This window comes from Fibrobacter sp. UWH1, assembly GCF_002210365.1.
Lineage (GTDB): Bacteria > Fibrobacterota > Fibrobacteria > Fibrobacterales > Fibrobacteraceae > Fibrobacter.
Map to the genome: position 1 here is coordinate 57466 of NZ_MWQG01000009.1, position 57671 is coordinate 115136.

Annotated in this window: 47 protein-coding genes and 2 tRNA genes (2 of these 49 only partly in view); 28 read left to right on the top strand and 21 right to left on the bottom strand. The window is 52.7% G+C overall.

Annotation, left to right across the window (positions count from 1 at the left end; genetic code table 11):
- The 3 genes in view from lgt to orn are tightly spaced (at most 9 nt apart) and all read right to left on the bottom strand, a layout consistent with a single transcriptional unit that may run on beyond the window.
- Positions 1–19: the 5' portion of a prolipoprotein diacylglyceryl transferase gene (lgt, locus tag B7992_RS06010; RefSeq protein WP_073160499.1), read on the bottom strand. The gene continues 848 nt to the left of window position 1, outside the view; the window shows 19 of its 867 coding nt (coding positions 1–19); it begins with the start codon at positions 17–19; its stop codon lies off the left edge, out of view.
- Between the two features lie 9 nt (positions 20–28).
- Positions 29–1423: a penicillin-binding transpeptidase domain-containing protein gene (locus B7992_RS06015; RefSeq protein WP_073286376.1), complete on the bottom strand. Its 1395-nt coding sequence runs from the start codon at positions 1421–1423 to the stop codon at positions 29–31.
- On the bottom strand, positions 1424–1969 hold the full coding sequence (orn, locus tag B7992_RS06020; protein ID WP_073160531.1) for an oligoribonuclease: 546 nt from the start codon (positions 1967–1969) through the stop codon (positions 1424–1426). It abuts the gene before it with no gap.
- Positions 1970–2212: 243 nt separating this feature from the next.
- On the opposite strand from orn, the gene fabF reads away from it, so the two are divergent.
- The 3 genes from fabF (at position 2213) to B7992_RS06035 (ending at position 5115) form a co-directional block, all read left to right on the top strand.
- Positions 2213–3442: a beta-ketoacyl-ACP synthase II gene (gene fabF, locus B7992_RS06025; RefSeq protein WP_073160503.1), complete on the top strand. Its 1230-nt coding sequence runs from the start codon at positions 2213–2215 to the stop codon at positions 3440–3442.
- Between the two features lie 92 nt (positions 3443–3534).
- Positions 3535–4473: a YfiM family protein gene (locus tag B7992_RS06030; RefSeq protein WP_249269337.1), complete on the top strand. Its 939-nt coding sequence runs from the start codon at positions 3535–3537 to the stop codon at positions 4471–4473.
- A gap of 72 nt (positions 4474–4545) precedes the next feature.
- Entirely contained in the window at positions 4546–5115 is a 570-nt protein-coding gene (locus B7992_RS06035) for a fibrobacter succinogenes major paralogous domain-containing protein (RefSeq protein ID WP_073160505.1), read from the top strand.
- 14 nt (positions 5116–5129) lie between these two features.
- Here the strand turns inward: B7992_RS06035 and B7992_RS06040 are convergent, their stop codons facing one another.
- On the bottom strand, positions 5130–7166 hold the full coding sequence (locus tag B7992_RS06040) for a CotH kinase family protein (protein WP_088665793.1): 2037 nt from the start codon (positions 7164–7166) through the stop codon (positions 5130–5132).
- Positions 7167–7392: 226 nt separating this feature from the next.
- Between B7992_RS06040 and B7992_RS16305 the strand changes: the two genes are divergently transcribed.
- From B7992_RS16305 to B7992_RS06065, 4 genes are all read left to right on the top strand, one after another.
- The gene (locus tag B7992_RS16305) at positions 7393–8589 is read left to right on the top strand and encodes an FISUMP domain-containing protein (RefSeq protein ID WP_141100387.1); all 1197 of its coding nucleotides are present in this window, start codon (positions 7393–7395) and stop codon (positions 8587–8589) included.
- A 213-nt stretch (positions 8590–8802) separates the two neighbouring features.
- Positions 8803–10041, top strand: a complete 1239-nt coding sequence (locus B7992_RS06055) for an FISUMP domain-containing protein (protein WP_088665796.1) — start codon at positions 8803–8805, stop codon at positions 10039–10041.
- A 282-nt stretch (positions 10042–10323) separates the two neighbouring features.
- On the top strand, positions 10324–12645 hold the full coding sequence (locus B7992_RS06060) for an ATP-dependent helicase (RefSeq protein WP_088665797.1): 2322 nt from the start codon (positions 10324–10326) through the stop codon (positions 12643–12645).
- Between the two features lie 107 nt (positions 12646–12752).
- On the top strand, positions 12753–14273 hold the full coding sequence (locus tag B7992_RS06065) for a diguanylate cyclase (protein ID WP_088665798.1): 1521 nt from the start codon (positions 12753–12755) through the stop codon (positions 14271–14273).
- On the opposite strand, the gene B7992_RS06070 is transcribed toward B7992_RS06065, so the two are convergent.
- Complete coding sequence (locus B7992_RS06070) at positions 14274–14855, bottom strand: phosphatidylglycerophosphatase A (RefSeq protein ID WP_088665799.1); 582 nt, start codon at positions 14853–14855, stop codon at positions 14274–14276.
- A gap of 115 nt (positions 14856–14970) precedes the next feature.
- On the bottom strand, positions 14971–16152 hold the full coding sequence (gene hflX / locus B7992_RS06075; RefSeq protein WP_073161400.1) for a GTPase HflX: 1182 nt from the start codon (positions 16150–16152) through the stop codon (positions 14971–14973).
- 51 nt (positions 16153–16203) lie between these two features.
- On the opposite strand from hflX, the gene B7992_RS06080 reads away from it, so the two are divergent.
- The 3 genes from B7992_RS06080 to B7992_RS06090 are packed head-to-tail and all read left to right on the top strand — an operon-like array spanning position 16204 to position 20979.
- Positions 16204–18783 (top strand): ATP-binding protein, encoded by a 2580-nt coding sequence (locus B7992_RS06080; RefSeq protein WP_088665800.1) that lies wholly within the window; start codon positions 16204–16206, stop codon positions 18781–18783.
- 14 nt (positions 18784–18797) lie between these two features.
- Positions 18798–19877 (top strand): ABC transporter permease, encoded by a 1080-nt coding sequence (locus B7992_RS06085; RefSeq protein ID WP_073237920.1) that lies wholly within the window; start codon positions 18798–18800, stop codon positions 19875–19877.
- The gene (locus B7992_RS06090; RefSeq protein WP_176421863.1) at positions 19870–20979 is read left to right on the top strand and encodes an ABC transporter ATP-binding protein; all 1110 of its coding nucleotides are present in this window, start codon (positions 19870–19872) and stop codon (positions 20977–20979) included. The genes B7992_RS06085 and B7992_RS06090 overlap by 8 nt, the downstream gene beginning before the upstream one ends.
- A gap of 35 nt (positions 20980–21014) precedes the next feature.
- Here the strand turns inward: B7992_RS06090 and B7992_RS06095 are convergent, their stop codons facing one another.
- Positions 21015–21704, bottom strand: coding sequence for an NAD-dependent deacylase (locus B7992_RS06095; protein ID WP_073161404.1), 690 nt, complete (start codon positions 21702–21704; stop codon positions 21015–21017).
- 10 nt (positions 21705–21714) lie between these two features.
- On the bottom strand, positions 21715–23094 hold the full coding sequence (locus tag B7992_RS06100; protein WP_088665802.1) for a M20/M25/M40 family metallo-hydrolase: 1380 nt from the start codon (positions 23092–23094) through the stop codon (positions 21715–21717).
- A 154-nt stretch (positions 23095–23248) separates the two neighbouring features.
- Between B7992_RS06100 and B7992_RS06105 the strand changes: the two genes are divergently transcribed.
- Entirely contained in the window at positions 23249–24436 is a 1188-nt protein-coding gene (locus B7992_RS06105) for a dihydroorotate oxidase (protein WP_073237928.1), read from the top strand.
- A 14-nt stretch (positions 24437–24450) separates the two neighbouring features.
- Positions 24451–25221: a thioredoxin-like domain-containing protein gene (locus tag B7992_RS06110; protein WP_073161407.1), complete on the top strand. Its 771-nt coding sequence runs from the start codon at positions 24451–24453 to the stop codon at positions 25219–25221.
- 176 nt (positions 25222–25397) lie between these two features.
- On the opposite strand, the gene B7992_RS06115 is transcribed toward B7992_RS06110, so the two are convergent.
- Positions 25398–25754, bottom strand: a complete 357-nt coding sequence (locus B7992_RS06115; RefSeq protein ID WP_073161408.1) for a hypothetical protein — start codon at positions 25752–25754, stop codon at positions 25398–25400.
- Between the two features lie 83 nt (positions 25755–25837).
- On the opposite strand from B7992_RS06115, the gene B7992_RS06120 reads away from it, so the two are divergent.
- A complete protein-coding gene (locus B7992_RS06120) occupies positions 25838–26338 on the top strand; it encodes a hypothetical protein (RefSeq protein WP_073161409.1) in 501 nt (166 codons plus the stop codon).
- An 80-nt stretch (positions 26339–26418) separates the two neighbouring features.
- Here B7992_RS06120 and B7992_RS06125 read toward each other — a convergent pair whose 3' ends face one another.
- From B7992_RS06125 to B7992_RS06160, 8 genes are all read right to left on the bottom strand, one after another.
- Positions 26419–27660 (bottom strand): SUMF1/EgtB/PvdO family nonheme iron enzyme, encoded by a 1242-nt coding sequence (locus B7992_RS06125; RefSeq protein WP_073161410.1) that lies wholly within the window; start codon positions 27658–27660, stop codon positions 26419–26421.
- Between the two features lie 19 nt (positions 27661–27679).
- On the bottom strand, positions 27680–28519 hold the full coding sequence (gene cdaA, locus B7992_RS06130) for a diadenylate cyclase CdaA (RefSeq protein WP_073161411.1): 840 nt from the start codon (positions 28517–28519) through the stop codon (positions 27680–27682).
- Entirely contained in the window at positions 28506–29396 is an 891-nt protein-coding gene (gene folP, locus B7992_RS06135; RefSeq protein WP_073161412.1) for a dihydropteroate synthase, read from the bottom strand. Before folP ends, cdaA begins: the two co-directional genes overlap by 14 nt.
- 38 nt (positions 29397–29434) lie before the next feature.
- Entirely contained in the window at positions 29435–31555 is a 2121-nt protein-coding gene (gene ftsH, locus B7992_RS06140) for an ATP-dependent zinc metalloprotease FtsH (RefSeq protein ID WP_088665817.1), read from the bottom strand.
- 129 nt (positions 31556–31684) lie between these two features.
- Positions 31685–32698, bottom strand: coding sequence for a tRNA lysidine(34) synthetase TilS (gene tilS, locus B7992_RS06145; protein ID WP_088665803.1), 1014 nt, complete (start codon positions 32696–32698; stop codon positions 31685–31687).
- 38 nt (positions 32699–32736) lie between these two features.
- Positions 32737–33087 (bottom strand): phosphoribosyl-AMP cyclohydrolase, encoded by a 351-nt coding sequence (gene hisI, locus B7992_RS06150; RefSeq protein WP_073161414.1) that lies wholly within the window; start codon positions 33085–33087, stop codon positions 32737–32739.
- A gap of 69 nt (positions 33088–33156) precedes the next feature.
- A complete protein-coding gene (locus B7992_RS06155; protein WP_088665818.1) occupies positions 33157–34431 on the bottom strand; it encodes a glutamate-5-semialdehyde dehydrogenase in 1275 nt (424 codons plus the stop codon).
- Positions 34432–34751: 320 nt separating this feature from the next.
- Positions 34752–37601, bottom strand: coding sequence for a glycoside hydrolase family 2 protein (locus B7992_RS06160; protein ID WP_073161415.1), 2850 nt, complete (start codon positions 37599–37601; stop codon positions 34752–34754).
- A 216-nt stretch (positions 37602–37817) separates the two neighbouring features.
- Between B7992_RS06160 and rplU the strand changes: the two genes are divergently transcribed.
- The 7 genes from rplU to B7992_RS06195 all read left to right on the top strand — a co-directional run bounded on the left by rplU (position 37818) and on the right by B7992_RS06195 (position 48096).
- A complete protein-coding gene (gene rplU, locus B7992_RS06165) occupies positions 37818–38303 on the top strand; it encodes a 50S ribosomal protein L21 (RefSeq protein ID WP_073161416.1) in 486 nt (161 codons plus the stop codon).
- A 3-nt stretch (positions 38304–38306) separates the two neighbouring features.
- Complete coding sequence (rpmA, locus tag B7992_RS06170; protein WP_073161417.1) at positions 38307–38567, top strand: 50S ribosomal protein L27; 261 nt, start codon at positions 38307–38309, stop codon at positions 38565–38567.
- 70 nt (positions 38568–38637) lie between these two features.
- Positions 38638–41067 (top strand): hypothetical protein, encoded by a 2430-nt coding sequence (locus B7992_RS06175; protein ID WP_254917635.1) that lies wholly within the window; start codon positions 38638–38640, stop codon positions 41065–41067.
- Positions 41068–41097: 30 nt separating this feature from the next.
- Positions 41098–41886, top strand: a complete 789-nt coding sequence (locus tag B7992_RS06180) for an inositol monophosphatase family protein (protein WP_088665804.1) — start codon at positions 41098–41100, stop codon at positions 41884–41886.
- A gap of 378 nt (positions 41887–42264) precedes the next feature.
- Entirely contained in the window at positions 42265–43614 is a 1350-nt protein-coding gene (gene gdhA / locus B7992_RS06185; RefSeq protein ID WP_073161419.1) for an NADP-specific glutamate dehydrogenase, read from the top strand.
- A 288-nt stretch (positions 43615–43902) separates the two neighbouring features.
- On the top strand, positions 43903–45873 hold the full coding sequence (locus B7992_RS06190; RefSeq protein WP_176421864.1) for a glycoside hydrolase family 5 protein: 1971 nt from the start codon (positions 43903–43905) through the stop codon (positions 45871–45873).
- A 138-nt stretch (positions 45874–46011) separates the two neighbouring features.
- A complete protein-coding gene (locus B7992_RS06195) occupies positions 46012–48096 on the top strand; it encodes an FISUMP domain-containing protein (protein ID WP_088665806.1) in 2085 nt (694 codons plus the stop codon).
- Between the two features lie 8 nt (positions 48097–48104).
- Here B7992_RS06195 and ligA read toward each other — a convergent pair whose 3' ends face one another.
- The gene (gene ligA, locus B7992_RS06200) at positions 48105–50288 is read right to left on the bottom strand and encodes an NAD-dependent DNA ligase LigA (protein ID WP_088665807.1); all 2184 of its coding nucleotides are present in this window, start codon (positions 50286–50288) and stop codon (positions 48105–48107) included.
- A 48-nt stretch (positions 50289–50336) separates the two neighbouring features.
- Positions 50337–50891: a manganese efflux pump gene (locus tag B7992_RS06205; protein ID WP_088665808.1), complete on the bottom strand. Its 555-nt coding sequence runs from the start codon at positions 50889–50891 to the stop codon at positions 50337–50339.
- A 35-nt stretch (positions 50892–50926) separates the two neighbouring features.
- Between B7992_RS06205 and B7992_RS06210 the strand changes: the two genes are divergently transcribed.
- The 5 genes from B7992_RS06210 to B7992_RS06230 are packed head-to-tail and all read left to right on the top strand — an operon-like array spanning position 50927 to position 54950.
- Positions 50927–51298 carry a hypothetical protein gene (locus B7992_RS06210; protein ID WP_073237955.1) on the top strand — a complete coding sequence of 124 codons (372 nt, stop codon included), beginning with the start codon at positions 50927–50929 and terminating at the stop codon, positions 51296–51298.
- Positions 51295–51828, top strand: a complete 534-nt coding sequence (locus B7992_RS06215; protein ID WP_073161425.1) for a cytochrome c3 family protein — start codon at positions 51295–51297, stop codon at positions 51826–51828. Before B7992_RS06210 ends, B7992_RS06215 begins: the two co-directional genes overlap by 4 nt.
- 4 nt (positions 51829–51832) lie before the next feature.
- Positions 51833–52714: a 4Fe-4S dicluster domain-containing protein gene (locus tag B7992_RS06220; protein WP_088665809.1), complete on the top strand. Its 882-nt coding sequence runs from the start codon at positions 51833–51835 to the stop codon at positions 52712–52714.
- On the top strand, positions 52714–54504 hold the full coding sequence (locus B7992_RS06225; RefSeq protein WP_088665810.1) for a c-type cytochrome: 1791 nt from the start codon (positions 52714–52716) through the stop codon (positions 54502–54504). The genes B7992_RS06220 and B7992_RS06225 overlap by 1 nt, the downstream gene beginning before the upstream one ends.
- Entirely contained in the window at positions 54501–54950 is a 450-nt protein-coding gene (locus B7992_RS06230) for a hypothetical protein (protein WP_073287193.1), read from the top strand. The genes B7992_RS06225 and B7992_RS06230 overlap by 4 nt, the downstream gene beginning before the upstream one ends.
- Here B7992_RS06230 and B7992_RS06235 read toward each other — a convergent pair.
- Positions 54931–55716 carry a hypothetical protein gene (locus tag B7992_RS06235; protein ID WP_088665811.1) on the bottom strand — a complete coding sequence of 262 codons (786 nt, stop codon included), beginning with the start codon at positions 55714–55716 and terminating at the stop codon, positions 54931–54933. The genes B7992_RS06230 and B7992_RS06235 overlap by 20 nt on opposite strands.
- Positions 55717–55741: 25 nt before the next feature.
- Complete coding sequence (locus B7992_RS06240) at positions 55742–56752, bottom strand: PorV/PorQ family protein (RefSeq protein WP_073161429.1); 1011 nt, start codon at positions 56750–56752, stop codon at positions 55742–55744.
- A gap of 74 nt (positions 56753–56826) precedes the next feature.
- On the opposite strand from B7992_RS06240, the gene B7992_RS06245 reads away from it, so the two are divergent.
- The 3 genes from B7992_RS06245 to B7992_RS06255 all read left to right on the top strand — a co-directional run.
- A tRNA-Lys gene (locus B7992_RS06245) sits at positions 56827–56899 on the top strand.
- Positions 56900–56948: 49 nt separating this feature from the next.
- Positions 56949–57022, top strand: a tRNA-Pro gene (locus B7992_RS06250).
- Positions 57023–57197: 175 nt separating this feature from the next.
- Positions 57198–57671 carry the start of a DegT/DnrJ/EryC1/StrS aminotransferase family protein gene (locus tag B7992_RS06255; protein WP_088665812.1) on the top strand. Its footprint extends 792 nt past the window's final position, so the window shows 474 of its 1266 coding nt (coding positions 1–474); its start codon is at positions 57198–57200; its stop codon lies off the right edge, out of view.

The window sequence follows — 57671 nt, forward strand, 5'->3', positions numbered from 1 at the left end:
TCCACCAAGATAAATCCATGTTGTTCTCCTATTTCTTCTTTCCGCCAGTGACGTACTGGTGGGCCCAATAATTGATTAGCATGCCGGCCACCTGGGTGGTGGGCTGGGGGCGCAAGCCCTGGTTGTCGTAAATCTGCAAAACTACGATGATGATCGCCTTGCTGGGGTCTTCCTTGCTTTCGGCGAATCCCATGAACCAGTCGTAGCGGCCCTTGGGGTCGGAACCGTCCAGGGAGCCTGTCTTGCCGCCGATGTTCAGGGCGTTATAGTTCTTGCGGGCCATGTGCCTGGTGGAGATGTTCTTGCGGGCGGTGCCGTGGGTCACGGAGCGGATCATGGCCTGACGGAGTCCGTAGTAGGTGTTTTCGCTGAACTTGTTCACGTCCAGGGCCAGGCGGGTCTTGGGGGCGTAGCCGTCGAGGTCCGGGGTGGTGGACCAGGGGATTTCAAGAGGCTTCTTCATGAGGATGGCGCGGACCTGCGCGGCGGCCTGTAGGGGCGACAGCGTGGTGGCTTCGGTGAAGCCACAGCTGGCTTCGGCTAGCCCGTAGCCAGTGTCCGGCGGCGTAAAGCTGGACCTGCCCGGAAGTCCTGCGGCGTAGTTCATGTTGTAACCCAGGTTGCGGGCGGCGGCCTTAAGCTTGCTTGCTCCCACGTTCATGCCGATGAGGGCCAGGGGCGGGTTGTAGGAATGGGCGTAGGCGTCCTGCATTTCTACGGTGGGGCCATGATAATTCTGGGGAACCCTGAGCTGGTTCTTGTAAAGATGGTGGGCGCGGCCGATGAGCGGGATCGAGGTGTTCAGGGCGTAGCGGTTGCTTTCCATGGCGGCGGCGATGGTGATTGTCTTTGCCAGGGAGGCGGCGGGGAAGGTGTTGCGGGTCAGGTAGTCCGGCTGGTTCTGCACGGCGTTGTTCTTGCGTTCGCCCCAGGCCATGATTTCGTTGCTCTTGGCGTCTACGATCAGGATGATGGCGTTTTCGGGCTTGAATCGACGGAGCAGGTTGTCGATCTTTTCGGCCATGAACACGTCTTTCTGGCTCTTGATGTGGGCGCTGTCGATGATTTCTACGGCAGGCGGGTTGGATGGGGCGATTTCTGCAGTTACCGCCATCTGTGTATTTTCGATGTCTTCGGCGGTGGGCCCTTCGAACATCTTTGCGGATTCAGACGGACCGGCTGCTTTTATCTCTTGCGCCTGATTGCCTGCGGCAACTTCTTCCTTGTTATAATCGTTAGCGGGCTCTGCCTGAGTCTCCACCTTTAACTCGGCGGCTTCCGCCCCGGAAATCTTGTCTTTATAGATACACGAACCGATGCCTGCGCAAATTCCAATGAAAACGAAGATGGCGATGGCGCGGTTCCTCATGCGCACGGCGTAGGGGAGGCGGTCCTGGGTATCGACGTAAGGTTTGATGGTCATTTAAACGTTCTTTACAAATATCGTTTTTCGGTAGTATTCCAGTTCGGCGATGCTTTCGCGGATGTCGTCCAGGGCCTGGTGCTTTTCCATTTTCTCGAATTCGGGGAGGTTGGGGTACCAGCGGAAGGTCAGTTCCTTGATGGAGCTGACGTCGACGTTTCGGTAGTTGAGCCATCCGGAGAGCTTGGGCATGTACTTGTAGAGGAATCGGCGGTCCTGGGTGATGGAGTTGCCGCAGAGTACGTTGCCCCGTTCCTGGGTGAAGGGCTTGATGAAGTCCAGTGTCATTTTTTCGGCGTCGGCTACGGTGATTTTCGATTTGCGGCAGCGGTCCACCAGGCCACTCTGGGTGTGGTGGCGGGTGTTCCAGGCGTCCATGCCTTCGAAGATGTTTTCGGTCTGATGAATTGCGATGACGGGGCCTTCGGCCAGGATCTTCAGGTTTCCGTCGGTCACGATGGTTGCCACTTCAAGGATTACATCCTTTTCTGGGTCCAGCCCGGACATTTCCAGGTCCATCCACACGAGGTTCGGCGCACTTTTAATTCTTACCATAGCGGGGGCAAATGTAGATTATTGTTTGTCAATGCTTTGGAAACGTTTTTAAAGGTGGCGTGGTTTTGGCGTGGTGACCGAAAATGGGGCTGCTTTAATCCTGATGTAAGATTTCTGTAAGTTTTTTATTATAATTTTTTCGCGGTCTCGCCAATGGTGTGACTTTAATCAACAAAATGAAATTTCTACATTTGGTAATAGTTAACTGACTCAAATCTTAACCTTTGGGAATATATGGAAGAAGTTGTAATCACTGGTATGGGCTGCGTTTCTGCCCTTGGTAACTCTCCCGACGTTCTTTGGGACAGCCTCCTCGCAGGTAAGTCCGGCATCACCCCGATCACTCGCTTTGATGCAACCAACTTTACCACCAAGTTCTCCGCTAGCGTGAACGAATTCGTTGCAGACGAATACTTCAGCTCTCGCGACCAGTCCCGCTACTCCCGTAGCATCCAGTATGCCGTTTACTCTGCATACAAGGCCCTGGCCGATGCAGGTGTCGATCCTGCTGCAGAAGATCCCAGCCGCGCCGGTGTGATCATCGGTTCCGGTATCGGTGGCATGAAGATTTACACCGACACTTGCGTTGCCTATGCAACTCGCGGTCCTAGCCGTGTGTCTCCGTTCTTCATTCCCATGGCTATCACCAATATGCCTGCCGGTGAAGTTTCTAACCGCATTGGCTGGATGGGCCCCTGTTTCGCAGTGACCTCCGCTTGCGCTACTTCCAACCACGCTATCGCTGCCGCCTACGACGCTATCCGTCTGGGCCGTGCCGACATCATGCTGGCTGGCGGTGCCGACGAAACCGTGAACGAAGTCGCTGTTGCCGGTTTCTGCTCCATGAAGGCTCTGTCCAAGCGTAACGACGATCCGACCACCGCTTCCCGCCCGTTCGACGTTGACCGCGACGGTTTCGTTATCGGTGAAGGTGCTGGCGTGCTCGTTCTCGAAAGCCTTTCTCACGCTCAGAAGCGTGGCGCAAAGATCCTCGCCCGCGTTGCCGGTGTTGGCATGAGCGCCGACGCTCACCACATGTCCGCTCCTCGTGAAGACGGTGAAGGCGTTCGCATGGCTATCGAAATGGCTCTCCGCGATGCTAAGATTTCTGCTTCCGACGTTGGCTACGTCAACACCCACGGTACTTCTACTCCGCTGGGCGACGTTGCTGAATGCTCCGCTCTCGAAAAGGTCTTCGGTCTCCGCGACACTCTGAAGATCAACTCTTCCAAGTGCATGATCGGTCACGCTCTCGGTGCTGCCGGTGCTCTCGAAGCAATCATCACCATCAAGTCTCTCCAGAACCAGATGATCCACGCTACCACCAACGTGTTCAACCAGGACGAACGTATCCACTTTGACGTTTGCGCCAACAAGAACACTGCTCATAGCTTCAAGTACGCTATGTCCGATGGCTTCGGCTTCGGTGGCCACAACAGCGTCGTGCTCCTGGCTAAGGACTAATGAGACCGCTCGGCCTTTTGGCCCTTCGGCTCAAATCTGATTTTAGGAAACCTCTTGGCTTATGCCGAGAGGTTTTCTATTTTTGCAGCCCGATGAAAAGAGTGTTGAAATATATGCTTGCCGGTGTGCTGGCTGGAACTGGTGCGGCTCAGGCCGACAGCTTCCTTGGTCCCATGACCTGGCGAGATTCCACCTGGGATTACCGCTCCGAGGATCCTCAGGAAAATCACGAGTTCAGTGCCCTGAAGCTGACGGGCGTGGCCTCTACGACCCTGATCGCCTACGGTGCCGCCTACTGGCTTGTCTTTGACAAGGGCTGGTGGGGCGAGAACGGCAACGATTTCCACTTTGAAAACGATTTTGACTACGCCTTGAACCTGGACAAGCTGGGGCATTTTGCCTCGGGTGTGGCTCTGGGCGAATTCTTCTACGAAGGTTACCACTGGGCTGGTGTCTCGGAATTCTATTCCTACCTGTTCGCAGGTCTTTCTGCCATGTCCACCCATATCGCCATCGACATCAAGGACGGCTTCGCTCCCAGCTGGGGTTTCAGCATCTTTGACGTTCTGTCCGGGTCCCTTGGCGGTTTCTTGCCTATGGCAGAACGCTATGTTCCGCTGTTCAAGTATGTGGACCTCAAGTGGAGCTACTGGATCAATACCAAGGTTTACTACCGCCAGGACCACCAGGCTTCAGACGGCATCTTTACCGACGACTACGTGAACCAGACTTACTGGGCTAGCTTCAAGCCTTACCGCATGCTGCCCGCCGCAGCCCGCGCCTATTACCCCAGCTGGCTTGCCATTGCCGTGGGTCTCAGCATTGACGAGGGCGTCTTCATCAAGCATTACGAGGGAACGCCCCATCGCGAAGTCTACATCGCCCTGGACTACGACCTTGAAGCCTTCCGGCCCCAGAGTCGTCTGGCCCGCCAAATTGTGCGTTACTTGAACTACTTCAAGTTCCCGGCTCCCACGGTGCAGGTTTACCCCGAAGTCCACTGGTACCTGATGTACCCCATCAAGTTTTAAAAAAAAGCGGGGCGAATTTAGTTATTTATCCTTTGCATTGCAAAATGGGGAAAGAAATATATCTTTAGTTGCATGAATAAAATTTTCGTTCCCTTTCTTTGCTTCTTCCTGCCCACTTTAGCAATATCCGTGCCTGTCACGGGTTCTTTTACGGATTCTCGAGACGGTCAGACCTACAAAACCGTCAAAATTGGCTCAAAAACGTGGATGTCCCAGAATTTGAACTTTAAGTCCGAAGGGAGTGCCTGTTACGATAACAGTGACGAAAACTGTAAAAGGTACGGCAGACTGTATGCATTTTCATCCGCTGTAAAATCCTGCCCCCGAGGCTGGCATCTGCCCGATAACGACGAATGGACCATGTTCAAACGCTTTATCGAAGATAGCGACGGAAAGGAAGAAGCATGGGTCAGCCTAAAGTCCAGGGACAAATGGGACGGCTCCGACCGTTATGGTTTCGACGTGGTTCCGGCAGGGAAGGCTACGGATGAGTTTGTAGATCTGGGTGTGTCTGCCCATTTCTGGAGCGCTACCGAAGAAGATGGTGATGCCTTTGGTTGGCATCTGGCTCCTCCGGGGGACTTTTCCAGGGATTTCGATATCAGCACCAATATGTACTCGGTGCGTTGCCTACGCGATTAGCGTGAGCGTCCTTTTTACTTGAATTTGGCTGTGTAGGTGGCCCCGGCCGATGCGTAGACAAAACGGGGATTCTGGGCGGATCCATCTTCCCATTCTACGAAGATGCCGCCGTTTCCGCTGGCTGTCAACTTCATGGGGTGACCGTTAAAGAAATTGCCTGTGTAGCTCTGGCTGGGCAGGGCGATATCATCTAGCAGCACTGTTCCCAGTCCTGTGGCGCTGATGGTCATCTTCACCAGGGATTCAAGGCCAAATTCGTTCTGGAATTCCTGGATGACCTTGCTGTCCCTGCTGCGGGACCAGGTCTTGAGGCAGGAGCCCGTATATTCAAATCCGTTGTTGCAACTGTTGGTGTACCATAACTGAGCCCTGGGGAATTTATTCATATCGCGGGTAATATCGGAAATGGGCATGGTGGATACCATCTTGTCGACAGCGGTTTCAACCTTTGCGGAATTGACAAAACTGTTGTACAGGACGGCAGCCCTGTTTATGAAGGTGCGCCTGAAGTTCTCGTTCTTGATAATGTTGTTGTACAGGTTGTGGAAGCAGAGGCTGTTGCTGGACTTGTAGCAGGATCCGCTTGTGGTTCCGCCGTTCTTGATCCATGTAAATATGTTGGTGCTCTGGCCAAAACCGCTAACGTTCCAGGTCCAGTCAAAACCGTGGTCGATGTCGAAGGCCATGAACTTCCAGGGCTGTTCTACGGAGTGCCAGGCACGAAGGTTGTTGTTGGGCCAGTCTCCGTTGTGGTAGTAGATTTCTGCCGCCATGTAGTCAACGTAGCTGGCGATGTCCAGCATGGTTCCCAGGGTGATGTAGTTGGCGTCTATGGTCAGGTCGTTATTGACGGCGTAGTTCAGCATGCTGATGTAACCTTCGCTGGTACCACCGCTGGCGCTGATATCCGTGTTCGTATGCTTGATGACGTCCACGCCCTTGGAATCGATTCCGTAGTTGGTCTCTACGAAATGTTCGTTCAACTTTTCACGCATGTCGTGAATGCCGTAATAGACTCCGTTATAGAAAACCACCACCTGGCGAGAACGCTGGTAATCCACATGGGTCCCTTCCAGCAGGCTTACGGCCATGGGGTCTTCGATGTAGTCGCTGACAAAGCGGTTGCCGTTGTTGCGGAGGTTGAACGCCTTGAACTTTTTCTTTTCGGGGCGGGTGTCAAAAAGCGGGTACTTCAGACGGCCGTCCTGGTATTCCTTGCGCATGGCGATCGAAACGGATTTCTTGATCTGGTTTCGGCTCCAGCCGCCCATGATGGAAATCCCGGCGTCAATTTCGAAATCCTTCTGGGTGGAACGGCTGCCGTTGGCGAAGTATTCGACATGTACCGGGTACTCCACGTCTTCCCAGAACTTGGCGGAGTAACAGGGGTCCGGGGAGCACTTGGGGGCCGCGACGTAACCGTTGAAATATTCCGGAGCCACGCTGATGGCCACTACGGGCATCGAAATGGTTTCGTTGATAAAGTAGGTCTGGGTTTCCTTGGCGACGATGTCGTTACCGATAAATTCGTAGCAGCGAACGGCAGTTGTAGAAGAGATGTTCTTGTTGCTTGCCTGGGCCGTGGCACTGGTGGGTTCGGAACCGTCGTAAGTGCAACGGAACACACCGCCATTCTTCGGGGTAGGGGCGGTCAGGGTAAAGGCTGAGTAGAATCCTGCCGGCGGAAGGGCTGAGGCCGGAGTCTCGGTTTTCTGCGACGAGGAGCTTGCCTGTGATGCAGATGATTTTGGGACGTCAATAGAAGAACTGCTAACCGGTTTGACGGAACTGTCAGATGAATCCGTCTTACTGTCAGAAGATTTACCGCTGGCTATCGAACTGGAGGATGTCTTGAACGGAGACATGTCTGAACTGGACCTGAAAAGGTCGGAAGGAACATCGATGTCTACCGGATCGCCTAGAACACCGTCCTTGATGGAAACGGTAACGATTTCTTCGTAGTTTTCGCTAGAACAACTTGCGAATAGGAACGAGATAACCGCCAGTGACGGTATCAGGGAGAGAATGCTCTGGCGAAACTTTAAATGCATACATTTAATTTAATTAATCCCTCAGACAGCGGACTCCGGCTGTTGTGCCTTTATCGGCGTACGAGGGGGTAAGCGTCGCCAATTAATTATGAGGTATGAATTACGAGTTATGAGATTTAGCTACGCGGCGTAGCCGCCAAATTTTAACCTCGAAGCGAGCCCCGCGAGCGCCCTCGAACCTCGTGCCTCATCAACAATTTCTATCTTCTTTCTTTGGAGTGAACAAATGAAACGATTGCTACCATTTGCCCTGGCCCTGTTCGCGGCAACCATGTTCTTTACCGCCTGCGGTGACGACGACAGCAGCAGCTTCGTTGAACCGGAAAAGGAATCCTCGTCTAGCGAAATCCTGAGCAGCGGCGACGGGACCAGTGACGGCAATGGAGACAAATCTAGCAGCAGTGTCTCGTCTTCGACTACGAACAGCTCTTCCTCTGCAAAATCAAGCTCGTCTACAGGAGACAAGAACAGTGGCGGTGAGTCTAACCCAGCCTCGTCAAGCGTTAAGTCGAGCAGCTCGGGAACGTCTGCGGACTCGTCGGCAGGGAATAGCAGTAGCTCTAGTGAATCTGCATTAGAACCCTGTGATGCAGCAGAAGAAGGGGAGACAAAACGTGTCTTGGCAACAGGGGTCAGATATATTTGTAAGAATGGTTTTTGGGTTGAGGTTGAATCGTCTAGTTCTGTTAGCAGTAGTAGCTATTTTGACATGACGGAACAATTCAATCCGGATGTCAAGTACGGAGAATTTACAGACCCTCGCGACGGACAGAAATATCGTACGGTGACGATTGATTATAAGTACCATATGCGCGGCGTTGATTCTGTCACCATATTTGCCGAGAATTTGAACTATGGCGAGAGGGTGCCGGGCGGTACGGTACAGGGGAAAGGTACCAAGTATTGCTATGATGACGACCCGTGGTACTGCGACAACGGCTGGGGCGGTCTCTATACCTGGAGCAACGCCATGGGTTTCCCTGCCGTATGTGATAGTTTCTCTGTCGCTTCGGAAAAATGTCCTAATAAGTTCGATTTAAGCAGCGAGAATGAAAATTTCAATGGAGATGTTCTGTTTACCCAGCATCAAGGAATTTGCCCAGACGGGTGGCATGTGATGAACGAGGATGTATGGACGCTTCTGTCTGAAATGAGCGGTAGTGATGTTGCCTATTACATGGGCTCAAAGGTTACCGGATTCGGTAGCAAAAATTCTTACGGATTATCGATACTGCCAGCCGGGTATTGGCAAGAAAAAAAATTCGAACACATTACTGAGTCTGTGGGCTATTATCTGCCGCAACAACATAAAAGTCAAGGGGATGTTGCTCAAGCGGCCTATGTTAACAAAAATTCTTTTAGTCGGAGTGGAGGGGCTCTTAAGACAAATGCTCTTTCCATCCGCTGTGTAAAAAACTACTAATTATAACAAGATTTTAAACAAATTAACAAAGCCTTTCCTTTGAAAGGCTATAGGGGTTATGTGTCTAAACTCAACAAGAAGAACAAAAAGTCCAAGAAAAACCGTAACAATTACAAGATCGAGTCTCTCGAACCGAGGCTCTTGATGTGCTCGCTGCGTAAAAATGATGCTCACATATAAATTTTTTAAACGAGTTATGACAAGGATATTTGAATGAACCTGCTCAGAATTTTTTGCCTGGCCCTGTTCGCGGCAACCATGTTCTTTACCGCCTGCGGTGACGACTCCGGGAGTGGCGCAAGCGACGAAATTTCCGTGAACTCGAGCGACGACGAAGGCCTCGACGCCGCCTCCAGCACAAGTGTCACAGCTGGCGAAGCCAAGGAATCCAAGAAGAGCTCCTCGAGCAAGGGAAACTCCGCAAAATCGAGCGAAAGTGCCACCTCCAGCAGCAGTGTCATCCCCGGCACCGACCGGAGATCTAGCAGTTCTGTGGCGGCATCGTCGGGAGCGGTTAGCGATGTCGGGATTAGCTCGAGCAGCTTTGTGCTGGTAGACTCGCTTTGCGACAGCGAATATGAAGGTGGGTCAAAATTCATTTCGAAGTACAATTTGAGGTATCGTTGCATAAACGGTCACTGGATTCTACAATCCAGCAGTTCTGTTGCCCGTTCGAGCAGCAGTAGCAAGTACTACGACATGAGCGAGCTGTTTGTGAACGACCAGGGCTACAGCTACGGCGAGTTCACCGACCCGCGCGACGGCCAGGTGTACAAGACCATTCGTTATGAAGTCCTTATTTCTGGACTTGATTCCATTACTTTTTTTGCGCAGAACCTGAACTACGGGAAGATGATTGATGCCGGAATCCAGATGACCGACTCCACGAAATTCTGCTACGACGACGACCCGTGGTACTGCGACAACGGCTTCGGCGGGCTTTACACCTGGGCTAGCGCCATGAATTTCCCTGCCGCCTGCGACAGCTTTGGCTTGGGCACGAGCAAGTGCCCTGTAGAGTATGACTTGATGAAAAATCCGATTCCTGAAGCCAAAGGTGCATTGACGGCCGTTCTCCATCAAGGAATATGCCCCGAGGGGTGGCATGTGATGAGTGAGATTGAGTGGGGATTGATAATGGAAGGTGGCGGCTCGCGTAATGGTGCCAATTATTTGGGGGCAGTCCTGTGGGGGAGCAACCAACGCGGATTCTCCCTTCTGCCGGCGGGTTATTTAAAAACTCAGGATTCACGTAGCGATGAAAAACAAGTTGATTATCAATATATAAACAAATATGCTTATCACTGGATGCCTGGTGAATATGATAGGAACGAAGACCTTAAACCTGAGCTGTTTGGCCGGATGGCATACATTGAACGCGATGCTATAAGTCAACACGCGGCTCTAAAGAAAGTCAACGGGGCGTCCGTCCGGTGCGCAAAAGACTACTAATCGGATAACTCTGTCAAGTTTTTTCGTACGGCCAGGGTCAGATTGCATAAACGCGTTTTGTTAGCTGTATTCTAACTGCAGGCTCTGTCAGTCCAGACTGTATGCTGCAAACCTACTGTAAATATGCTTTGGCGCCGAAGCTAATAAACAGCCTTGAAATGGCGTTTCTGGAGTAAAAATGCAGTTTTCGACGGGCTGACAAAACGGACTTTTTATGCTAGTTGCTCAAATGTGTATGGGGTGACTTGACAGAGCCTTTGCTAAAGTGTATTTTTGTGCAGTATGGATTTGCTTTCTAAACTAGACGCAGAACAGCGTGAGGCTGTTGAAAATACCGAGGGCTTTATTCGTGTGATTGCCGGGGCTGGTTCCGGCAAGACCCGCACGCTTACCCATCGCTATCTGTATCTGGCTAGGGAGCTGGGGATTTCTCCATCCAATATTCTTTGCGTTACCTTTACCAACAAGGCCGCCGGCGAAATGAAGAACCGAATCCGCACCATGCTCAAGGGCGACGATTCCGGTTATATTTCCACCTTCCACGGTTTTTGCGTACAGTTCCTTCGCGAAGATATTCATGTGCTGAATTATCCCAAGGAATTCATGATTCTTGACGAAGACGATCAGAAGACCTTGCTAAAGAAGTGCTATGCCGAACTGGGCCTGCACCTGAACGACCTTAAGATCAGTAGTGTCATGGATTTCATTGGCGGTCGCAAGGCCAACGAGGCGGATTATGTTTCCCTGTTTGCCGACAAGGATGCCGAAGGCCTTTTGGAATTGGTGGAGGCTGCGCCTGATAAGTGGCATCGGGTTTATTACCGCTACCTATATGAACAGCGCAAAAATTTTGCGCTGGATTTTGATGACCTCATTCTGGTAACGCTTTATATTCTGGAACGCTTCCCCGAAAAGCGGGAGAAGTGGGCCAAGCGCATGATGTATGTGATGGTGGATGAATTCCAGGATATTGACGGTCAGCAGTACCGCCTGGCGGAACTGCTTTGCAGCTACCACAAGAATCTTTTTGTTGTGGGGGACCCGGACCAGACGATTTATACCTGGCGGGGGGCCGATGTCAACCGCATTCTTGATTTTGACCGCCACCACGAAGGCTGCAAGACAATCCTTCTGCAGAACAATTACCGTTCGACGCCCTCGATCCTGAAAATCCCGGATTCCGTTATCAAGAATAACGAGTTCCGTATTCAGAAGGTGTTGAAGCCCACCAGGGCCGGCGGCAAGACGCCTGTGTTTTACCACGCCAAGAACACCCGCAAAGAGGCGGAATGGATTGTGGAACGGATCAAGCAGGCAATCGATAACGGCGTCAGTCCCAAGGATATCGCAGTCCTTTACCGTATGCATTCCCAGTCCCGCTCTGTAGAAGAAGCGCTGATGTCTTCGGACTTGCCTTACAAGGTTTACAGCGGTATCGGATTTTACCAGCGCCAGGAAGTGAAGGATGTGCTTTGCTACTTGCGTATGCTGGTATACGGCGACGACTTGAGTTTTTTGCGTGTGGTGAATACGCCCAAGCGCATGTTTGGCCCTAAGAAGCAGGCTATCTTGCAGAATTACGCCGCTAGCCGCGGGCTGAATCTTTACGACGCCCTTCTAGAAATTTATGTGGCCGCCGAGGCGGAAAATGCCGCCGTCGAAAATGATGCTGTAAAGCCTGACCTGGATTGTGCCGCTTTCATGGCCCGCACCAAGGTGGGCGAGTTCGTCAAGCTGATCGAGAAGTACCGCGGGCTTTACCGCGATATGGCCGTCAGCGATGTGCTGACCAAGATGCTCCGCGAAACCGGCTACGAAGAAATGCTTCGCCTGGATGGTGACGAAGACCGCCTGGGTAACCTTGCCGAACTTAAGCAGGGCGTCATGGAGTTCGAAAAGAACTTCGAAGAAGATGCTACCCTTGATGAATACCTCCAGAACATCGTGCTGTTCACAAATAGCGATGGCTTGGGGGATGGAGCCGGCGATGGGGCGGGCGGTTCCTCTGACTCATCCGCTGAATCTGCAGAAGTCCGCAAGGATAAGGTTCAGCTCATGACCATCCACAACGCCAAGGGCCTGGAATTCCCTTATGTGTTTGTCTGCGGCCTTAACGAAGGCTGCTTCCCGGTAAAGCGTGTCAAGAACAAGGCTCAGCTAGAAGAGGAACGCCGTCTGGCCTATGTGGCTCTGACCCGCGCCGAAAATGTGCTGTGCATCAGCGATTCCGAAGATAGCGCCGGTGGCGATGTCCAATGTCGCTACCCGTCACGGTTCCTGCTGGAAATGGATATGGACGACCTGGATGTGGTTCAGGGTTTTACCGAGGAATGGTACCGCGCCGCCAAGGAACATATTGCCGAGGTGGATCGCAACCGCGAACTGGGCGAGAATCTGGATGGCGAATCCGGTGTGGATGGTGTTGTCGGCAAGAAAGCTCCCATTGCCAAGTTTGGGGAAGGGGACCGTGTCGTTCACAAGATTATGGGGGCGGGTACCGTGGTTGGTGTCGATGCCGAGAACTTATACTACGAAGTCAAGTTCGATAAGATTGCGACTCACAGGGCAATTCAGTTCGATTACCCCCTGCAAGCCGAAGAATAGATCTATTCACTCCAAATTAGGCCAAAAATACCTTTTTTTAGATGATTTTCCTATGAAGTTGATTGGAAAATGTTCCCACGGATATTTTTTTATTTACTTTAAAACCGATGAAACGATTTTTTGAATGGTTGCGCAGCTACATCCTGTATGCTTGTATTGATCCTAGGGAGTTTCCCAAGATTAAGACGGCTATGGACCGTAATAACCAGGCGGCCCTTCATGCTTTTTCAAGGATCGCGGTGGTGCTGTTTGCTACGGCCCTGTTGCTTTCCCGTTCATTCCAGATTGAAGTTAAGATTGACCAGAATTTCGGTTACAGTTTTGGCCTGGTTCTATCGCTGATTATTTTCTTCGCCAACTACTATCTGGTTCCCCGCAAGCCCAGGTTGCTGCCTTGGCTGATATACCTGTTTGACTGTGTTCTGTTCGGCTTTGGATTCCTGTTGGCCTTTGTATGTTCGCCAAACCAGCTGACCATTTCGCTTTTGGTCATGTTCGCCATCGTGCCCATGTTCTTTACAGACCGCCCTTATCGATTGGCGATCCTGTATTTCGTTTTGGAATTGCTGTTCATTCATCTTGTGAAGATTTTCAAGCCCGCCGAAATGGTGAATCTTGAAATTGTGAACATGGTGGTCTACAGTAACGTGGGCTTGATTCTTGGAACCTACATGACCCGAATGAAGCTGGAACGTTTTGTGTTTGAGTATCGAGTTAATGAATTGACGAACCAGGAACAGCTGACGAAATATTTGAAGTCCATTTCCAATATTTACGTTACCATGTATCATGCAGACCTTGATACCGGGATGTTCATGGAACTTCGTAATGATGTAGATGCCCTGAAGCCTTATGGCGCCATGGGCCCTCATGTGGAGCAGATGTTACATCATGGTGCCTTGCAGACTGTGGATCCCGATTTTCTTGAAAACGCAAAGAAGTTCCTGGACTTAGGGACTTTGAAGGAACGTCTGAAAGGGAAGACGACCATTACTCATGAATTCCTTTCGCAGAGCGGGATGTGGTGCCGCGCCCGTTATGTGAACGTGGACTTTGACAAAAAAGATGAATTGCCCCGCTACGTGATTTTTGCGGTGGAAAATATCAGCGAACAGAAGCAGCGTGAAAAGGCCTTGATTTCCCAGGCGGAAACCGATGCCATGACTGGCCTTTACAACCGCAACGGTGGCGTTTCCAAGATCAAGGAAAAGATGCACGACTGCCTGCAGGGAATGCTTTGCCTGTTTGACATAGACAAGTTTAAGTCCATCAACGACAATTATGGCCACCAGGCTGGTGACAAGGTGATTGTGGCTGTAGCCGATGCCATGCAGAGGACCTTTCGTGACGTCGATGTGCTGCTGCGTCTAGGTGGCGATGAATTTATGGTATTCCTGAGCAAGGTGACCAACGAGGAGTTGGGTGCACAGGCCATTGGACGATTCTTTACGGAACTGAATAAGGTCTCTATTGAAGGCCTTGAAGATTACAATATTGCCGTAAGCCTTGGTGCCACCTTCTTTAGGGGCGGCAAGGTTGACTTTGATGACCTTTATCGACAGGCCGACGGCTGTACCTACGAAAGTAAGAAAATCGAGGGCCGTTCCTTTACCTTCTGGCGCGGCTGATTAAAGTCCGATTCCGAATGCGATGGCGCCCATGAGGATGCCTGCGTAAATACCGCCCAGCAAGTCATCTGCCATGACGCCCCATGCTCCGGGGAAGGCTTCGAACTTGTGGATACCTAGGGGCTTCAGGATGTCGAAGAATCTGAACAGTCCGAAGGCCACTGCAAGGGTCCAGGGATGGGCGAGTATACTTGCATTAGAAATAAATGCTAACGACATGAAAATGCCGCAGACTTCGTCAATGACAATCCAGCTCGGATCTTCGGTCTGCGTATCCTTCATGGCCTTCTTGACAAAAGGGATGGCGGCGAAGAATACGAAGATGGCGGCGATAAGGAAGGCGCTGTTCAGACCGGCGGATGTTCCGCGGATGCCCAGGTCGGGTGTGCTGATTTTGGCAAATAGCAATGCCATGGGGTAGGCGACGATGGCGGCGGCCAGGCTTCCCATGGTGCCGGGGGCCTTGGGGCTCATGCCCGAACCGAAAAAGGTGCAAATCTGTGCGGAGATGAAGTCGGTACCGCGCCACTGGTGAGGGACGCGCTTCTTGCCATACTTTTCTTTAAGTTCTTCTTTGTTCATAATTTTTAGGTATCAGGTACGAGGGCGGAGCCTGCGGCTCCTTTCAGCTAAATAGTCGCGCCGAAGGCGCCATATTTTAACTCATAACTCATAACTCATAGCTCATAGCTCTTCACTATTCACTCTTCCATGGTGATTCTGCTTCTTCCTTGATTTTTTCTGCTTGTGCTTCTCGCTTCTTGTGCCAGTTGGATAGCTGCTCCCTGAAGGCTTCTCGCAGGCGTTCCATGCCGATGTTTTCGCGGGCGCTGACCTGGATGGCTTCGGGATAGTTTTCAAGCAGTTCGTTTCGGCGGGCTTCGTCGCAGACTTCCACCTTGTTGAATACGCGGAGGCGGGGTGTGTCCTTGCTGATGATACCTTCCAGAGTCTTGTGGGTGACTTCCAGATGTTCGCGGTAGTCGGGTGCGCTTCCGTCAACCACTTCCAGGATGCAGTCGGCGTGGGCGGCCACTCCCAGGGTGCTCTTGAAAGTTTCGATCAGGTTGTGGGGGAGTTTGCGGATAAAGCCCACGGTGTCGGAGAGGATGATGTTCTCGCCGTCAAGGAACAGCTTGCGGGTGGTGCTGTCCAGAGTGGCGAAGAGCTTGTCTTCGACGTAGACGTCGGCACCGGTGAGCCGGTTGGTAAGAGTACTCTTACCGGCGTTGGTGTAACCAACGATGCCGACGTGAAAGATGTCGTTGCGGTTTTCCGCCTGGCTTTCGCGGGCGTCCTCGATTTTTTCAAGTTTTTTCTTCAGTTCCTGTATGCGCTTGCGGATCAGTCGACGGTCCGTTTCCAGCTGGGTTTCGCCAGGGCCCTTGGTTCCAATACCGCCGTTATGTTGTCTACACAAGTGGGTCCACGCACCGGTAAGGCGGGGCATCATATACTGCAACTGGGCCACTTCTACCATGAGGCGGCTTTCGGCGGTAACGGCATGCTTTGCGAAAATGTCCAGGATTAACCCTGTGCGGTCAAGGACCTTGATTCCCGGCATTCTCTGTTCCAGGTTGCGGACCTGGGAACCGGATAGATCATCGTCGAAAACCACCATCTTGGCGTCGTTTTCTTCAAGGGCTTGTTTTACCTGATTTACCTTGCCTTCTCCAATAAGGGTAGCGGCATTGAATTGCTGAACCCTCTGTAAAAAGCTTTGCACAACTTCAGCTCCGGCAGTTTCTGCCAGTCGACCAAGTTCCGCCAATTGTTCGGTGGCGAGCCAGGGACGCACTTTTGGAGTGGCGATACCAACCAAAATGCAACGTTCCTTCTGGTCTTTCTCTTTCTTGTGCTCAATCGTCTTTTCTCTCATACGACTACATATTAGAAATTTGTTATTATTGTGTGCGAAAAAGGGCCTCCTATGGAAGACAAAAAGAACAACAGACCGATGGACATGAATCCCAAGTTTTTACTTGCGACTTCTGTTGCCGTTGGCGTTTTTATCGCTGCCGCTTTTTTTGCATACATTGTCCGTGAAGCTCATGTGAGACAGATTGAAATGTATGTCGCATGGGAAGTTAAGCAGAAATCGGAACTGCTGAATCATCATCTGGATGCATCCCGCGTAAAGGTTCAGTTGATGGCTTCGGAACTCTCTCGTCGGCTAAAGAGTTTGCCCGTTACGCCGGCTGCTGTTAAAGAGGTGGCGGAAAATAGTGAGGACTTTTTTGACTATGTGGACTTCCTTAGGCTCGATGGGGTCCTTGTAAGCGAAGACAATCAGTTCGATCTTTATGATGAACCCCTCTATAGGGAAGCCATTTCCAGAAAGAACAACGTCTTCTCCATTCTGAAGTCCAAGAGGAGTTTGCAGGCCCTAGCGGGATTTGTGCAGCCCGTAACATTTAAGGATTCTGTTGTGGGCTATCTGGTGGGCTCCATGGGTGGCCGTACAAAATTACGCCATTTGCTTGATTCCTCCTTGAGTAACCGCCGTGCGTACGAATACATTCTGGATTCCAAGTTGAACGTGGTCTCTTCTCTGGATGAGGCGGAATATGGCCTCCCGTTCAGGTCTGTGCTGACTGGTAATTTTGCCGATCGCAATATGGACTTGTTCCGTAAGGCCGCCTTGGATGATTCCATTGTTGAGTTCACCTATGGCGACGAGAACGGTGCCCACGTAGCCGGTGTTTATGCCATTGGCGATTACGGATTTTACCTTGTGGTCCTGGTCCCTCCGGAAGAAATTTCAAAGGTTTCTATCCAGGTTGTGGTTGGCGCCCTTCTAATAGCCTTGATCATCGTCTTGATTGTTTTCCTGGTAATCTACTTGATGAACCGTGCCAGCCGCATGATCCATACAGAAAACAGGGACCACTTCCAGAGTGTGGTCGGCGCCTTGGCGGAATCGTACGCCAGTGTCTTCGAAGTGAATCTGGATACGGGTGAAAACCAGTGCATCCGTATTGCCCCCATTCTCGTTCAGAAGGCTGGCGCTCTCTTTAGCGGAGACGCCAAGTATAATCAGATCATGGCTGTGTACGCCAACCGTATGGTTATTCCCGAAGACAAGGCCTTGTTTGATCAGGTGTTGACCCTTGAAAAGGTGAAGGAGGCTTTTGCCAACAGGTCTCAGTTTGATTTCGTATTCCGTACCCAGGGGAACGGTACGACCCATTATATCCAGGCTCTTTTCGTAAGACCTTCCAAGATTCGTCCGGAATTTGTGATGGGCTTCAAGAACTTTGACGAAACCATGGAATTGGAACGTTCAAAGCAGAAGAAACAACTGGAACAGCGAATCGCTCTGGAAACCGCCCTGGAAAAGGCTCGCTCTGCCGATAAAGCCAAGTCGAAGTTCCTGTTCAACATGAGTCATGACATCCGCACACCTATGAATGCGGTGCTTGGCTATGATACGTTGGCCCTGCAGTATTTGTGGGAACTGGGTCTGCCTCCCGAACAGACTGAAAAACTTTCTCGCTGTCTGAATAATATCCAGATGTCCGGCAAGCAGCTGATGGGCTTGATTAACTCCGTGCTGAACATGGCTCGCATTGAATCGGGCGAAGTGTTTCTGGAAGAGTCTCCCACTGTGGTGGCCGAACTGACAGGCGAAGTTGCCGTGACCTTCGAAGAAACGGCTCGAGAAAAGAATATCATGCTTCTGGTGTCCAGAAACATGGGTCACAAGTATATTTTCTGCGACAAGGTTAAAGTCCAGCAGGTGATTCTGAATGTGGTCAGCAATGCGGTGAAGTATACCGAGAACGCTGGAACTGTCAGAGTGAACTTCCGCGAAATGCCTCATGAAAAGGAAGGCTGGTGCTATATGGTGACTACCGTTGAAGACAACGGTGTGGGTATATCGGAAAGTTTCCTGCCTCATATATTCGAAGATTTTGAACGCGAACGGTCTGCGACGATTAGCGGTGTCGTTGGTTCTGGCCTTGGCCTGAGTATCGTCAAGAAGTATGTGGACTTGATGGGTGGTTCCATCGAGGTGAACAGCAAGGTTGGCGAAGGTACCAAGGTCGTGGTGAAAACTCCTCACCGTGTTGCAGAAAGCGATAGCGTGGGTGATGGTAAGAATTCGCCGAAGTACATTGCTAACCTTCAGGGCAAGCGAATCCTTCTTGTAGAAGACAACAAGTTGAATCGCGAGATTGCCGAAGAAATGCTGAAGAGTTTTGGCGTTCATGTGGAATGTTCCGAAGACGGCATGGAATGCCTTGAAAGGTTGGAACGTGAACCGTCTGGCAGCTACGACTTGATTTTGATGGACGTGCAGATGCCTCGCATGGACGGCTATGAAACGACCCGCAGAATTCGTCAAATGTCTGACCCGCTCAAGGCCTGCATCAAGATTTATGCAATGACTGCAAACGCCTTTGCCGAAGATGTCCAGGAATCGGTGAATGCCGGCATGGATGGGCATATTTCTAAGCCGGTTGACTTTACCAAGTTCTATAACCTTTTGCAGAAGGTGTTTAACTAGGGCGGGCTTGGCACATGAAAGTTCGATTGACTCAAGAAACCTTGAATCGTCTGAGACGTTTCCGCAGGAATCGTCGGGCTTTCTGGTCGCTTGTGGTTCTTGTGGCGGCTTACCTGCTTTCGTTGACTAGTCCCTGGACCGTGAACGACGAACCCCTGTACATGAGCTACAATGGCAAGAGCTATTTCCCGGCCTTTGCCCGATATAGCGACAAGGACTTTGGCGGTAGCTATGATACCGAGGCCGATTACGGTGCCTTGTTTGCTGCGGTTCGTGAATGCGAAGAAGATGCCGCCGAAGGTTTTACTCGAGCCGGTGGCTGTCCTGATCTCTGGACCATTATGCCTCCTGTGGCTCATGACCCGCTGAAGGCCGACCTGGATAATGACGGTGCGCCGCCTTTCGCCCCCAGCGCCAAGCATTGGCTGGGAACGGATTCCAATGGCCGCGACGTTCTGGCCCGCTTGATTCATGGTTTTAGGATTTGTATCAGCTTTAGTCTACTGCTAACGGTTCTGGGTACGTTCCTGGGAATCGTCATTGGTGGCATTCAGGGCTATCTTGGAAAGTTCTGGGATACCGGCATGCAGCGCATTATCGAAATCTGGTCTTCGCTGCCCATGCTTTATGTGGTGATTCTTATTGGCAGTATCTATGGCCGCAGTTTCTGGCTTCTGATTTTGATTATGGCTGCTTTCAACTGGATTTCGCTCAGCTACTATATGCGTGCCGAATTCATGAAGTTGCGCGGCATGACCTATGTGCAGTCCGCCCGCGTGTTGGGACTTGGACATCGTCATATTTTCTTCAAGGAAATTTTGCCCAACGCCATGACGCCTGTGGTGACGCTGTTTCCCTTTACCTTGATTGGCGGAATCGGAAGCCTGACCTCCCTGGATTTTCTTGGCTTCGGTCTGCAGCCGCCTACACCTAGCTGGGGCGAACTGATGAGCCAGGGATTGAATAATCTTTACGCCCCCTGGATTTCTGTAAGTACGGTGGCGGCACTCTTTGTGACCTTGCTTTTGACCACTTTTGTAGGCGAAGGTGTTCGCGATGCCATGGATCCCAAGTCTGGAGACCGCTATGAGTAACACGGTTCTTTCTGTAAAGGATTTGTCGGTGGCCTTCGGGGCTGCCCGCCTGCAGGTGACGGACTGTGTTTCCTTTGACATCCATGCCGGTGAATTCTTTGCGCTGGTGGGGGAGTCTGGTTGCGGTAAGAGCGTGACCGCCATGAGCATCTTGCGATTGCTGCCTCAGCCCTCCGCAAAAATTGTCAGCGGCGAAGTGCTGTTTGCTCCCAGCGCCATTCAGGACGCGTCTCAAGGAGCCATTCAGAACGCGTCTCAAGGAGCCATTCAGAACGTGTCTCAATGTGTCATTCCGAGCGATAGCGAGGAATCTTGCATTGACTTGTCCAAACTCCCGCTGAAGGAACTTCAGAAGGTTCGCGGTTCCGAAATCGCGTGCATCTTCCAGGAACCCATGCAGGCCCTGAATCCGGTGGTGACTATCAAGAAACAGCTGCTGGAAGTTTTCAAGTTCAGTGCCCGCGCACGTTCCATGGTAGGCTCCGGGAAGGATGCCCCTGAAGCGGAAGTTCGCCGCATGCTGAACTTGGCCGGCTTTACGGATCCGGATCGTGTCTTGAATTCTTACCCTCATGAACTTTCGGGGGGTATGCTGCAGCGAGTCTGCATCGTGATGGCGTTGCTGCCTAGGCCCAAACTGATTATTGCCGACGAACCGACTACGGCTCTTGACGTGACCGTGCAGGCTCAGGTTCTGGCGGTGCTTAAGGAAATGGCCGAAAGTACTGGAACCGCAGTGCTGCTCATTACCCACAACATGGGTATCGTTTCCCAGTATGCCAACCGCGTGGCTGTAATGTATGCGGGCCGCATTGTTGAAGTGGGCCCTGTCCGTGAAGTCATCAACAATCCGCTGCATCCTTATACCCAGGGCTTGCTGGCTGCCATTCCTGAAAGTCACAGCGAAATGAAGAACCTGAAGTCTATTCCGGGCTCTGTGCCCCATCCCAAGGATTTTGTGTCTGGCTGTCGTTTTGCGGATCGATGCGAACGTTGCTCCAAGCTTTCCGCCGACGCTCAGGCTCGTTGCCGCGGTAACGAAAAACCGCCCCGGAGTCAGGACTCCGAAGCGGATCATATCGCTTTCTGCTACGGTCTATAAAAACCGGTTAGCGGAAACTTTTTGACGTCCACAAATTATTTAAAGTTCTTGCACCATTCCGGTACAATGACGCTGGCCTTGCCCTGGATGCTTACATCGGTGTAGGGGTCGCTGGCGGGGACTTCCAAATTCAGACAGGTAACCTTGGCTCCGTAGGAATGGGCCAGGCTCTTGAAACCGGCGGCGGGGTAGACCACACTGCTGGTGCCAATGTAGACAAACTCTTCGCATTCTTCCAGGGCCTGCTGGATTTCTTCCATGTACTGCGGGGTTTCTCCGAAGAACACGATGTCCGGACGGCTCATGGCACCGCAGAAGGGACAGATGGTCTTCATGGTTTCTTCGCCCTTGAATACGAACTGGTGTCTGGGGTCTCGTTCGCAGGTCAGGCGCATCAGGTCGCCGTGCATATGCAACACCTGGCGGCTGCCGGCGCGTTCATGCAGGTCGTCTACGTTCTGGGTAATCAGCAGGAATTCGTCGCCAAGACGGTTTTCCAGTTCTGCCAGGGCGTAGTGGGCGGCGTTGGGCTGGTGTTCCTTGAGACCCATGCGCAGGAAGTTGTAGAAATCCTTGACGCGCTTGCGGTCGCGGTAGTAACCTTCGGGGGTGCATACGTCGTCGATGTTTTCGTGTTCCCACATGCCGTCGTTACCGCGGAATGTCCTGAGTCCGGATTCCGCGCTAATTCCTGCACCAGTTAAAACAACCAAGCGTTTTTTCATAAGTGATCCTCTAGCAGAGGCCTCCAAAGAACAAGGTTTCTGCTACGATACCCTTTTCGAAGTCGGGCAGGTAAAGGCTTTCGTTTTCGCCGTGGGCGTTACATTCGGGGTCTTCAAGACCGGTCATCAGCACGGGGATGTTGCCCAGGGTGCTGCGGAAAAGTTCTGCACCGGGGATGCTGGCGCCGCAACCGATAATCTTGGTCTCGCTTTCGTAGGCGGCGGTCATGGCATCGCTCATCTTCTTGAAGAAGGGGTGACTTGTGTCTGTGACGAAGGGGTTGGCGCCGTCTTCGGTAACGATGTTGCACTGGATTCCATAAGGAACGTGCTGCTTCAGGAAGTCCACCAGCAGCTGGGTGCAGCGGTCGGCGTCCATGCCGGGGGCCAGACGGATGCCGATGCGGGCGTAGGCGCTGTCTTGCAGAACGTTTCCTGCGTTCATGCGGCTGCCCACTTCCATGGCGGTAACCACCAGGCTAGGCTTGCGCCACAGGGTCGTCAAAATTTCATCTTCGGAACACTTCAGCTTGACGCCATCCAGGACGCCGCCGTCGTTGCGGAAGATTTCTTCGGTCATGCCCAGGCTCCTGTAAGAGGCCAAGTCTTCGGCGGTGGGCGAAACCAGTCCGTCTTCAAAGCCGGGAATCAAGATCTTGCCGGTACCGTCGGTCAGCTCCGCGATCATGCGGCAAAGGACCTGACCTACGTCGGGAATGGGGCCTGACCAGGAGCCGGAATGGAGGGGAGCCTTCGTTGCCTTCAGTTCCACGGATACGGCGCTCATGCCGCGAAGGGTGGTGGTAATGGAGGGCGTGCCCTTGGCGAAGTTGCCCAGGTCGGCGATGATTACGGCATCGGCCTTCAAAAGTTCGGCATGCTTTTTAAGGATGCCTGCGAAACCTGCGCTGCCGGATTCCTCTTCGCCTTCGATAATGAACTTCAGGTTAGGGCCGTCGTTCTTCTTAAGGGCGCGGACCTGTTCCAGGGCGGCCAGGTGCATAATGATGCCGGCCTTGTCGTCGGCGGTACCGCGGCCAAAGAGACGTTCTCCGTCGGCACTGACGGTTGCTTCAAAAGGCTTGGTGTTCCAGAGGGCCTCGCGCATGGGGGGCTGCACGTCGTGATGGGCGTACAACAAGATGGTGGGCTTGTCCGGAGAGGTCAGGCTTTCGGCATAGACCGTGTGGCGGCCGCTTTCCGGAGTCAGGAACTGGATGTTGGTGAGACCTGCTTCGGCGAACATCTGCTTGACGGCCTCGGCGGATTCCAGAACATACTTCTGGTCAAAATTGTCGAAACTGATGGAGGGAATGCTCACCAGCTTGCTCAGTTGCTGAATATAGGTGGGCATTTTTGCCTTGATAGCTTTCTTGATCTGCTGTTCCATAAGTCTTGTTATATAGTTAGCGTTTTTGACCTGATTTAACCACACATGAAAATAGTAAAGAAAAATGGGGCGCAGTGTCAGGCCTTTATATTTTCTATTTTAAAAGGCGTAATAATTGACGCTGACTATAAAAAGGCGATTAAAAGGTGTAATTATGGCATTCAATTGTGTAAATCACGAATACTACCTGAACTTTGGCGACCGCGTGTTGGCCATGATCCGCAAGATTTTCCACAACAATCCGGAATTCCGTCATGACTCCCTGAAGCATGCCGCCAGGTTTGCTCCCATCATTCCCTTTATGAGCGGCCGCCCCGACTTGAGCAAGACCCTCAAGCGCGTGGTCACTTTCCCGGACCATAGCAATTCCCTGTATTTCGGTTGCCCCATCATTCTGGCAGCCGGTGCCAACAAGACGGCCAAGCGCATTTGCGACTACGCCAATATGGGTTTCGGCGGTATTTCTGTAGGTACTGCCACCCGCAACTTCCGCGAAGGTAATACCCACCGTCCCCGCGTCGGTTTCATCGAAGAGGAACGTGCCATTCATAACAGCATGGGCCTGAATAACGAAGGTGTCGAAGTCATTGCCCGCCGTGTAGACGCCCAGCTGGCCAAGGCCCACAAGGTTGGCCTCTGTGTCGGTGTTTCCGTTGCCGAAACTCCGGGCCTGACCAACGATGAAGATAAATTAAAGGACGTGGTGGAAAGCTTTGCCATCGCCTACAAGGCTGGTGATTACATAGAAATTAACGTGAGCTGCCCCAATACCGGTGAATCCCGCGTAGACATGGACTTGTCCCTCACCGAAAAGATCTTCAGCGAAATCATGAAGTTCCGCAATTCCCAGACTTTGCGCAAGGCCGTTTATGCTAAAATCAGCCCGGACCTTTCTGAACGCCATCTGGTGAACATCATGGATATGCTGGTGCGCTGCGGCGTGAACGGTGTGGTGGTGGGCAACACTTACCCCACCAAGAAGATTAGCGAACTTCCCGTACAGACCAAGTTCGAAGACTTGACGCCCCTCCGCGCCGATGGAGATTGCGGTGGCATGTCTGGCCGCCCCCTGTACGAGAACATGGTATGGAACGTAAAGTATATCCGCGAACATTACCCCCAGATGAGCGTGATCGCATGCGGCGGTATCGACCATGGCTTCAAGGTGTTTGACCTGATCAAGATGGGTGTGGATGCCGTGCAGTGCTATTCTGTGGTGGCATTCCGCTGGATGGCCGCTCATTCCATGCGTAAGGAACTGGCTGCCGCCCTCAAGGAAACGGGTTATGCCACCCTGCAGGATTACGACAATCATAATCCCAAGGTGACGACTCTGAAGTAGGTGGGCGAGGCGTCATGAATCGCAATTTTGCATTTTTGATTCTTTGTGCGGTCAGCTTTGCCTGTGCCGTGCCCTGGCTTGGTGTTACCTTCAAGAAGGGAACTTTCGAAAATCACTTGGCCCTCCAGGTTATTGGCGTGCATCCCGGTTCCGGTTGCTTTACCGCAGGCATGGTGGCCGGTGACCAGATTGTAGGTGTCCAGGGGCAGCCCCTTCAGGATGTTGCTCAAATCCAGCAGGCTATTTCCAAGGGCAAGGTGGGGTCGAACGTCAAGATTGATGTGGTTCGTGAAGGGAAGAAGATTCCCATGACCGTAAAGATTACGGATCGCCCCGATGATATCAGCAGCCTGACAGGTTCCGCTATCGGAAGCAAGATGGCTGAATTCGGCGCCAACTTCTACAAGAATGGCGAAAAGCGCAACGCCAAGCCCAAGGCCACCTTGCTGGACTTCTGGGCTACATGGTGCGGCCCTTGCCGTAAGACCTTGCCTGTGCTGGCCAATGTGTATGGCAAGTACGCCTCCAAGGGCCTGGAAGTCATCGGTATTTCTAACGAAGATACAAAGACTCTGAATGCCTTCTATGCGCAGCAGCACGCTTCGCCGTACCCCCTCTACCGCGATGCCACCCAGGAAATGTGGCGCCGCTATGGAATTAGGGCGGTTCCCACCTTGATGCTTCTGGATGAAAACGGTTACATCAAGCGTGTCTGGAGTGGCGCTCCCTCCCAGTCCATGGTTGAAAAATTGGTGGTCGAAGTGCTGAACGAAGCCAAGAACTAGGCTGGACCAATTTGGTTTTGAAGCTCGTGAGCTGGTTTGATGAATTCGCAAATAAACTGGAGTAGTTCTGCTGCCATAATATTGGATTAAAGCACAAAAGAAACCCCTCATTTTTACTGAGGGGTTTCTTTATAAAGTCAGATTTTTTAAAGAGCGGCAAAATCCGTATTATAGGATTACTGCATGCTCTTCTTCTGGTTGTCGAAGATCTGTTCGTATTCAGCCTGGCCGATACGCTTGTAACCCGTGGTGATGCCGCCGAATTCATAGTAAGCGGAGTCGCCCTTGACGGTCATGCAATACTGCATATCCAGGGAATTCTTGCCGCAGATTCTGCCGTCTTCGAACTTGGCGGTAAGGTCGCCATTGATGTTGCGGATTGTGAAGTTCTGATTGTCGTTGCTCAAAACTTCGAAAACCATATTGGATTCACCCTGCCAGTGGCCCACATAATTTGCGGAGTCGTTTCCGCATGCGGTAAAGAGGGTTGCTGCTGCAGAGAGTGTAATAGAGAGGGCGATAATCTTTTTCATGCCTCTAAAATAGTATTTTTGGCGTTGGAAAACGCGAAATCTATTGTAAAATGCAGTTTATTCTAAAACATATTCATCTTTTAATGCCTGTAATTGCTGTTGCGCTGGTATTTTTTGTCTACCAGCTAATTCAGGACAATCGTCGGCCTATCCCAAAGTTTGAAAGTAATTATGTTGAGGAATCCTGGTCTGCCGAGGAATATTTGCGCCACCTGAACAACCGAGCCTTTAATGGTGATGAGGTCCACCGTCTCTTGCTGAACCGCACCCGACAGAAACCGGGGGTGTACCTTGAAAGCCTGGAACCGGTTATGGATACGGTGGGTCTGACGGTGGTGAACGTCTTCCACAATGTGATGGGGGATGATTACATTCCCGTAATCACAAGCGGTAATGACTATCCTTTTCATGCCCGAAATTCTAAGCACTACTTTAACAAGGCTATTGATTTCCGTATTAAGAACATTCCCATTGAAAAACGCCGGATGGTTGTAACCGGCGTCGAAGATAAGCTTAAGGGCAAGGCCCGAGCAATTTGGGAAAAAGGCGATGCAGAACACCTGCACGTAGAGCTGTTGGAGTAGTGAGCTATGAGTTGTGAGTTAAAATATGGCGCCTTCGGCGCGATTATAAAACTCGTTGCTCAAAGCTGAAAACTCATGACTCACTTGCAGCAGCGGAAGCCTACGGAGGGGTACTGATTCTGGGGGTAGAAGCTGAACTTGCTTTCGGTACACTTGCTTCCATTGTTGGTGTTCCATGCACCACCGGCCACCAGATACATATTGGGGTGATCCTTGCTTGTGGTAGAAGTCCATTCCCAGAGGTTTCCGTTCATGTCGTACATGCCCCACCAGCTACGGCACTGTTCCTTGCGGCCTACGCGCTTGGCAGCCTTGGTGTTGGTGTTGCACTTGTTCTGCTTGTAGGTGTCACCATAGGAATACTTGGTGTTGTCCTTGCCACGGCAGGCGGCCTGCCATTCATCGATAGAGCAGAGGTGCTTACCTTCCTTGGCGCAGAGGGCCACGGCTTCTTCCTGGGAGACCATGTCCTTGGGAAGTTCGTCGGGGGAGTTGGGATATTCGTAGGCGTCTACGCAGACCTGCTTACCGCCAACAGGAACGGGGTAGGCGTTCTTTCCGCAGACGTTGTCGCTGGCCATGTCATACTTGGCTTCTTCCCAGGGGGTACGGTTGCCCACGGAGTCTACGGCGTAATAGAACACAGAACCGGTCTTGTTGTATTCGATGGCCTTGCCTGCTTCCACAGGATTGTTGGTGTCGCCAACAGAGAGGTAGGTCTTGCACTTGATTTCGTCGCACTTGACCTTCAGCTTGATGGGATCGTAGTAACGGCCTGCGGGGGGAGCGATTTCTGCAACCGGCGGAACCTGGTCGGCGGCGCGGATGGAGTCGGCGATACGCTTCTTTTCGGCTTCTTCGGCGCGGATCTTTTCGAGGGCCGCGAGACTGTCTGCAACGGCCTTCAGGCTGTCCTGACGGGCCTTTTCGATGGCGGCCAGGCTGTCGTTTACATGCTTGATGCTGTCGCGGACATGGCGGATGCTGTCGCGGTTCAGGGCGGGCTTTACCGGTTCCACGACGGCGGGGGTGGTGTCGGCAGGAACGGTATCCACTACGAGGGCGGCGAGACTATCGGCCCTGCGGATGGAGTCTGCGCGCATCTGCTCCAGCTGACGGAGGCTATCAAGGGTGCGGCGACGCTGCATTTCAAGGGCGGTTTCCTGTTCCTTGGCCAGGGCTTCCTGCTTCATCTGGTCCAGGTGGCACTGCACAATAAAAAGGCAGACCAACAAAAGGAACATGAGTACGAGTACGACAACGTTTCTTTTCTTGCGGCTAGATTTGCTTTCGGTGCCCTTGTTTTCTTGATTCTCTGCCATGATGCTTTAATTCCTTTCTTTATTCTGCTTTTTCTGCGGCGGCTTCCGTCTTACCGGTTTCACGAACGTCGTTAAAGAGTTCGCCCCAGTGGCGGATGATTTCCTGCTTCAGTTCCTGGACGCTGATGTTTCGGCGCAGGGAGTTTCTGTAGGCGATGGAGATGTAGCCCGTTTCTTCGGAGACCACGATGACCAGGGCGTCACATTCGGCGGCCAGAGCCTTTGCGGCGCGGTGGCGCATGCCGTAGCCCGCTTCCTTTTCGGCGTTGCCGGTGGGCATGGGGAGGATACAGCCTGCTGCAACAATGCGCTTGCTGTTTACGATAACGGCACCGTCATGAAGGGCGGAGTTGGGGAAGAACAGGGCGCGGAGGAGTCGGGCGCTAATGCGTGCGTCGAGAATTTCACCGGTGTCGGCGTAGTTCCTGAGGCCCACTCGCTTCTCGAGAACGATCAACGCACCGGTGCGGGTCTTTGCCAGGTCCTGGACTGCGGCGGCGATAGTCTTGGTAATGTCATCCAGGCCGCTGGCGTGGAAGAAGAAATTGTGGAGGTCCAGCTTACTGGCTGCGATACCGATTCGGGTCAGCGCGCTTCGGATTTCGGGCTGGAACAAGATCACCACGGCGATAATTCCCAAGGTAGCCAGGTTACTGATGAGCCACACGACGGTGTGCAGTTCCCACCACTGGGCGATAATCCAGGCGAGGATCAACAGCAATCCGCCAAAGAGCATCTGGGCTGCGCGGGTTCCGCGGAACAGCAAAAAGATGTAGTAGAGGATAATTGAAATCAAGAGGACGTCAAGGATGTCCGCCATACGGACATCGATGATGTCGAACAGTTTAAACAGAACCATTCATGCCCTCCAGATAGAGCATGGATTCCTTGGCTTCCTTTACATCGTGGACGCGGATGATACTTGCACCGCCCAGGGCTGCCACAATGCCTGCAGTAACGGTGGGGATCAGTCGGTCGCTGGTTTCGAGCCCCGCCATCTTGCCGATGTAGGATTTGCGGGAGGTGCCGATCAGAACGGGGTAGCCGTCTTCCAGCATGTCTTCCACGGACTTCATCAGGTCGATGTTGTCCTGTACCGTTTTGCCGAATCCGATGCCCGGATCCAGACAGATTTTCTGAGGTTCGACGCCCAAGTCCAGAAGGAGCTTTGCCTGGGCCAGCAGTTCTTCGCGGACTTCCTGTACCACGTTCTCGTAGGGCTTGAAGTCCTGCTGCATGGTTCCGAAGTTTCCGCGCATGTGGTTCAGCACCACACTGGCTCCAGTCTTTGCAACGACTGCAGGCATGTCCTTGTCCATGGCGCAGGCGCTGATGTCGTTGATGATGTGGGCGCCAAGATTCATGGTCTCCTGGGCGACCTTGGACTTCACCGTATCGACGGACATGTAGAAGGTGGGGGCGTCGCTATTTTTAGCGAACTTGGCCAGGCGTTCTACCAGCGGGCAGACGCGGTCCAGTTCTTCCTGTACGCTTACGGGAGCGCTTCCCGGACGGCTGCTTTCGCCACCGATGTCCAGAATGACAGCCCCTTCCTGGAGCAACTTCATGGAATGCTGGAAGGCGGCGTCTAGAGTGTTATGCTGTCCTCCGTCAAAGAAACTATCCGGCGTTACGTTGACGATTCCCATAATGAGAGGGGAGGGCTGGCAGGAGAGAACCTGGTCGCCGATTTTCCAAGGTAAGGCGCGGGACTTGCTAAGAACGGACTTGAACATAAATGCTTCTCGTGGTCGATAGGTGTGAGGTTGAGTTTTTAGTTTTCTTCTTTTGCTTCGGCAGTTGCACTGGCTGTGGTTTCAGCGGAGGCTTCGGCTGCTTCGGCTGGAACTTCAGCGGACTGGGAGCTGCTGTCGCTGGCGGTTTCGGAACCGGTAGCCGGGGCAGGCTTCACTGCTTCAACGGGAGCGTCACTTGCGGGAGCAACAGGAGGCTGTGCACCGGGGTCGGGAGGCGGAGTGTCTTCGGCCTTCTTCTTGGCAGCCATTTCTTCCATGGCCTTGTACTGGCGGCTCTTCTTGGTGCCTTCCAGCTTTTCGCCAGCCATGACGCGGTCGATTTCTTCGCGGTCCAGAACTTCGAATTCGAAGAGGGCTTCGGCCAGGTCGATCAGCTTGTCCTTGTTTTCTTCAATCAGCTTCTTGGCTTCTGCATCCAGACGCTTGATCAGTCCGTTAACAGCCTGGTCGATCTTCTGGGCCATCATTTCGGACATTTCCTTAGGCTTGCTGATTTCGCGGCCCAGGAACACTTCGCCATCGGCGCGGCTATAGCAAACAGGACCGATTTCATCGTCGAAGCCCCATTCGGTCACCATCTTGCGGGCCAGTTCCGTGGCGCGCTGGATATCGTTGGAGGCGCCGGTGCTCTGATGGTTGAAGAATACCAGTTCTGCCAGACGGCCGGACATCATGATCATGATGCGTTCTTCGGCGTATTCGCGGCTGTAAGAAACCTGGTCTCGTTCCGGCAGGCTCATGGTTACGCCAAGGGCGCGACCGCGGGGGATAATGGTAATCTTGTGCAGCGGGTCGGAATGCTTGCACAGCAAGGTCATAAGGGCGTGGCCTGCTTCGTGGTAGGCGGTATGGCGCTTTTCCTCGTCGGTCATGAGGAGAGTTCTGCGTTCCGCACCCATAGAAAGCTTGTCGCGGGCTTCCTCGAAGTCCAGCATGGTCACCTTCTTGTTGTTGAAGCGGGCGGCCATCAAGGCGGCTTCGTTCACCAGGTTTTCCAGGTCTGCACCGGCAAGTCCCGGAGTGCCCTTTGCAACAGCCTTGATATCCACATCGTCTGCCAGAGGAACCTTGCGCTTCTTCAGGTGGACGCGGAGGATTTCTTCACGGCCCTTCAGGTCGGGCAGTCCCACCACAATCTGACGGTCAAAACGACCCGGACGGAGCAAAGCCTTGTCCAGAACATCGGGGCGGTTGGTGGCTGCAATGAGGATCACGCCTTCGTTGGCGGTAAAGCCATCCATTTCCACCAGCAACTGGTTCAAGGTCTGTTCGCGTTCGTCGTGTCCGCCACCAAGGCCTGCACCACGCTGACGACCGACGGCATCAATTTCATCGATGAACAAAATACAGGGAGCATTCTTCTTTCCGTTTTCAAAAAGATCACGGACTCGGCTAGCACCCACGCCCACGAACATTTCCACGAAGTCGGAACCACTCATGCTAAAGAAGGGGACTCCAGCTTCGCCGGCAACGGCGCGGGCCAGCAAAGTCTTACCGGTACCCGGAGGGCCTACCAACAATGCACCCTTGGGGATACGTCCACCAAGTGCGTCAAACTTTTTGGGATCCTTAAGGAATTCTACAAGTTCCTGCAAGTCCTGCTTGGCTTCGTCACAGCCTGCGACGTCGGTAAACAAGGTCTTCTTCTTTACGTCCAGCTGGCGGGCCTGGCTCTTGCCGAAGGCGAAGGGGTTCTTGCCGCCACCGCCCATCTGACGGCTCATCATAAAGTAGAAGAACACAATCAGGAGGATTGCCGGCATGAATGCCACCAGGGTATCCATCCAGGAGGATTCTTCGTGGATGACCTTGACCTTGACTCCCTTGAAAACTTCCCAGGCGGTAATCTGCTCGTTGGTGACGTCCAGCATGTGGCTGACGAAATGCTTGGTCTTGCCTGTATCTTCGTTCTTGGCGAAGCGGGCGATCACGCTCTGACTCTTTTTCGCGGCGGCCTGCTCTTCGGCAGTCATTTCGCGGGCGCCTTCGATGATGATGCCATCCTTGGTCTTCTGCAGGCTCAGTTCCGTAATGACCTTGGTGGAATCTCCCATCATGGCCAGGAATTCCGTGCGGGTCATGTTGGCTTCTTCATTTTTCCCTGCCAGGGGGAACATAATGAATAGCAACAGGATCATCACGATAAGGATGATAAAGTTCTTGTTCTTGTATGGGGGCGTGGGCTTTCCACTTTTGCCGGGGCGTTGACTCATACTTTCCCTTTAGAATAGTTCAAAAAATTTCGTACACCGACAAAATACAAATTATTAAATGTCTGCTGAGGCCTTCTTCTCGCAAATTCTGATAATATTGCGTTTTTTCTCGATGAATCGGGTGCGGTAAGAGAGGTTCCTGATGTCGTTGAGCAGGGCCTTGCCCTTGAAGGTTCCTACGGGGAATCGGTAGCCTTGACGATCCAGCCATAAACGGAAAATTTCGTCCATTCCATTCTTTAGGGAAATCTTTCCTTTTTTGGTGTCGAGGGTAAGGCCGTCATCCCTTGAAATGACAAGCGGTAGGAATAGCTTGTCTGCAATAGTCAAGATCCTTTCGTAGGCGGAAACAGTTTTTGACGCAATCCGGACCAGCTGACTTGTGGCCCCGGGATGCAATTTTTCTAGGGTGGGGAGTGCTTCGTGACGAATCTGGTTGCGGGTGAACTTTACGTCGGAATTGCTTTCGTCTTCACACCATTGCAGATTATTATCGCGGGCGTATTCCTGCAGTTCCTTGCGGGAAACGTCAAGAAAGGGGCGGTAAAGGAAAACCGCTTCGTGGGGGAGGTCCGTGTCGGTTGCTAGCAGGCGAACGCTCTGGATGCCCTGCAATCCTGCCAGGCTTACTCCGCGACGTAACCTGAGGTACACGGTTTCCGCCTGGTCTCCGGCGTGGTGGGCGGTAACGATGGCGTCGGCGCGGTTCTCGTGGGCGAATTTCCGCAATGCATCATAGCGGGCATCCCGTGCGTTATTTTCTAACGAACCCTCTGCGGCTTTTAACGCTACTCCATCCAACGTTCCTAAAAAAAATGGGCTCTGGTTTTGTGCGGCAAAAACCTTAACAAATTCAGCATCCCGATCTGCCGTTCCTTCTCGCAGCCCATGATGCACATGGGCGATGCCTAACCACTCGATTCCCAGGGCTTCCTTGTGAACTACGAAAAAATGGGCCAGACAAATAGAGTCTAACCCACCGGAAACCGCCAACAAAAGACGCTTCCAGCCGTTTTGCTTGATTTTATTTCTAGTGGATTCAAGGAATGATGGGGGGGGATTGCTCAAAACAAAAAACCTTTATCCTCTATCCTTTATACTCTCCGCTATTTTTCGCAGACCTTGAAGAAGCAGCTGCGGGCGCCTGTGTGGCAAGCCACTTGCGGCCCCTGCATGCGGACCTTGAACAGCAAGGCGTCGCTGTCGCAGTCGGTGGCCCATTCCACGACGGTCATGACGTTTCCGCTGGTGTCGCCCTTGTGCCAGTATTCCTTGCGGCTACGGCTCCAGAATACCATTTCGCCACATTCCTGGGTTCGGCGGAGGGCTTCCTCGTTCATCCATGCCATCATGAGAACATCACCCTTGTCTGCATCCTGAACGATAGCGGGGGCCAGCATCACTCCGTCTACTTCCACTTCGAACTTCACTTCTTTCATGATATCTTCAAATTTCATTTTGAATCCTTTTTTTTTGGATTCTTCGCTTCGATGCTTTTGCATCTTCGCTCAGAATGACGTTTGCTATTAACCGCGGACTTGGCCTTCGCCACGGAGCACCCACTTGTAGGTGCAGAGGCTTTCAACGCCCATGGGGCCACGGGCATGGAGCTTGTCGGTGGAAATGCCCACTTCGGCGCCAAGGCCGTATTCGCCGCCGTCTGCAAAACGGGTGCTGGCGTTCACCATGACGCTGCTGGAATCCACGTTGGCCACAAAGTAATCCTGTGCGGCGGCGTCTTCGGAAACAATGGCTTCCGTATGGCGGCTGCTGTACTTTTCGATATGGTCGGCGGCTTCTTCTACGTTTTCCACGAACTTCACGCTGGCCTTCAATGCCAGATATTCGGTGTGGTAGTTGGCTTCATCGCCGATGTCGGTGACGTTGGTGATGCCTTCCAGACGCTTCTGGGCGTCGGCGTTACCGAACAGTTCTACGCCGCGGCTGGTGAGGGCTTCCACAAGACGCTTCACGTCGGAGGAGGGGAGGGCCTTGTCAAACAGGACGCATTCCATGGCGTTGCATACGCCGGTGCGCTGAGTCTTGGCGTTGATCAGGATGTTCTCTGCCTTTGCGATGTCGGCGGACTTGTCCACATAAACGTGGCAGATACCGTTAAAGTGCTTGATGACAGGAATCTTGCTCTGGTCCACAACGGCGCGGATCAGGCGTTCGCCACCGCGGGGAATCACCAGGTCTATGCAGTCGTTGCGCAGCAGCAGCATGCTGACCAAGTCGTGGCTGGATTCCGTTACCAGCTGGACGGCATCTTCGTCAACGCCATTTTCGGTGAGGGCCTTGCGGAAGATATCTGCCAGACACTTAGCGCTGTTGATGGATTCCTTGCCGCCACGGAGAATCACGGCGTTTCCCGCCTTAAAGCAGAGGCATGCCCCGTCGATGGTCACGTTGGGGCGGCTTTCGAAAATAAAGAACACGGAGCCGATAGGCACTGCCACGCGGCTGATCTTGATTCCGTTCTTCAGTTCGCGGGCTTCCAGAACCTTGTTCAGCGGGTCAGCGAAGGCGGCGATTTCTTCGGCACCCTTGGCCATGGATTCGATGCGGGCGTCATTCAAAGTCAGACGGTCCAGCATGGAGTCGCTAATCTTACCCTGGGCGGCGTCGGTGTCCAGCTTGTTTGCGGCGAGAATTTCCGGCTTGCTTGCGCGGAGCAGTTCGGCCACGCGGGCCAGAACCTTACTGCGGGTCTCTGCGCTGAGGGTGCGGATTTTCTTGCTTGCCTTGCGGGCGTTTTGGGCCAGAAGGTCGGAATATTTCTCTAAATCGACAGTGTTCATGCTGTAAATATAGCTATCGCGACGGCCATCGTCCAAGTTGGAATATTCTTCGCTTGGAATTTTGGGAAAACTGCTTGCTTTTTGTAGTAAAAAAGTATACTTTGAAATCAATACAGGTTTGTTTTTACTCGCGACATTAATGGGTAGTCGCCAGGGTATCGGACTTGGGTGTTTAGACTCGGTGCTTGCCTTCTCTCTCATAAGGCACCGAGTCTTTTTTATTTATAGGTAAGCGGGTCGGTCCCGCTAATTTTATATAAAATAAAAGACCGCGGAGTGTATCCGCGGCCTTTTAGCTTTAACCTGTTTGCTTTTCGCTATTACAGCAGTTCCACGATCTTGGTGAACAGTGCGTCGGCGAGGGCGTTGGTTTCAAGACCTTCGAAGACGTTGAACTGGTTGAACATGATCTTACCCTTGCCGAAGGGGTAGAGCTGCAGGTCGCAACCGGTCTTCACTTCGCCTTCCTTCAGGGAGACGGAACGTGCGAACACCTGTGCGCCGGGCAGTTCGTTCAGGGAAATGCTGGGCATAACCGCTGCGGCGTTGTGGTCCAGAACTGCGGTTTCTCCAAATACGGATGCCAGGGCGGAACCCTTGGGCAGGTAGTGGAGGCTCATTTCGTTGGCACCGGTGCTCCAGTGAGATTCAATGTTGCTGTCGAAATGGTGGCTCTGGTTCAGGAAGTCGATGTCGTCCTGGGTCATGTCAGAAAGCAGCAAGGTCTTGCCGCCGTTCTTGACCACGTCGATTAGCTTGTCCAGAATTTCATCGGGCCAGGAGCTGAGGTTTGCGGTAAAGATGATGGGTTCCTTGCCGGAGAGTGCGGCCAGTGCGTCGCTGGATTCTTCGCTTTCGTCCAGGAAGCAGACCTTCTTCATGGCGGAACGTACATCGGCCTGGTCGATAACGATCAAGTCTTCTGTAGACGTATGGATGGTGTTGCCGTTGTCCAGCAGGGTAATCTGCAGCTGGTACTTGCCCTCATTGCGGGGGGCCATCATGGTGCAGATGCCCAGCTGAGTCAAGCTGGTCTTGCCGGCCGGTTCTTCCGGTTCCATAGTCTGGCTAGAAATTTCCTTGCCCTTGGCGTCCAGCAGCTTGACTTCTACAGAAACTTCTTCGAGACGCTTGTTGTTCAGGAGGGTAATCTGGAAGCTGATTTCGCTCTGGGGGGCGACCACGTGTTCCAGTTCGCTGACAAGAGCGCGGCTGGGGGTGGTGATTTCCTTGGTGAAATCTTCGAAGCCCTTGCTTACGCGGTTTTCGTCATTGATACCGCAGAAGTCGGTGCTGCAGTCTGCCCACTGATCCAGGAAGAAACCGGAAATCTGGGGGTTGCTCTGGAAGGCGCTGACCTGGTCCAGCTTGCTCTTGAGGCCAATGCCGTTTACGTCGCTGCAGAAGTCCCTGTAAGACTTCCATACAGAAAGGTCGCTTTCCACAAAGTTTTCGATGGACTTGACGAAAGTCTTGACGGCCTTCTGGTTCTTGGTGCAACGGGGACCCTTGATGGTGGTTGCATCCTTGGGAAGAAGGGTGTGGTTCTTCAGGGTCACCAGCATCTTGTTGGAGATATCCTGTGCTACGTTTTCTTCTTCGTCCTGGAAGTGAGCGTCGCCAAGACCTGCATCCGGAACCATCAGCTCTTCGTTGTCGCGGTCGAAGCTGTGGGCCAGGTAGTGGGTGTAGGTGGCGCTGGGGCTCATGCGGGGGTTCACGCGGAGCGTTGCGTAAGCAGAAATGCGGTCTACGGTAACGGGCAGGAGCTTGCCGGTATCCTTGCGGAAGTTGCCTTCGTTATCCAGGTAGATACTGTTCAGGTTGCTGATTACCGGGCGGGTCATGTCTACGGGGCCGATGGCGTTCAGCATCTTGTTGCCGTTCTGCAGCAGGAAGGTGCCGTTTTCGGAACCCAGGACCCACACACCGATACAGGGGTGGTTGTGCTGTTCCTTGATCAGGTCGTTAATCAGTTTCTTGGCGATTTCCAGACCCTGGGGGGTGGAACGCATGGTGTGGATGGGGAATTCCTGGAAGACGATCAAGCCGATCTTGTCGCAGATGTTCAGGGCTGCCTCGGTCAGAGGTGCGCCGCAAGAACGGATGGCGTTGAAGCCTGCTTCCTTGACGGCCATCAGGTCCTTTTCCAACTTGGGGTTGTTGTCGGTCCAGAGACCGCCTTCGCTCCACTGCTGGTTGTAGCTGACGCCCTGGATCTTGAGAATCTGGTCGTTCAGGTAATAGTCGCCCTTAAGGCAGTCGAACTTGCGGAAGCCGAAGGTGCGAACGACGGGGAAGGCGTATTCGGGACGCTTGATTTCCTTGCCGTCCTTTTCCTTGGCGGCCTTGATTTCCATCTGGAATTCGATGGCGAAAACGTTGGGGTGGTCGGGGCTCCACTGGAACTTGTCTCTCTTCAGTTCCTTCACTTCGAACACGTAGCGCTGGGTGGCGTTTTCCTTGTCCAGCTTGATGTTATTGATGAAGTGTTCGTAGACTTCGCCTGCCGGATTCTTCATGAGAACGCGGAGACGGGTCTGGAAGCCACGGGGGTTGTTGAAGCTGACTTCGCAGGCGATGCGGTCCTGGTCCAGGTCCGGTTCCACGTGAACGTCAGAAATGAAGGCTGCAGTACCGAGAACCAGGCTTACATCGCCATAGATACCGCCAAAGGGGTACTGGTTCCAGGGGAGGCCGACGGGCATTTCGCTAGGATGGGCAAAACGGTCGTCTGCGCCTTCCTTGGATTCGCGGCCGAAGTCGATACGGCTGTTGGCGGCGCCCATGTTGGCAACGCGTACGCAGAGCACGTTTTCTTCGCCGATCTTCAGGGCCTTCTGGGTTTCAAATTCGAAAGGAGTGTAGGCGCCGAAGTGGGTGCCCAGCAACTTGCCGTTCAGCCAGACAGTTGCATGAGTTGCGATACGGTCGAAATGCAGGAAAATACGCTTGGTCACCTGCTTTTCATCTTCGATGGTGAAACGTTTGAAATAGTAAGCGCAGTCCTGGGACATCAAAAACTTGTCGAATGCGCGTTCCCAGACGTGGGGAACCTGGACAGTTTCAGTGTTTGCCGGATAAGTTGCGTACCAGCGGTTGGAAATACCGGTGTCTTCGGTATCCCAGAGCATCTGCCAGTCGCCATTTAGACTCATTATCTTACTCATTTGAGGGTCCTTTATAGTTATACGGGGGCAAAGTTAGGAAAATAATGGGCGGCGAACAACGATTGTTAGGCGAAGGAGGGGCTAAAAAGGGGGAATTTTCGGGATGGAACCGCAAATTTTTAAAAATATGTTCATTTTCTGTGGATAAACCCTTTAATTTTTTTGACGGCGTTGCTAAATTTGTGGTCCCAATAGCAACTTAAAAAGGATTACAAAATGTATTCTATTGTTGAAACAGGTGGTTTCCAGTATAAAGTCGAACTCGGCAAGACCTACAAGGTTCCGACCCTCGACGCAGCTGTTGGTTCCGAACTGGAGCTCAAGTCCGTTCTTCTTTTCGCAGGAAAAGAAGTGCAAATCGGCACCCCTGTCCTGAATGATGCTTCCGTCAAGGTTGAAGTTCTCGACCACGGCAAATACGATACCATTATCGTGTTCAAGAAGAAGCGTCGTACTCGTTACGAACGTCGTAACGGTCATCGTCAGGGCTATACCGAGGTGCTCGTAACGGAAATTCGCTCCGGCGCAGAATCCGCAACTGTTGAACCTCAAGTTATTACCCGCAACCGCGCTCGCGTGGCTGCCCTTGCTAAGCAGAAGGCTCAGAACAAGCCCCTCACTCGCAAGGAAAAGATCGCTCAGGGTCTCCCGAAGCCTGCTAAGGTCAAGAAGAACTCTCTGCGTAAGGCTAAGGAGGCTTAATCCATGGCACATAAGAAAGGTCAAGGTTCTGTTCGTAACGGTCGCGACTCTAACGCCAAGTATCTTGGTGTCAAGAAGTATGCTGGTGAAGTTGTCAAGGCTGGCAACATCATCGTCCGTCAGCGCGGTTCTCACTTCCACAACGGCAAGAATGTCGGCATGGGCAAGGATTTCACCTTGTTCTCCCTCATTGATGGCGTCGTGAAGTTCGAATACGTCGATGCAAAGCGTCAGAAGGTTTCCGTTTACGCTGAAGAAAACTAATTAAGACGCAAGGGAACCCCGAAGGTTTCCCTTGGAGCCTTTCCTAGAATCTTTGAGTAAACAAGCTAAAATGCTTTTGAGTAAGGTCATCCGCAAGGGTGGCCTTATTTTTTTTGCTAATTTTTCTTCTATGGTCAAGAGATTTTTGTCTTTTTCTGTTTTTGCGTTGCTGGTTGCTTGTTTGGGCTCCGTTTTTGTCGCTTGCTCCGATGATGATAGCGAGGTTGAATACCTTTTTAACAGGGAAGTTTCCGAACTGACTGTCCTTAGGGAGTGCGCCTCTTCTGCCGACAGCGGGGCTTTCTGCTATCAGGTCCGTTATCAATATCCCATCGACAAGGATGATCTTTCCAAGATTTACCTGTGGTTCGATTCTACGGTTGTGAAGGACTCCACCAGGTCTGTGGGAAGCAAGGAGCTGGACAGGGCCGATACCGTTATCGAGTATAAGAAGACCAAGGCTCTCTACGATACGGTGGATCTTACCGGAAGCGACATTCTGGAAAGTGTCAGGGAATCGAAGCGCGAAAGTCTGATGGTGGCCATCTATTGCGAGTATACCAGCGGCGGTCCCGGTTCGGTACAGCATGTGTATATTCATTTCCGGGATGATATCGCCCCTCTGTTTTCTGTGCTGGACCGTCCTGAAACGAAGTGGACTACGGGCGCGGAATTTAAGTGGACCCGACCCACAGACCAGACGGACTATTACGACCCCAACGACTTGAGCGGCGTGATTGCCGGCTACAACATTATCATCTATGCCGAAAACCAGGATGAAGATCTTTCCAAGATCAAGGTGACGGTCAAGTCTCCTGATGGCGTTGATTCTACCGGCAAGGAAATCTACAAGCGTAATGCCCATTTCTTCTCCAATGGTGATTCCCTGTGGGAAGAATCTGTGGAAGTTCGAAAGTCCAACAAGAACCGTCTTCACCTCTTGATCAAGGATGGCAAGGGGTATAATGCAGACGAACCCGATTCGAATATTTTCAGTTTGGTGATTGAAGGCCTGAAAGCCGAAAGCAAGTACAAGATTGCGTCTACCGCCTTTGATGCCAACGCCCAGTATGCGGGTAACGATTACATGTCCGAAAGTTCCTGGCATGACTTCTCGACCACCGATTCCATTGCACCCTTGATGCCTACAAAAATCTTTACTCTCAAGGATACCCTGTTCCCCAACATGGCCCGCCTTGATAGCAATAACCGCCTGCGTATTTTCTGGAGCCGTAGTGTAGACCCGCTGAAGGAAGATCATAATATCGATGTGGATTCAGTCCTGACCTTGCCCAAGGACTGCCTGATGTTGCTGTGCTACGATACCGTTGAAACCTACGAAATTGAAACCTTCAACAAGAGTGCCAACAAGTGGGAAAGGCATGAATGCCCGGATGACACCTGCCAGTACAACAAGCTTTACCAGATAGACGGTGACAGCGTGCAGATCGTGGCTGACGAAGTAAGCGCCAAGGGCGTTTCCGCATTCGTTACCGATACGATCCGCTGGGTGTCTCCCGGCGATACGTTGATCCTGCGAATCCGTGCTGTGGACCGGTCTGGCTACAGTTCCATCGCCCTTGTCGATACAGTTGTGGTCTCTCCGGGAGAACTGGCTAGCCAGGTGGAATGCCCCGAGGGCTTTATTGCGGTGAAGGCTTCCGACACTACCGGCGTCTTCTGCATGGAACGTTATGAACACCGTAACGATTCCGGCGAATTCATGGTGAACGTCCTTCATTCCGAAGCGTTGGAGGCTTGTAACTCGATTTCTGCAAGCGGGTTTACGGTGAGCCTGTGCAAGGAACGCGACTGGGAACTGGTTTGCCTTTCTGGTGGGTCGTTATCTTACGGCGTTGTGGAAGATGCTTCCGATGGAGTCGTGGATTACCTCTATTCCTATTGCAATGTGGCGACCAACGATTCCTTGTCTGCGGCATCTATTGCTACGCGCAGTTCTAGATGCGTGAATCCCATGGGCGTGTTCGACCTTCCTGGCCAGTATCAGGAATGGGTGCTGGGCCGCTCCGAAGATACCTCTGTCGTGGTTCGTGGTAGCAGCTATAAGAAGATGGGTGGCGTCGACCTGGAATCCCAGGCCCTGTGTACCAACCGCAGCTTCCCCTACTATACCCGCCCTGAATATACGACGGATTCCGTATTCCTTTATCGCGAAGGTACTCGAGTGGATACGGTGTATACGGCTGACACTTCTAGGACGCTGTACAAGATTCTGACCAAGAAGGACTTCAAGGATTCCTTGCAGTTCTTTGATGTTCAGGATTCCAACGGCAATTCCGTGGGTGTGGACTATGCTCCCTATGGCGAGTACAAGAAAGGCGGCGAGAAGTGGCTGGAGACTTTGGGTGGCAGTCTGAAGTATGTCCCTGACCATATCGAGGTGGTATTCCTGACGGGGAAGAAGACCATGTATCGCGAAGCTTCGGCTTTCTATAAGTCTCCGTCGATTGGTTTCCGTTGCTGTGCCTACCCCGAGTAAGCCGTAGGCCGGATAATTCATTGGATTTCTATGGAAAACGTTTCTGAATTTTTGAAAGTGGCCGAAGAACTTGCCCGCAAGGCGGGGGAGGTCTGTCTGGAGCTGCAGAACAATCTGGGCGACGTCAAGTACAAGTCGGCCAAGGACGTGGTGACTATTGCCGATGTCACTAGCGAAAAGCTTATTGTGGAAGGCCTCCGTGCCGCATTCCCCACCCATTCTATCCGTACCGAGGAAGCGGGTGTTATTGAAGGTTCCGATTCGCGTTACCGCTGGATTATCGACCCGGTAGACGGAACCGTGAACTTTAGCCGCGGGATCCCCCTGTGGGGTATTTCCATTGCGCTCCACTTTGAGGGTAAGCCTCTTGTGGCCTGCGTCAACCTGCCCAAGCTGGGCGAGATGTTCACCGCTATCAAGGGCCAGGGAACTTTCATGAACGGCAAGCCCGTGCATGTGAGCCGCGAAGACAATCCCACTCATGCCATCGTTAGCAACGGCGACTTCAACGTGGGCGATCCTCAGAAGATTAATGCCCAGAATTCCAAGAACTTTGCGGCGGAGGCGGTTGCCTTTGAACGTGTGAAGTGTCTCGGTTCTGCGGTTATCGAAGGTTGCTTTACCGCTTGCGGCCGCCTGGATTGCTTCGTGATGACCATGAGCTATCCCTGGGATATTGCCGCTATCGCCCTTCTTGTGGAAGAGGCCGGTGGCCGTTCTACACATATCGACGGTTCCGAAATGCAGTTCGTGGATGCGGAACAGGTTGTTTTCAGCAACGGTCTGCTTCACGAAGTACTTGTTCAGACGGTCAAGTAAAGTTAGACGGACTGAGCCCGGTTTTTTCCAAAAATTGTAATGAAGAGCCCTCGAAAGGGGGCTCTTTTTGTCTGTTTAAGGGGGTTGGGATGACGTTTTTCGTAAAACGAAGTGTAAAACTATGTTTACAAATTGGGGGTGAAAATGGAGGACTTACAAAAATGTAAGTTTTTGGAAGTATGACCCTTTAAATTTAATCAAAAAACGCAATTGTAAAATCTGCTGAAAAACTAACTTACAAAAATGTAGGAAATGAACGTTTTTTGTACAATACCACTTGTTTTTTTTCATTATTTGTTATCTTTATTTCCGTAACAGAAATACCACTCGATGGTACAAAGTTTTATCTAAACAACAACTCTCATTGGAGATAATATTATGGCAATCCAGAATGCTTACCTCAAGTCCGTCTATGAAAAGGTCGTCGCTCGCGATCCGGACCAGGCTCTCTTCCACCAGGCTGTTCGTGAATTCCTCGAATCCCTGGACCCCGTTCTCGCTCAGGACAAATCCTGGGAAACCAACGGCGTGATCGACCGCCTCGTCGAACCGGAACGCGTTATCACTTTCCGCGTACCTTGGTTGGATGACAAGGGCAACGTTCAGGTTAACCGCGGTTACCGCGTTCAGTTCAACTCCGCTATCGGTCCTTACAAGGGCGGTCTCCGTCTCCGTGGCGAAGTGACTCTCTCCATGCTGAAGTTCCTCGGCTTCGAACAGATCTTCAAGAACTCCCTGACTACTCTCCCCATGGGCGGCGGCAAGGGCGGTTCCGACTTCGAACCCAAGGGCAAGTCTGATAACGAAGTGATGCGCTTCTGCCAGTCTTTCATGACTGAACTCTGCAAGCACATCGGCGCTGACACCGACGTTCCGGCTGGTGACCAGGGTACTGGCGCTCGCGAAATCGGTTACATGTTCGGTCAGTACAAGCGTATCCGCAACGAATTCGTTGGCGTTCTCACTGGTAAGGGTCTCTCCTACGGTGGTTCTCTCGCTCGTACCGAAGCTACCGGTTACGGCCTCTGCTACTTCACCCGCGAAATGCTCAAGGACCTCGCCAACACCTCTTTCGCTGGCAAGACCGTTGTTATTTCCGGTTCCGGTAACGTTGCTATCTACGCTACCCAGAAGGCTCAGGAACTCGGTGCAAAGGTTGTTACCGTTTCTGACTCCAACGGCTACATCTACGACCCGAACGGCATCAAGGTTGAAGTTGTTCAGCAGATCAAGGAAGTCGAACGCGGCCGTATCTCCGAATACGCAAAGCGCGTTCCGGGTTCTGAATACCACGAAGGTTCTAAGGGCGTTTGGACTGTCAAGTGCGACATCGCTCTCCCGTGCGCAACTCAGAACGAAATCGACGAAGAATCCGCAAAGGCTCTTATCGCTAACGGCGTGATGGCTGTTGCTGAAGGTGCTAACATGCCTTCTACTCCGGAAGCAATCGAAGCCTTCCTCAAGGCTGGCGTTCTGTTTGGACCTGCTAAGGCTGCAAACGCTGGTGGCGTTGCTACCTCCGGTCTCGAAATGTCTCAGAACTCCGAACGTCTCTCCTGGACCTTCGCTGAAGTCGACGCTAAGCTCGATGGCATCATGACCTCCATCTACCAGGCTGCTTCTTCCGCTGCTGCAAAGTACGGCGACAAGAAGAACCTCGTTATGGGTGCAAACATCGCTGGCTTCCTCAAGGTTGCTGATGCTATGAAGTGGCAGGGCGCTTGCTAAGATGACCGCTCGCGCAAATCGCAGGTAAAGAACCTCCGATAGCGCTCGCTCTCACAAAAAGGACTGGTCGAAAAGACTAGTCCTTTTTGCTCACATCAAGACCGCTCGCGCAAATCGCCGGTAAAGAACCTCCGATAGCGCTCGCTCTCACAAAAAGGACTAGTCGAAAAGACTAGTCCTTTTTGCATTTCGGAGGTGTGTACAAGAGAAAACAACTTTTTCATCTTAGTTGATTTCCTGTATTCCGAATTGGAATAGATTATGGGTGTACATAAGAAAGAGGTTGGTATGAACATTTCAAAATATCTCGAATCCAAGATGAAGTTTTGCATGACCGGTATGGTTGCAGGTCTTCTGGCATTCGGCCTGTCAGCTTGCTCTGACGATTCTTCTTCTTCTGCATCTTCCGAAGACGATGTGGTGGTTTCTTCTGATTCCAAGGATGAAGACAAGGATGAGTCTTCTTCTAGCGTCAAGGATTCTACGGATGAGGAAGTTTCTTCTTCGAGCATCGTTTACGAAGTGAAGGCCCGCGCAAATCAGCTGGTCAAGGACATGGGCGCAGGTATTAACCTGGGCAACGTTTTCGAAGCTCCCAATACGAACTTCAAGGGGTTTGACGATTCCCAGTTCAAGAGCAACTGGAGCGAAACGATCAAGCCCAAGGATTTCAAGGCCTTGGCCGATTCCGGTTTCAAGAACATCCGTATTCCTGTAAGTTGGGAAGAACATGTGACTGGCGAAGGCGCAGAATGCGTCGTAGATGAAGATTGGATGAAGCAGGTCTTCTGGGCTGTAGACCATACGATCAAGAATGGTATGATCGCTGTAATCAACACCCACCATTGGGATGCCATGTACGAGAATCCTGACGAGGAAACTCCTTGCCTCTTGAGCGTGTACAAGCAGATGATGGCTAACGTGATCAAGTATTCTCCCGACTCCCTGGTCGTGGAAACCTTGAACGAACCTCGCGGCAAGCTGACCAACGATAAGTGGAACAGTGTCGTGGCTTCCATTATCAATGTGGTTCGCGAAGCTGATCCTGCCCGAGTTATCATGGTGGGTACCTACAACTACAATTCCTACAACTCCGCAGCCGCTCTTTCTCTGCCTGCCGGCGTTGAAAATATCATCGTGACCTTCCATTACTACGATCCGTTTAACTTCACTCACCAGGGTGCAGACTTTGTGGATCCCAAGTACGAAACGGGTACCGAATGGCGTGCCACTCCGGGTCAGAAGAGAGCTGTAAGGACAGCTTTCAGCAAGATCAAGGACTGGTCTGACAAGCATGATATTCCTGTATACCTGGGTGAATTTGGCGCCTATGAAGCCGCAGACTCTGTCTCCCGCGAAACCTGGACTTCCTACATCTCCTATCTGGCTCACTCCCTTGGCTTCGCAACTGCCTACTGGGAATTCAGCTCGGGCTTCGGCGTGTATGACGAAAACAAGGACGAATGGCGTAGTTACCTGATGCGTGCCTTGCTGCACCCCACCATGACTTTCGATGACGCTGTCTATCCGGATCTGGATACTCTGGGTTATGTGCTGCTGGACGACTTTGACGGTTTCGATGGCGATTCCATTCATGTTAGCGCTCTCGCCGCTAAGGTTGCCAAGTCCAAGGGCGACGAACTTTCCGATGCCCCCAGCTGGTATGCCTACTGCATTCCCACCAGCAATATGACCATTGAATCTGGCGATACCATTATCACCGGAATCATGGTTGCCGATACCACCAATTCCTACGAAAAGACCAACTTCGAACAGATGATCACGAAGAATGGTCACGATGGTCGCGGTCTCTATGTGAAGATCCACCTGGAAGGCGATTCCTACCCGTGGGCTGGTTTCGGTACTCAGTTCGATAGCGATAACAAAAAGCGCTTCGACTTCAAGAATCTGAAGGCAATGACCTTCTGGGCAAAGGGTACCGGTTCCTTCAAGATCAACTGGAAGACTGATTACGCCGATACCTGCTGCGCCGATACCTGGGGTGCTTTCGGTACCGAAATCGACTTGACCGATGAATGGAAACAGTATACGGTCTGGTTCGACCAGTGGGTGGCAAGCGCATGGTCTGACTTGCAGATTAGCGGTGCCGAATGGCTGGACCACAACGACGACGTTTTCAACCTTCAGTTTAGCAACGGCTCCTCTTACGGAGAAGTGGTTAACGAAGACCTGGAAATCTGGCTGGACGACATCCGCTTCTATGGCATGAGCGACAGCGATTTCGGAATAAAGAAATAGGTTCCTGGATTTCTCCCATAAAAAAGGTCCCTGAGCGATCAGGGGCCTTTGTCTTGTGGACTTATTGGCAATGCTATTGCTTTATTTCGTTAATTTGATTGGAGGTTATGTTATTATATTGGAGAATGAGGGTTTGTTATGAATTTATTTGTTGTATTTGTTCTTTTTTTGTGTTCCGTGGCTTTTGCCCATGTTGAAAAGATGCCTGACGTTCAGGATAATCGCGATGGACGTGTCTATAAGACGGTCCAGATTGGCGAACAGCGCTGGATGGCCGAGAATCTGCGTTATAATGTAAGAGGAAGCGTCTGCTACGAAAAGAAGGACTTCAATTGTGAAAAGTATGGCCGCCTTTATAACTGGGCCATGGCCATGATGCTGGTGGATTATTACAACTCCCATTCCATCCAGAAACTCGTGGGCAAGTACAAGAAGGGCAAGATCCACGACATTTGCCCCACGGGCTGGCACCTTCCTTCTAACAAGGAATGGAAAAAGCTGAAGTTCTTCGTGGCCAAGAAGGGCGTGAGCGACGGTGTGGCCTTGAGCCTCAAGTCTACCGAAAGTTGGGAAAAGGAATTGCGTATTCCTGGCGGAACCGATGAGTTTGGCTTTAATGCACTGCCCGGTGGTGAACGTGATTTTGAAGGCCGCTTTTTTGACCTGGGCCGTTCCGCTGTATTCTGGACTTCTACTGAATATGATGACGGCGGTGCGCGAAACTGGTGGATCTACTATGACTCCCGATCCATGGAAGGCAATTATGATACCAAGGAAACGGGGGCCTCTGTGCGTTGCGTAGAAGACCGCCTCTATGAAATTAAGGAACCGCCTCCTCCTGTGCCTAAGGTTGAACCCAAGGTGGTGGAAATTCAGGGACGCAAGACCCAGACCGTTCATATTGGTGATCAGGTGTGGATGGCTAACAATTTGGACGTGAAGGTTCCGGGTAGCTATTGCTATGCCAACAAGGAAGAAAATTGCCAGAAGTATGGACGTCTCTATACATGGGCCGGTGTGGTAAAGCTGGACCAGAAGTTCAATCAGTCTGTGGGTAAGGATTCTATTTCGAAGCGTAAGCCCAAGGGTATCTGCCCCAATGGCTGGCACGTCCCCACGTCTCTGGATTTTGCCCGACTGAACGCCTACCTGAAGGATATCGACGAAGCTGTTGGCGTGGGTACCAACCTCCGTTCTAGAACTGGTTGGGACGAAAGTGAAGATGCGCTGATGGGCGAAAATGGATTTGGCTTTAATGGCGAAGCCTTTGGCGTGTGCAAGTACACCAAGCCTAAGGAAACTTGCGTCAGCGTTATCAAGGCCATTTTGCCTGGCCCCACCAAGACGTCTCCGGCCGATACCGTCTACGCCGATTCCTGCGTGGTGGATCCGACCTGGGTTCCGTCGCTGGCCTTTGAGGGTAACGGTACTTTGACTGGCTTCTGGAGCGGAACCGAAGTGGATTCCTTGAGGGCGGAAGTCCGCAAGCTGAGCTTTGACGATGACGACTTCATTCTGGATACGGCCCGCAAGGATGAGGCTTACTACCTGCGTTGCATTATGGATCCGCCTGACGATGACGAACTTTACGACAGTACCGCCTTTGTGGATAAGCGCGACGAAAACAAGTACAGGACCGTTGCCGTTGGAAGTACAATCTGGATGTCCGAAAACCTGAGGTTTGCCGCTCCGGGCAGCTACTGCTACGAAGACAAGGATTCTCGCTGCCGTTCCTATGGCAGACTTTACCCCTGGTCTGTGGCCATGCGCTTGCCTGCTGACTATGTGGACAATTCCATGTCTGGCGGAATCACCCAGGAACACCAGGGTATCTGCCCCGATGGCTGGCATATTCCCACCAACGAAGAATGGATTGAACTGGGGCAGTTTGCCTTGAGCAAGCGTAAGGGTGGCGTAGGAGCCGCCTTGAAGAACAGGGAATTCTGGGCCCGTGGTGGCGCTCCGATTTCTGCTGCATCTGGTTTTAACGCCTTGCCTTCGGGTAGCCGTATGTCTGACGGCGAATACATGGAGCTTGGATCCAGCACTTACTTCTGGACCGCTGCCGGTGGCGATGGCCTCGGTGCCGTCTACTGGTACTTAGTGAACAACAGGGATGACTTTACCAGTGCCGAAGATTTCGACAATGCAGCATTCTCCCTGAGGTGCGTCAAGAACAAGCTGACAAAGGCCGCTGCCCCTGCAGCAACCGCAGCTCCCTAATTGATGTTCTAGAAAAGGCTGAGCTGTTCGCCAGAGTTGGCGGGCTCGGCTTTTTTATTGTCTGAACTTTCTGCGGCGGCTCCATCGGCATTGGAATCGTTTGCAGAAATCTGTTCCAGCAGCCAGGCCTCGTCGTGGACGGGGATTCCCAATTCATTTGCCTTGGTAAGCTTGCTGCCTGCAGCTTCGCCTGCCAATACCCAGCTGGTCTTCTTGCTTACAGATCCGCTGACCTTGCCGCCATTCTCTTCGATAAGTTTGCGGGCCTCGTCGCGGTCCATGGTGGGCAATGTTCCTGTAATGACTGCGGTCTGCCCGGCGAACAGAGTCTTGATAACTCCCTTGAATTCGGTGGGGCAGCCCAGCTCCACCAGCTCGTCGATTTCGGCGGTGTACATGGGCTTGTGGAAAAATTCATATACGGAATTGGCGATGACTAGTCCGGCATCCTGAACTTTTAGCAGTTCTTCCATGGGGGCGGTGCGGATGGCTTCTAGCGTGCGGAAATGCTTTGCGAAATTGCGGGCGCTGGTACGTCCGACGAAACGGATGCCGAGACCGTGGAGCAGATTTTCGAGGCTGCGTTCCTTGCTGGCCTGGATGGCGTCGAAGACGTTCTTGGCGCTCTTCTTGGCCATACGTTCCTGGCTTTCCAGGTCTTCTTGCGTAAGGCGGTACAGGTCGGGAATCCGTTTGATTTTCCCGGTGGCGATAAGACTTGCGATAAGACTGGGCCCCAGGTTTTCGATGTTCATGGCTTCGCGGCTAACGAAGTGTTCGAACAGACATTGTACCTGAGCCTGGCAGTGCAAGTTTTCACAGCGCAGAATCACTTCGCCTTCGATGCGGGTGAGGGGCGTGCCACATTCCGGGCAGTTGGCAGGGGCGGTTACGGGGAGGGCTCCTTCGGGGCGCAATTCCTTTTTGACGTCGGTAATCTTGGGGATGATTTCACCGCCCTTTTCTACACCGACGGTATCGCCAAAGTGGAGGTCCAGTCGAGCCACTTCGTCAAAGTTGTGGAGGGTGGCGCGCTTGACGGTTGTTCCTGCCAGACGGACTGGAGCCAGGTTGGCAACGGGGGTGACGGCACCGGTACGCCCTACCTGGAATTCTACAGAAAGCAGGGGAGTGTAGGCACGTTCCGCCTTGAACTTGTAGGCGATGGCCCAGCGGGGGCTCTTGCTGGTGGTACCCAATGCGCGCTGCTGGTTTAGATTGTTCAGCTTGACCACCATGCCGTCGATATCGAAGGGGAGGTTGTCGCGGTCGGCGCCAATCACTTCTGAAATCTTCATGATTTCGTCGGCGGTGTTGGCTGTCCAGAACTGGTTGGTGTTAAAGCCCAACTTCCTGAGCTGTTCCAGGTTTTCTTGATGGGTGGCGTTGCCGCTCTGGGGAATATGGTAGGCAAAGAAGCGCATGGGGCGGGTCTTGCATTCGCTGACGTTCTTCAGCTTCAAGGAACCGGAAACGGTGTTGCGGCAGTTCTGGAAAATCTTCTTGCCTTCAAGGATCAGCTGTTCGTTCAGGCGGTCAAAGGCCTCACGTTCCATATAGACTTCACCACGGACTTCGAATGTTCCCTGGGGAATTTCTGACGGATCCAGTTTCAACTTCTTGGCGTCAAAAAATTCAGGAATGTCGGCGATGGTCAAGGCGTTCAAGGTGACGTCATCGCCCTGGGCGCCGTCGCCGCGGGTAACGGCCTGCTTCAGGCGGCCATTTTCGTAAACCACACTAAGGCTGACGCCATCGATCTTTCGTTCACAAATCCATTTGGAGGTTCCAGCCTTGAGGTCTGAGGTTCCTGCCTTGAGGTCTGAGGCACTAGCTTCCTGCTTCTCGTCTGAATCCAGTCTCTCACCTAAATCCTCCAGCCCTCTTTCGGCGGCTTCCACGAATTCCGCCATCTCTTCGGCGCTGTACACGTTAGAGATACTGAGCATCGGCACGGCGTGGGTCACTTTGGCAAAGTCGTTGGTCAGGTCGCTGCCCACGTTGCGGGTCAGGCTGCTGTAATTTCCCAGTTCAGGATATTTCTTTTCAAGCGCTTCCATCTCCTTGAGGCCAAAGTCAAAATCCTGGTCGCTCATGGGGGAGACGCCTTCCTTGTAATAAAGGCGGCTGGCTTCTTCCAACTGAGTCTTCAGTTCAAAATATCGGCTGCGGTCAATTTCCTTCTGATCCATATAAACCCTGTTTTTAAAGTATGCGTTCCTGAACTGATTAACCCATATTTAGAATAACATTTTTACGCCGATGCCAATGAGGATGATTCCTGCAATAATCTCGGGAATCTTGGTCTTGAACTGCTTTGCGGCATGGCGGCCGATTTCGTAACCGATAACTCCCATCATAAAACTGGCCACGGCGATTGCCGAAGTGGCGAACACCATGTTGGCGTTAATAAAGGCGAATGAAATTCCCACGGCAAAGGCGTCGATGCTTGTGGCGACGGACATGAGCAAAATGTTGGCTACGCTCAGGTTCTTGGCGCTGGTCTCTGCCGCCTCGTCGCTACCACGGACTGCGCCCCAGATCATGCGTCCGCCCAGAATGCAGAGGATGGTGCAGGCGATGGGGGTGCCGATGGAGCTGAACCAACGTTCTGCAAAGTTGCCCAGGAAATACCCCAGCAAGGTCATGCCGCCCTGGAAAACTCCAAAGGAAATAGATTGAAGTAATGCCCTGGAATAGGGGATCCCTGTCTTGCTTAAACCCGTAGCGATGGAAACCGCGAAGCAATCCATGGCTTCTACAATGGCGATAACGATGATTTCGATAATACCCATAAGACAAAAAATAGAAAAATGGTATATTTCACTTTATGATGGGAGTTCGTTTTAAGTTTTTAGTCGGTGTGTTTGTGCTGGTGAGCGGCCTGTTCGCTCTTGATTTTGCCTTGCCCGAAGTAACCCCGGAACTTAAGACCAACGCCCGTGAGTTTTTCGATGACGAGTGCAAGGGCTGTCATCGTTGGGCCCGAAAGTTTGCCGCCCCTCCCATGCACGACAACGCCGCCCAATACGAGTCTAACCCCCAGGAACTGGTGCAGTACTTGATGCACCCCACGCCCAAGCACCCCGACGAATGGCCCGCCATGGACATTACGCCCCTGACCGAGCCCCAGGCCAAGATGATGACGGCCTGGCTTCTGTACCTGCTAAAGAATCCCGATGATCAGACGAGGCCCAAATGAAGTTTCTGGGCTTGGCATTTGCCATTGTCTGTGCCTTCTTGCTTGGGGATTTCCTTTGGAGCCAGAGCCCTGTGGATTCTCGGGTAGGAAACGCAAACTTTAAAGACAACGCAATTCCCTTCGATCATCAGCTTCATGGTGATTCCATCGGCATGGACTGTGCCGCCTGCCATAGCGGATCCCGTTCCGGTGGGCGGGCCCTGCTGCCTTCTAAGAGGGACTGCATGGATTGCCACCGCCTGCCTTTAACCGAAAGCGAAGGCATCGAAAAGCTGGATGAAGTTTTGGCCAAGGCTCCCGAAGAACCCTGGAAGGTGGTCCCCAAGCTGCCGGAACATGTGGTGTTCCATCACGGCGTTCATAATGCCGCCGGCGTAAAATGTGCCGATTGCCATGGGGGTGTCGCCCGCAACAACTACGGCGGCGAAAAGTTCGACATGAAGTCTTGCCTGCAGTGCCATCGGGGCGAAACATTCCAGGATCGCCAATTCAAGAAGGCGGCCACTTACTGCGCCGCATGCCATAGGTAATTTTATGAACCGTCGTGAATTCATTAAGGCATGTTCTCTGATGGCTGCGGCCGGCCTGCTGTTTGGCTGCCGCAAGATTCCCTTTGTGGGGGAGACCCCTTCGGCCCCCAGCCTAAAGCGATTCCAGGACGAAGTCAAGCTGGCCCTTTCGAAGGCCAAGGAAAGTTTGAACCTGGTGCGAGTCAATGCGCCCGGCCCCTTGAAGGTCGCCGGAGCCTCCCTCGTCAACCGCTTTGGCATGGCCATCGACCTGGATGCCTGCGACGGTTGCGGCAAATGCATTCTGGCTTGCAACCTAGAGAATAATGTGCCGCTGGTAACCGACGAAGAAGCAGCCGACGGTCGCTTTATGCATTGGATCGAACCACACGGAGCCGCCCCCTTTATGTGCGCCCACTGCGAGGACGCACCCTGCGAAAAAGTTTGCCCCACAGGAGCCGCCAACCACACACCCGACGGCGTTAGCGCCATGATGTACAAGCGTTGCGCCGGCTCCCGTTTTTGCGGAGCCAACTGCCCCATGCATGCCCGCAAGTTCAACTTTAACGATGCCCAGAAAATGGGACTGGCTCACCAGTTCAATTCACAGGTTCCCCTCCGCGAAAAAGGCGTCATGGAAAAATGCAGCCTTTGCCTCCATCGCCTTCAAGATGACCGCGCCCGCTTCAAGACCGAGGCCGCCCTTTTGCCCAATGGCGGTGAATGGCTTGGTCGCGGTGTAAAGACCGCCTGCGCCGAAGCCTGCCCCAGGGGGGCGATCGTTTTCGGAAACTGGCTAGACGAAAAGTCGCCCCTGGTTGAGGCCACCCGAAACCGTCAACTGTATGCGCCCAAGGAACTGGCTGCCTTTGGTCCGTCTGTTGTCTACATGATGGGGAAGCGCTAGTGCAGGGTTGGACTATCCAGAAAATCTTGTTCTACGTGGGCCTGGTGCTGTTCTTGCCTGGGCTTGCCGCCTTGGGCTATACCCTTTACGAAGGCCCCGCAGCGTGGGCCACCGATGGCAACACCTTCTGGGGAACGCCCATCGCGTTGTTCGTTTTCTGGATCGGCCTTGCCCATGCGGGTACGCTGATCTCTGCCATCTTCTTGGCGCTGGGCGTGCGCATGGACCGCCGCACCGCAGTGATTGCGGAGCTTTCGACACTCTGCAGCCTGGTGATTGCGGCGCTGTTCCCCCTGATGCACCTGGGCGTTATGGAAAACTTTTATATGGTGGCCCCCTTTGCCGATGCCCGCGGAAACTTTGCCAACCTGCGTTCGCCCCTGGTCTGGGATTTCTGCTGCATCGCCGTTTACGGCACCCTGTCGCTGGTCTTCTTCTTTACCCATTTAAAAAGCAACGTGGTTCCCGCCCTGGCGAAACTCCGCCGCCCTCTGGCCTGGTTGCTGTTCCCCCTGGTGCTGTGGGTGCATACCATCGTAAGCCTAGACTTTGCCACCACCTTCGTTCCCCAGTGGCAGGGGGCGTTCTTCCCCATGTACTTTATTGCGGGTGCCATCTACTCGGGGCTGGCTCTTGTGAATGCGCTGCTCTGGGCCGAAGGCTATCGCGTGCGTCTGCTGGAACGCCTGATGCTCTGCTGTTCCTGGACCTTGATCGTCATCTGGTTCTGGGATTTCTTGCAGAAGGGTGAAATCTGCCTGCCCGCTGTAATCCTTGCCGGCGTGATTCCCCAGCTGCTTTGGGTGGAAGCCATTCGCGATAACAGGACCTTGCGAGCCCTGGTGAACTTCTGCATTCTCTTTGGACTGTTTGCGGAACGCCTCTACCTGGTGATCCCCTCCATGAACACCCGGGATGGAATTCTGCACTGGGCCGATTACGGCCTCATGTCGTTCTCTGTGGGGCTGTTCATCTTGATGTTCTTCCGCCTGCGTAAAAAGCTGGACTCCTACATTGCTGTAGACAGCGCCTACTTTGGCGAAGTGGACGGCAGCGAGCTGGCCCAGAACGAAACGCCCGAAATCGAAGAAGACAACAGCTACAAAGTCCCCTGGACAACCGTGGAATTCAAGATGCTCCGGATGCCGCTGCTGGTGGGCATCCTGTCGGCGGTCCTGTTCTGCGTCTGGAGCTTTGACCAGGAAGTCTTCATAAGCGCCGGGGCAGGCTTTGTAAACGTGATCCCTGTGCTGTACCCCATCGTGGCCCTGGTGACCACCTTTGTGCTCTGCCTTAAGTTTGTACGTGAAAACCGGGTTTTCCCGAATTTTGGGGTTCGCGGGAAGGTACTGCTAACCTTGATGATCATGATTGTGGCGCTCCTAGGGGGAATGCTTTATGGAGGCGGCTCCTCTACGGCGGCAAGCGTTTCTGACGACAAACCCTTAAGCGTTTCTGCCGACAGCCACAACCCTGTGCTGCTGTGGAATTCCCGCTGCGCCACATGCCACGGCGCCGATGGAAATTTCAACCAGAAGTTTGTTCGTGAATATTACCCCGTGCCTCAAAAGCTGGACCTGGCCCGCATCGATTCCCTGGGCCTGGATTCCCTGACCGCGGTTATCATGAACGGGCGCAACAACATGAACGCCTTTGGAAATCGTATGACCCAGGCTGACGCCCACGCCCTGGCCGCCTACATGAAACAGCTGGCGGAACAAAAATCCGCGGAACAAAAATCCGCGGAACAAAAGGCCGCCGTTGAACCCTCGGACAAGGAGGCTCCATGACAACCTTGCCCAATGCCTTGGCTTGCGTCTTTATTCTGGGCTGCGCCACTTTCCTCTGGCGCAAGAATTCCGGATTCTACAAGAACGGCCTGCTGCTGGCCTTCGCCCTCTTGCTGTTCTGCCTGTTCTCCTTCTTCGCCTTTGACGGAAGCCTGGGCCCGGCCGGAGAAATGTACCCCTTCCGCATGATGGGCCTGTGCCTCTGCTTTTCTACAACGTCGCTGCCCAAGTACCGCCGCCGCTATCTGGTGCTGGCTCAAGGGCTGTGGTGCTGGATCGAACTGTTCGGTGGAATCTCGCTGTACTACCGCGGGATGGATGTGGCCTGGACCCGTATTATGGCGCTTGTTGGGATGACCTTCTGCAGCACCCTGCTCTCTAGAATCTCTAGAGAAATGGAATTCTGCCTGATGGTCTTCTGGATCGCTATCTGGATTTTCTTTTAGCTGAAATATCCCTTAAATGCTTTTCGGTCAGCTTGCTCAGGGCTGTGGCCTTGTCTCGCTTGATCTTCAGTTCGCGGGTCTTGAAAAAGTCCAGAACCGTGGTGGGGTGGCATGCGGTAAACTTCATCAAGTTGCTTACGGGGAGCGTCGTGTAAAGCATGTTCCACAGCGGATGAACGCTGGACTCTGCCTTTAAGAATTCCCCGTCTATAACCTTGAATAAATCGTTAGATGTACCTGTTGCTTCTCCCAAATCATTTTCGTTGGCGTGGGCCACCAGATAGGGGACGCTGAACATCTTGCCTCCGGCATGGGCCATGCGCAAACTATAATCCATGAGCCTGAATTCCTTGGGCAATGTCAAGTCGAAAAGTCCGGTACGCTGGATAATGCGCCTAGAGAAAACGCCGATCAGGGGGATGGGGGCCGCCACGTAGCGCAGTTCCTCTTCTTCGCCGATGGGGCTGAACCCGCGGCTGCCATCTACGGCCAGTCCGCCAAAGAAATGGTCACGGGCCTTTACGCGGGGGGCGAAGGCGTCTACCATGGGGAAGCTGTCGGTCTCGATGGCCAACTCGTTCAAGAAGTCTCGGTCGATCTTGATGGAAGGGTGGGCGAATACGATCCACTCGGCTTCCAGCTTTTCTAGGTCGCCGTTCCAGCGGTCGGTATGGAACCAGCCCAGGGCCGGGTCTGTAAAAGGGGGAGCCCAACGGTCGAAATCTTCGCCAGGTTCATCAAAGACAAAAACGTCGAACTGTCGCATGGGTCAACTGCCGAAAAATGCGGGGCTAGAAATTCACGCGGAGGCCAAGGCGGTGTTCGATGCCAAGGCTCTCGGCTAGGTAAGAGAAGCTGTAGTCCAGGGAGAACAGGTTGGCATTGTAGCCCAGACCTGCGCTAACCATGTGGGCATTCTGAGTTTCGTCGGGGCGGCTCTCGGATGCCATCAGTTCCTTGGCGTCGCGGATCAGGTCTAGCCAGGCGCGTTCAAAACCCACTCGGACTGCGAAACTCTGGCCCAGGGCGTATTCGCCACCCAGACTCAGGAACGCCTCTTGATAGCGGGGAAAGTCGCTGTCGGCAAAAACCGTAAGGCGGGGGAGTGACTTGGGCCTAAAGTAGGTGGACACGGCAAAAGTCTGGGACATGGGGTAGTATTCGTTCTCGCCGTCATCGACATAGTCGCGGAGCAGGGAGCCGAAGTCCCTGGCCATAACGGCAAACCCCCAGCGCTTGGAGTCGGATTGCCAGGTAACACCCCAGTCGAATGCCGCACCGACAGCCATACGGTCGCCAGCCTCTTCGGCCAGCTTGTCGGTGGCCACCTTCGCCGTTGCGCCGAAGCTAAAATGCTTGAGGGGGAACGAAATAGAGGCGGTAATCAACTGGCTAAAAGGCTTGTATTCTATATGGGTGGCTTCGCCCAGTTCGTCGTAACCGTCGATGGTGCCGTAATCCAGCCAGTTGTAGGAAACCTGGAAAATATACTTGTCGTAATGCCCTGTATAATAAAGGCTACCCTGATTTTCGGCCAGGTCGCCTGTTTGCCAATGGGCGGCCACAACGTGGTTCTTGCCCTCTGGGAGCCTGACCGAAGCCGGGTTGATCTGTACGATAGAAGGGTCGGTAGAGGGCAGGGCGCCCGCCGACTTTTCGAGAGCCGCATTGCGGGGGCTGTCGAAGGTGTTTATGAAGGAGAAGACCTCTTGACCCGCGTCGCCCTGGGTAAAATAGGCGAAGCTACTAGACGGAATTGCAACGGCCAATGCCAGTACGGGTAAAGAGAATCTGGAAGTCATGGTCTAAATTTATAAATAAATTCCAAGGTCTGTCTTTACAAAACGGGAAACCTTTAATATATTTGGTCTCACTCGGGCTACTAGCTCAGTTGGTAGAGCAACGCCCTTTTAAGGCGTGGGTCGAAGGTTCGAGCCCTTCGTAGCTCAGGAAAGGCCGGTTTCGAGTAATCGGAATCGGTCTTTTCTTTTAGATAATCGGGGTGTAGCTCAGCCTGGTAGAGCGTCTGCTTTGGGAGCAGAATGTCGTCAGTTCGAATCTGGCTACCCCGATACAAGAAAGGCACCCCCTAGGGGTGCCTTTCTTGTATTTGTGCAGTCAGTAAGAGACAGACGAATCAGTTCGATTGAAATTGTCGAGAGCGAAGCGAACATTTTGGCCATCTGGCTACTCCGATACAAATGGACCCCTTTATGGGGTCCTTTTTTATGCTAGATTTGGCGCACTATGACAAAGTTCGAAAAGAAAGTCTGGCTCTCTAGCCCCACCATGCATGGTGACGAAATTAAGTACGTTCAGGAAGCTTACGAAACCAACTGGATGAGTACCGTTGGCGCAAACATTAACGAGGTGGAACGCCTTGTAGCCGAAAAGGTTGGCTGCAAGTATGCCGTTGCCCTGAGTGCCGGTACCGCCGCCCTTCACCTTTGTGCAAAGCTGGCCGGCGAAGCCCTTTACGGAATGCCCAAGGTGGGCGAGGGCTCCCTGAAAGGTCGCAAGGTTTTCTGCAGCGACATGACTTTCGACGCTACCGTGAACCCCATCGCCTACGAAAATGGCGAAGCCGTGTTTATCGATACCGAACGGGATACCTGGAACATGGATCCGGTGGCCCTGGAAAAGGCCTTTGAAATTTATCCCGAAGTCCGCCTGGTTGTCTTGGTTCACCTGTACGGAACCCCGGCCAAGGTAGATGAAATC

What these genes read in the sequence shown, in the direction of transcription:
- B7992_RS06155 (WP_088665818.1), bottom strand. Translation starts at nt 34,431, where the DNA reads ATGAACACTGTCGATTTAGAGAAATATTCCGACCTTCTGGCCCAAAAC.
- B7992_RS06095 (WP_073161404.1), bottom strand. Translation starts at nt 21,704, where the DNA reads ATGAAAAAACGCTTGGTTGTTTTAACTGGTGCAGGAATTAGCGCGGAA.
- B7992_RS06040 (WP_088665793.1), bottom strand. Translation starts at nt 7,166, where the DNA reads ATGCATTTAAAGTTTCGCCAGAGCATTCTCTCCCTGATACCGTCACTG.
- B7992_RS06030 (WP_249269337.1), top strand. Translation starts at nt 3,535, where the DNA reads ATGAAAAGAGTGTTGAAATATATGCTTGCCGGTGTGCTGGCTGGAACT.
- rpmA (WP_073161417.1), top strand. Translation starts at nt 38,307, where the DNA reads ATGGCACATAAGAAAGGTCAAGGTTCTGTTCGTAACGGTCGCGACTCT.
- B7992_RS06115 (WP_073161408.1), bottom strand. Translation starts at nt 25,754, where the DNA reads ATGAAAAAGATTATCGCCCTCTCTATTACACTCTCTGCAGCAGCAACC.
- rplU (WP_073161416.1), top strand. Translation starts at nt 37,818, where the DNA reads ATGTATTCTATTGTTGAAACAGGTGGTTTCCAGTATAAAGTCGAACTC.
- B7992_RS06190 (WP_176421864.1), top strand. Translation starts at nt 43,903, where the DNA reads ATGAACATTTCAAAATATCTCGAATCCAAGATGAAGTTTTGCATGACC.
- B7992_RS06220 (WP_088665809.1), top strand. Translation starts at nt 51,833, where the DNA reads ATGAACCGTCGTGAATTCATTAAGGCATGTTCTCTGATGGCTGCGGCC.
- B7992_RS16305 (WP_141100387.1), top strand. Translation starts at nt 7,393, where the DNA reads ATGAAACGATTGCTACCATTTGCCCTGGCCCTGTTCGCGGCAACCATG.
- B7992_RS06230 (WP_073287193.1), top strand. Translation starts at nt 54,501, where the DNA reads ATGACAACCTTGCCCAATGCCTTGGCTTGCGTCTTTATTCTGGGCTGC.
- B7992_RS06090 (WP_176421863.1), top strand. Translation starts at nt 19,870, where the DNA reads ATGAGTAACACGGTTCTTTCTGTAAAGGATTTGTCGGTGGCCTTCGGG.
- folP (WP_073161412.1), bottom strand. Translation starts at nt 29,396, where the DNA reads ATGTTCAAGTCCGTTCTTAGCAAGTCCCGCGCCTTACCTTGGAAAATC.
- gdhA (WP_073161419.1), top strand. Translation starts at nt 42,265, where the DNA reads ATGGCAATCCAGAATGCTTACCTCAAGTCCGTCTATGAAAAGGTCGTC.
- B7992_RS06055 (WP_088665796.1), top strand. Translation starts at nt 8,803, where the DNA reads ATGAACCTGCTCAGAATTTTTTGCCTGGCCCTGTTCGCGGCAACCATG.
- B7992_RS06035 (WP_073160505.1), top strand. Translation starts at nt 4,546, where the DNA reads ATGAATAAAATTTTCGTTCCCTTTCTTTGCTTCTTCCTGCCCACTTTA.
- B7992_RS06085 (WP_073237920.1), top strand. Translation starts at nt 18,798, where the DNA reads ATGAAAGTTCGATTGACTCAAGAAACCTTGAATCGTCTGAGACGTTTC.
- B7992_RS06080 (WP_088665800.1), top strand. Translation starts at nt 16,204, where the DNA reads ATGGAAGACAAAAAGAACAACAGACCGATGGACATGAATCCCAAGTTT.
- B7992_RS06210 (WP_073237955.1), top strand. Translation starts at nt 50,927, where the DNA reads ATGATGGGAGTTCGTTTTAAGTTTTTAGTCGGTGTGTTTGTGCTGGTG.
- B7992_RS06105 (WP_073237928.1), top strand. Translation starts at nt 23,249, where the DNA reads ATGGCATTCAATTGTGTAAATCACGAATACTACCTGAACTTTGGCGAC.
- B7992_RS06015 (WP_073286376.1), bottom strand. Translation starts at nt 1,423, where the DNA reads ATGACCATCAAACCTTACGTCGATACCCAGGACCGCCTCCCCTACGCC.
- B7992_RS06240 (WP_073161429.1), bottom strand. Translation starts at nt 56,752, where the DNA reads ATGACTTCCAGATTCTCTTTACCCGTACTGGCATTGGCCGTTGCAATT.
- B7992_RS06110 (WP_073161407.1), top strand. Translation starts at nt 24,451, where the DNA reads ATGAATCGCAATTTTGCATTTTTGATTCTTTGTGCGGTCAGCTTTGCC.
- ftsH (WP_088665817.1), bottom strand. Translation starts at nt 31,555, where the DNA reads ATGATCCTGTTGCTATTCATTATGTTCCCCCTGGCAGGGAAAAATGAA.
- B7992_RS06125 (WP_073161410.1), bottom strand. Translation starts at nt 27,660, where the DNA reads ATGGCAGAGAATCAAGAAAACAAGGGCACCGAAAGCAAATCTAGCCGC.
- B7992_RS06160 (WP_073161415.1), bottom strand. Translation starts at nt 37,601, where the DNA reads ATGAGTAAGATAATGAGTCTAAATGGCGACTGGCAGATGCTCTGGGAT.
- B7992_RS06120 (WP_073161409.1), top strand. Translation starts at nt 25,838, where the DNA reads ATGCCTGTAATTGCTGTTGCGCTGGTATTTTTTGTCTACCAGCTAATT.
- B7992_RS06180 (WP_088665804.1), top strand. Translation starts at nt 41,098, where the DNA reads ATGGAAAACGTTTCTGAATTTTTGAAAGTGGCCGAAGAACTTGCCCGC.
- B7992_RS06175 (WP_254917635.1), top strand. Translation starts at nt 38,638, where the DNA reads ATGCTTTTGAGTAAGGTCATCCGCAAGGGTGGCCTTATTTTTTTTGCT.
- B7992_RS06100 (WP_088665802.1), bottom strand. Translation starts at nt 23,094, where the DNA reads ATGGAACAGCAGATCAAGAAAGCTATCAAGGCAAAAATGCCCACCTAT.
- hflX (WP_073161400.1), bottom strand. Translation starts at nt 16,152, where the DNA reads ATGAGAGAAAAGACGATTGAGCACAAGAAAGAGAAAGACCAGAAGGAA.
- fabF (WP_073160503.1), top strand. Translation starts at nt 2,213, where the DNA reads ATGGAAGAAGTTGTAATCACTGGTATGGGCTGCGTTTCTGCCCTTGGT.
- B7992_RS06215 (WP_073161425.1), top strand. Translation starts at nt 51,295, where the DNA reads ATGAAGTTTCTGGGCTTGGCATTTGCCATTGTCTGTGCCTTCTTGCTT.
- cdaA (WP_073161411.1), bottom strand. Translation starts at nt 28,519, where the DNA reads ATGGTTCTGTTTAAACTGTTCGACATCATCGATGTCCGTATGGCGGAC.
- B7992_RS06195 (WP_088665806.1), top strand. Translation starts at nt 46,012, where the DNA reads ATGAATTTATTTGTTGTATTTGTTCTTTTTTTGTGTTCCGTGGCTTTT.
- B7992_RS06065 (WP_088665798.1), top strand. Translation starts at nt 12,753, where the DNA reads ATGAAACGATTTTTTGAATGGTTGCGCAGCTACATCCTGTATGCTTGT.
- ligA (WP_088665807.1), bottom strand. Translation starts at nt 50,288, where the DNA reads ATGGATCAGAAGGAAATTGACCGCAGCCGATATTTTGAACTGAAGACT.
- B7992_RS06235 (WP_088665811.1), bottom strand. Translation starts at nt 55,716, where the DNA reads ATGCGACAGTTCGACGTTTTTGTCTTTGATGAACCTGGCGAAGATTTC.
- hisI (WP_073161414.1), bottom strand. Translation starts at nt 33,087, where the DNA reads ATGAAATTTGAAGATATCATGAAAGAAGTGAAGTTCGAAGTGGAAGTA.
- B7992_RS06205 (WP_088665808.1), bottom strand. Translation starts at nt 50,891, where the DNA reads ATGGGTATTATCGAAATCATCGTTATCGCCATTGTAGAAGCCATGGAT.
- B7992_RS06070 (WP_088665799.1), bottom strand. Translation starts at nt 14,855, where the DNA reads ATGAACAAAGAAGAACTTAAAGAAAAGTATGGCAAGAAGCGCGTCCCT.
- B7992_RS06060 (WP_088665797.1), top strand. Translation starts at nt 10,324, where the DNA reads ATGGATTTGCTTTCTAAACTAGACGCAGAACAGCGTGAGGCTGTTGAA.